The 55776-nt window shown below is 64.9% G+C and carries 54 protein-coding genes and 1 pseudogene (2 of these 55 only partly in view); 35 read left to right on the plus strand and 20 right to left on the minus strand.

The genetic code is table 11. From position 1 onward, the window contains the following. From bcsB to F6X40_RS00980, 7 genes are all read left to right on the plus strand, one after another. On the plus strand, positions 1–1500 hold the 3' portion of the coding sequence (bcsB, locus tag F6X40_RS00950; protein WP_187626529.1) for a cellulose biosynthesis cyclic di-GMP-binding regulatory protein BcsB. It extends 909 nt beyond the left edge of the window; 1500 of the gene's 2409 nt are visible here — the last part of the coding sequence; its start codon lies beyond the left edge, outside the window; the stop codon is at positions 1498–1500. A 12-nt stretch (positions 1501–1512) separates the two neighbouring features. Then, the gene (locus F6X40_RS00955; protein WP_187626530.1) at positions 1513–5586 is read left to right on the plus strand and encodes a cellulose biosynthesis protein BcsC; all 4074 of its coding nucleotides are present in this window, start codon (positions 1513–1515) and stop codon (positions 5584–5586) included. A gap of 52 nt (positions 5587–5638) precedes the next feature. Further along, positions 5639–6289, plus strand: a complete 651-nt coding sequence (locus F6X40_RS00960) for an SGNH/GDSL hydrolase family protein (RefSeq protein WP_187626531.1) — start codon at positions 5639–5641, stop codon at positions 6287–6289. Positions 6290–6339: 50 nt separating this feature from the next. Beyond that, positions 6340–7035 carry an alginate O-acetyltransferase AlgF gene (locus F6X40_RS00965; RefSeq protein ID WP_262421322.1) on the plus strand — a complete coding sequence of 232 codons (696 nt, stop codon included), beginning with the start codon at positions 6340–6342 and terminating at the stop codon, positions 7033–7035. A 153-nt stretch (positions 7036–7188) separates the two neighbouring features. Beyond that, positions 7189–8598, plus strand: a complete 1410-nt coding sequence (locus F6X40_RS00970; RefSeq protein ID WP_187626532.1) for an MBOAT family O-acyltransferase — start codon at positions 7189–7191, stop codon at positions 8596–8598. Between the two features lie 4 nt (positions 8599–8602). Beyond that, positions 8603–9778, plus strand: coding sequence for an alginate O-acetyltransferase AlgX-related protein (locus tag F6X40_RS00975; protein WP_187626533.1), 1176 nt, complete (start codon positions 8603–8605; stop codon positions 9776–9778). Further along, positions 9756–11420, plus strand: a complete 1665-nt coding sequence (locus F6X40_RS00980; protein WP_187626534.1) for a glycoside hydrolase family 44 protein — start codon at positions 9756–9758, stop codon at positions 11418–11420. The genes F6X40_RS00975 and F6X40_RS00980 overlap by 23 nt, the downstream gene beginning before the upstream one ends. A gap of 51 nt (positions 11421–11471) precedes the next feature. On the opposite strand, the gene F6X40_RS00985 is transcribed toward F6X40_RS00980, so the two are convergent. The 3 genes from F6X40_RS00985 to F6X40_RS00995 form a co-directional block, all read right to left on the minus strand. Next, positions 11472–12260, minus strand: coding sequence for a CDP-diacylglycerol diphosphatase (locus tag F6X40_RS00985; protein ID WP_187626535.1), 789 nt, complete (start codon positions 12258–12260; stop codon positions 11472–11474). Between the two features lie 103 nt (positions 12261–12363). Then, positions 12364–13818 (minus strand): indoleacetamide hydrolase, encoded by a 1455-nt coding sequence (iaaH, locus tag F6X40_RS00990; protein ID WP_187626536.1) that lies wholly within the window; start codon positions 13816–13818, stop codon positions 12364–12366. A gap of 203 nt (positions 13819–14021) precedes the next feature. Next, on the minus strand, positions 14022–14237 hold the full coding sequence (locus F6X40_RS00995) for a transcriptional regulator (RefSeq protein WP_187626537.1): 216 nt from the start codon (positions 14235–14237) through the stop codon (positions 14022–14024). Positions 14238–14976: 739 nt separating this feature from the next. On the opposite strand from F6X40_RS00995, the gene F6X40_RS01000 reads away from it, so the two are divergent. After that, complete coding sequence (locus F6X40_RS01000) at positions 14977–15690, plus strand: J domain-containing protein (protein ID WP_187626538.1); 714 nt, start codon at positions 14977–14979, stop codon at positions 15688–15690. Positions 15691–15973: 283 nt separating this feature from the next. Further along, entirely contained in the window at positions 15974–16594 is a 621-nt protein-coding gene (locus F6X40_RS01005) for an arsenate reductase ArsC (RefSeq protein WP_187626539.1), read from the plus strand. Here the strand turns inward: F6X40_RS01005 and F6X40_RS01010 are convergent. Further along, complete coding sequence (locus F6X40_RS01010; protein ID WP_184011295.1) at positions 16591–16917, minus strand: H-NS family nucleoid-associated regulatory protein; 327 nt, start codon at positions 16915–16917, stop codon at positions 16591–16593. The genes F6X40_RS01005 and F6X40_RS01010 overlap by 4 nt on opposite strands. Before the next feature lie 788 nt (positions 16918–17705). On the opposite strand from F6X40_RS01010, the gene F6X40_RS01015 reads away from it, so the two are divergent. Next, positions 17706–18014 carry a hypothetical protein gene (locus tag F6X40_RS01015; RefSeq protein ID WP_187616267.1) on the plus strand — a complete coding sequence of 103 codons (309 nt, stop codon included), beginning with the start codon at positions 17706–17708 and terminating at the stop codon, positions 18012–18014. Positions 18015–18132: 118 nt separating this feature from the next. Here F6X40_RS01015 and F6X40_RS01020 read toward each other — a convergent pair whose 3' ends face one another. Next, positions 18133–18408: a hypothetical protein gene (locus F6X40_RS01020; RefSeq protein ID WP_184031549.1), complete on the minus strand. Its 276-nt coding sequence runs from the start codon at positions 18406–18408 to the stop codon at positions 18133–18135. A gap of 944 nt (positions 18409–19352) precedes the next feature. Here F6X40_RS01020 and F6X40_RS01025 point away from each other — a divergent pair. The 5 genes from F6X40_RS01025 to F6X40_RS01045 all read left to right on the plus strand — a co-directional run bounded on the left by F6X40_RS01025 (position 19353) and on the right by F6X40_RS01045 (position 23392). Further along, positions 19353–19970, plus strand: a complete 618-nt coding sequence (locus tag F6X40_RS01025) for a copper-binding protein (RefSeq protein WP_187626540.1) — start codon at positions 19353–19355, stop codon at positions 19968–19970. Between the two features lie 144 nt (positions 19971–20114). After that, on the plus strand, positions 20115–20348 hold the full coding sequence (locus F6X40_RS01030; RefSeq protein ID WP_184062744.1) for a hypothetical protein: 234 nt from the start codon (positions 20115–20117) through the stop codon (positions 20346–20348). Positions 20349–20510: 162 nt separating this feature from the next. After that, positions 20511–21263 (plus strand): SDR family NAD(P)-dependent oxidoreductase, encoded by a 753-nt coding sequence (locus F6X40_RS01035; RefSeq protein WP_184031531.1) that lies wholly within the window; start codon positions 20511–20513, stop codon positions 21261–21263. Between the two features lie 110 nt (positions 21264–21373). Continuing rightward, positions 21374–22552 (plus strand): L-rhamnonate dehydratase, encoded by a 1179-nt coding sequence (gene rhmD / locus F6X40_RS01040; RefSeq protein ID WP_184031529.1) that lies wholly within the window; start codon positions 21374–21376, stop codon positions 22550–22552. A gap of 57 nt (positions 22553–22609) precedes the next feature. Beyond that, complete coding sequence (locus tag F6X40_RS01045) at positions 22610–23392, plus strand: SDR family NAD(P)-dependent oxidoreductase (RefSeq protein WP_184062740.1); 783 nt, start codon at positions 22610–22612, stop codon at positions 23390–23392. Between the two features lie 19 nt (positions 23393–23411). Here the strand turns inward: F6X40_RS01045 and F6X40_RS01050 are convergent, their stop codons facing one another. Then, a complete protein-coding gene (locus tag F6X40_RS01050; RefSeq protein WP_018425428.1) occupies positions 23412–24407 on the minus strand; it encodes a LysR family transcriptional regulator in 996 nt (331 codons plus the stop codon). Between the two features lie 121 nt (positions 24408–24528). On the opposite strand from F6X40_RS01050, the gene rhaM reads away from it, so the two are divergent. From rhaM to rhaS, 6 genes are all read left to right on the plus strand, one after another. Beyond that, complete coding sequence (rhaM, locus tag F6X40_RS01055; protein WP_187626541.1) at positions 24529–24846, plus strand: L-rhamnose mutarotase; 318 nt, start codon at positions 24529–24531, stop codon at positions 24844–24846. Between the two features lie 74 nt (positions 24847–24920). Then, complete coding sequence (locus F6X40_RS01060) at positions 24921–25814, plus strand: amidohydrolase family protein (RefSeq protein ID WP_187626542.1); 894 nt, start codon at positions 24921–24923, stop codon at positions 25812–25814. Positions 25815–25861: 47 nt separating this feature from the next. Continuing rightward, positions 25862–27391 (plus strand): sugar ABC transporter ATP-binding protein, encoded by a 1530-nt coding sequence (locus F6X40_RS01065; protein WP_187626543.1) that lies wholly within the window; start codon positions 25862–25864, stop codon positions 27389–27391. Further along, entirely contained in the window at positions 27388–28443 is a 1056-nt protein-coding gene (locus F6X40_RS01070; protein ID WP_187626544.1) for an ABC transporter permease, read from the plus strand. The genes F6X40_RS01065 and F6X40_RS01070 overlap by 4 nt, the downstream gene beginning before the upstream one ends. Then, positions 28436–29467, plus strand: coding sequence for an ABC transporter permease (locus tag F6X40_RS01075; RefSeq protein ID WP_187626545.1), 1032 nt, complete (start codon positions 28436–28438; stop codon positions 29465–29467). Before F6X40_RS01070 ends, F6X40_RS01075 begins: the two co-directional genes overlap by 8 nt. A gap of 39 nt (positions 29468–29506) precedes the next feature. Then, the gene (gene rhaS / locus F6X40_RS01080; protein ID WP_184062733.1) at positions 29507–30517 is read left to right on the plus strand and encodes a rhamnose ABC transporter substrate-binding protein; all 1011 of its coding nucleotides are present in this window, start codon (positions 29507–29509) and stop codon (positions 30515–30517) included. Positions 30518–30608: 91 nt separating this feature from the next. Here the strand turns inward: rhaS and F6X40_RS01085 are convergent, their stop codons facing one another. The 6 genes and pseudogenes from F6X40_RS01085 to F6X40_RS01115 all read right to left on the minus strand — a co-directional run bounded on the left by F6X40_RS01085 (position 30609) and on the right by F6X40_RS01115 (position 34779). Beyond that, a complete protein-coding gene (locus tag F6X40_RS01085; RefSeq protein ID WP_187626546.1) occupies positions 30609–31760 on the minus strand; it encodes a CmpA/NrtA family ABC transporter substrate-binding protein in 1152 nt (383 codons plus the stop codon). 7 nt (positions 31761–31767) lie between these two features. Next, on the minus strand, positions 31768–32343 hold the full coding sequence (locus F6X40_RS01090; RefSeq protein ID WP_187616258.1) for an ANTAR domain-containing response regulator: 576 nt from the start codon (positions 32341–32343) through the stop codon (positions 31768–31770). Between the two features lie 419 nt (positions 32344–32762). Then, positions 32763–32956: pseudogene (locus F6X40_RS43415) on the minus strand (hypothetical protein); the annotation flags it as partial. A gap of 325 nt (positions 32957–33281) precedes the next feature. After that, the gene (gene infA, locus F6X40_RS01105) at positions 33282–33551 is read right to left on the minus strand and encodes a translation initiation factor IF-1 (protein WP_184031475.1); all 270 of its coding nucleotides are present in this window, start codon (positions 33549–33551) and stop codon (positions 33282–33284) included. 135 nt (positions 33552–33686) lie between these two features. Next, a complete protein-coding gene (locus F6X40_RS01110; RefSeq protein ID WP_184062731.1) occupies positions 33687–33968 on the minus strand; it encodes a hypothetical protein in 282 nt (93 codons plus the stop codon). A 592-nt stretch (positions 33969–34560) separates the two neighbouring features. Then, positions 34561–34779: a hypothetical protein gene (locus tag F6X40_RS01115; protein ID WP_184062730.1), complete on the minus strand. Its 219-nt coding sequence runs from the start codon at positions 34777–34779 to the stop codon at positions 34561–34563. Between the two features lie 237 nt (positions 34780–35016). On the opposite strand from F6X40_RS01115, the gene F6X40_RS01120 reads away from it, so the two are divergent. Genes F6X40_RS01120 through F6X40_RS01130 form a run of 3 tightly spaced genes read left to right on the plus strand, consistent with a single transcriptional unit; the run spans position 35017 to position 36178 of the window. Next, on the plus strand, positions 35017–35661 hold the full coding sequence (locus tag F6X40_RS01120) for a transcriptional regulator (RefSeq protein WP_184062729.1): 645 nt from the start codon (positions 35017–35019) through the stop codon (positions 35659–35661). 43 nt (positions 35662–35704) lie between these two features. After that, positions 35705–35962 carry a DUF1653 domain-containing protein gene (locus F6X40_RS01125; RefSeq protein WP_262421324.1) on the plus strand — a complete coding sequence of 86 codons (258 nt, stop codon included), beginning with the start codon at positions 35705–35707 and terminating at the stop codon, positions 35960–35962. A 21-nt stretch (positions 35963–35983) separates the two neighbouring features. Next, positions 35984–36178, plus strand: coding sequence for a YqaE/Pmp3 family membrane protein (locus F6X40_RS01130; protein ID WP_090806541.1), 195 nt, complete (start codon positions 35984–35986; stop codon positions 36176–36178). Positions 36179–36232: 54 nt separating this feature from the next. Here F6X40_RS01130 and F6X40_RS01135 read toward each other — a convergent pair whose 3' ends face one another. Next, positions 36233–36541: a 2Fe-2S iron-sulfur cluster-binding protein gene (locus tag F6X40_RS01135; RefSeq protein WP_184062727.1), complete on the minus strand. Its 309-nt coding sequence runs from the start codon at positions 36539–36541 to the stop codon at positions 36233–36235. 305 nt (positions 36542–36846) lie between these two features. On the opposite strand from F6X40_RS01135, the gene F6X40_RS01140 reads away from it, so the two are divergent. Continuing rightward, positions 36847–37137 carry a DUF1488 domain-containing protein gene (locus F6X40_RS01140; RefSeq protein WP_026226687.1) on the plus strand — a complete coding sequence of 97 codons (291 nt, stop codon included), beginning with the start codon at positions 36847–36849 and terminating at the stop codon, positions 37135–37137. 165 nt (positions 37138–37302) lie between these two features. Here F6X40_RS01140 and F6X40_RS01145 read toward each other — a convergent pair whose 3' ends face one another. The 7 genes from F6X40_RS01145 to F6X40_RS01175 all read right to left on the minus strand — a co-directional run bounded on the left by F6X40_RS01145 (position 37303) and on the right by F6X40_RS01175 (position 44087). Continuing rightward, positions 37303–37836 carry a cytochrome b gene (locus F6X40_RS01145; RefSeq protein WP_187626548.1) on the minus strand — a complete coding sequence of 178 codons (534 nt, stop codon included), beginning with the start codon at positions 37834–37836 and terminating at the stop codon, positions 37303–37305. A 140-nt stretch (positions 37837–37976) separates the two neighbouring features. Continuing rightward, positions 37977–39278: an NCS2 family permease gene (locus F6X40_RS01150; RefSeq protein WP_184062724.1), complete on the minus strand. Its 1302-nt coding sequence runs from the start codon at positions 39276–39278 to the stop codon at positions 37977–37979. 165 nt (positions 39279–39443) lie between these two features. After that, entirely contained in the window at positions 39444–39938 is a 495-nt protein-coding gene (locus tag F6X40_RS01155; RefSeq protein WP_090806534.1) for a YaiI/YqxD family protein, read from the minus strand. A gap of 140 nt (positions 39939–40078) precedes the next feature. Next, entirely contained in the window at positions 40079–40345 is a 267-nt protein-coding gene (locus F6X40_RS01160) for a DUF4148 domain-containing protein (RefSeq protein ID WP_184054530.1), read from the minus strand. Between the two features lie 214 nt (positions 40346–40559). Then, positions 40560–41330 carry a slipin family protein gene (locus tag F6X40_RS01165; RefSeq protein WP_184031463.1) on the minus strand — a complete coding sequence of 257 codons (771 nt, stop codon included), beginning with the start codon at positions 41328–41330 and terminating at the stop codon, positions 40560–40562. After that, positions 41327–42955 (minus strand): NfeD family protein, encoded by a 1629-nt coding sequence (locus F6X40_RS01170; protein ID WP_187626549.1) that lies wholly within the window; start codon positions 42953–42955, stop codon positions 41327–41329. Before F6X40_RS01170 ends, F6X40_RS01165 begins: the two co-directional genes overlap by 4 nt. 85 nt (positions 42956–43040) lie before the next feature. Beyond that, positions 43041–44087, minus strand: a complete 1047-nt coding sequence (locus tag F6X40_RS01175) for an AraC family transcriptional regulator (RefSeq protein ID WP_187626550.1) — start codon at positions 44085–44087, stop codon at positions 43041–43043. Positions 44088–44308: 221 nt separating this feature from the next. On the opposite strand from F6X40_RS01175, the gene F6X40_RS01180 reads away from it, so the two are divergent. The 10 genes from F6X40_RS01180 to F6X40_RS01225 all read left to right on the plus strand — a co-directional run. Further along, the gene (locus tag F6X40_RS01180) at positions 44309–45442 is read left to right on the plus strand and encodes an acyl-CoA dehydrogenase family protein (protein ID WP_187626566.1); all 1134 of its coding nucleotides are present in this window, start codon (positions 44309–44311) and stop codon (positions 45440–45442) included. Between the two features lie 153 nt (positions 45443–45595). Next, positions 45596–47287, plus strand: a complete 1692-nt coding sequence (locus F6X40_RS01185) for an AMP-binding protein (protein ID WP_187626551.1) — start codon at positions 45596–45598, stop codon at positions 47285–47287. Positions 47288–47404: 117 nt separating this feature from the next. After that, entirely contained in the window at positions 47405–48946 is a 1542-nt protein-coding gene (locus tag F6X40_RS01190; RefSeq protein WP_187626552.1) for a CoA-acylating methylmalonate-semialdehyde dehydrogenase, read from the plus strand. A gap of 31 nt (positions 48947–48977) precedes the next feature. Then, positions 48978–49895, plus strand: a complete 918-nt coding sequence (gene mmsB / locus F6X40_RS01195; protein ID WP_187626553.1) for a 3-hydroxyisobutyrate dehydrogenase — start codon at positions 48978–48980, stop codon at positions 49893–49895. Then, positions 49892–50692 (plus strand): enoyl-CoA hydratase, encoded by an 801-nt coding sequence (locus F6X40_RS01200; RefSeq protein WP_187626554.1) that lies wholly within the window; start codon positions 49892–49894, stop codon positions 50690–50692. The genes mmsB and F6X40_RS01200 overlap by 4 nt, the downstream gene beginning before the upstream one ends. Next, a complete protein-coding gene (locus F6X40_RS01205; RefSeq protein ID WP_187626555.1) occupies positions 50689–51852 on the plus strand; it encodes an enoyl-CoA hydratase/isomerase family protein in 1164 nt (387 codons plus the stop codon). The genes F6X40_RS01200 and F6X40_RS01205 overlap by 4 nt, the downstream gene beginning before the upstream one ends. Before the next feature lie 300 nt (positions 51853–52152). Next, positions 52153–53796 (plus strand): hypothetical protein, encoded by a 1644-nt coding sequence (locus tag F6X40_RS01210; protein ID WP_184062701.1) that lies wholly within the window; start codon positions 52153–52155, stop codon positions 53794–53796. After that, a complete protein-coding gene (locus F6X40_RS01215) occupies positions 53796–55073 on the plus strand; it encodes a hypothetical protein (protein WP_222945956.1) in 1278 nt (425 codons plus the stop codon). The genes F6X40_RS01210 and F6X40_RS01215 overlap by 1 nt, the downstream gene beginning before the upstream one ends. 179 nt (positions 55074–55252) lie before the next feature. Further along, the gene (locus F6X40_RS01220) at positions 55253–55435 is read left to right on the plus strand and encodes a CsbD family protein (protein WP_018425391.1); all 183 of its coding nucleotides are present in this window, start codon (positions 55253–55255) and stop codon (positions 55433–55435) included. Positions 55436–55699: 264 nt separating this feature from the next. Then, positions 55700–55776 carry the 5' end (the start) of an AI-2E family transporter gene (locus F6X40_RS01225; RefSeq protein WP_187626557.1) on the plus strand. It continues 1018 nt past the right edge of the window, so the window shows 77 of its 1095 coding nt (coding positions 1–77); its start codon is at positions 55700–55702; its stop codon lies off the right edge, out of view.

Here is a 55776-nt window from a genome sequence, read left to right on the forward strand (position 1 = left end):
CTCGCCGTCGTGACCAACCCCAACGATCCCAACGGCAAGCTGTTGCTGGTGATGGGCCGTGACGGCAAGGAACTCAAGCAGGCCGCCGACACGCTGGTCACGGGCAGCCAGACGCTGTCGGGTTCGAGCGCGCTCATCGCGCGGTTCGCCGAGCTCGCGCCGCGCAAGCCGTACGATGCGCCGCGCTGGCTGCGCACCGACCGTCCGATGTCGTTGGGCGAACTCGTCGACGCCAAACAATTGCAGGTGTCGGGCTACAGCCCCGATCTGATCCGCATCAATATGCGCGTGCCGCCCGACCTGTTCGGCTGGCACGCGCCCAACGTGCCGATCGACCTGCATTACCGCTATACGCCGCAGCCTTATATGGTCAATTCGTCGCTGCTGTTCAGCGTCAGTGACCAGTTCATGAAGTCGATTCCGCTGCTCTCGCTCGAACGGCTCGAGGGCGGCAGCAAGCTGCGGGGTGAAGTTTTGCCCGACAGCAGCCTGCCGCGCCAGGCGAAACTGGACGTGCCGCTGGAGGCGCTGTTGCAGCCGAATACCCAGTTGCAGTTCCGCTACATGTACGACTACATCAAGCAGGGCGAGTGCCGGGACATCATCATCGACAACGTGCGCGGCGCGGTCGATCCCGAATCGACGATCGATCTGTCGCAGTATCCGCACTACATCGCCATGCCGAACCTGGCCTCGTTCGCCCAGGCGGGCTTCCCGTTCACGCGCATGGCCGACCTGTCCGGAACGGACGTCGTATTGGGCCCCAACGCGGGCACACCGGAATACAGCACGTATCTGGCGGTGATGGGCCGCATGGGCGATTCGACCGGCTATCCGGCGCGCGGCGTCACCGTGCTGCGCGGTCAGCGCATCGACGCGATGCCGTCCGACAAGGATCTGCTCGTGATCGCCTCGGGTGCGGATCAAGCCTGGCTCAAGGACTGGGCGCGGACCATGCCCGCGGCGTATGACCACAGCGCGCAGTTCGCCGTATCGGATCTGCCGGGTCGCGTGCTGGGCTGGTTCCATGCCAACCCGCGCCTCGACGCCGAACCCCGCCGCCTGTCGCTGGCCTGGTCAGGGCCGGGCGTGAGCGCCGTGCTCGCAGGCTTCGAATCGCCGAAGCAACCGGGCCGCAGCGTGGTCATGCTGGCCAGCAATCAGCCCGACGGCCTGACGGATGCGGTCTCCGCGTTGCTGGATGCGCCGAACTCCGGCAAGCAGCCCATCCAGGGAAGCCTCGTGTCCATCCGCGGCACGGAAGTCGATTCGCTCGTGAGCGAGCATACCTACTACGTCGGGCATCTCGGCATCTGGCGCGGCCTCGACTGGTGGCTGGCTTCATTCGGCCTGTCGCTCGCGTGGGTGCTGAAGGCGCTGGGCATCATCGCGCTCGTGCTGATCGCGGTTGGTCTGTTTTCGTTCTTGCGGCGCCGCCAGGCCCGGCGCGACGCTGAAGCCCGTGAGCGGCTGCGGGCATCGCGGCAGCAACAATCATAAGCAAGGAAAGTCATGTCAGTCAGACGCAGCCGCAACCGGGCCTGGATTCTCGGACTGATGGTCGCATCGGTCGGCCACCCGGGCTGGGCGCAGGATGCTACGTCCAACATGCTGCTGGAACAGGGCCGCTACTGGCAAACGCATGACAAGCCCGATCTGGCCGCGCAGTCCTGGTCGAAACTGCTGCTGAGCGACCCGAAGCAGCCCGAGGCGCTGTATGGGATGGGCACGATCGCCGTCGGCAAGCAGCAGTTCGCGGCGGCGAACGGGTATCTGGCCAGACTTCGTGCGGCCGCGCCGGGCAGCCGCTTCGTGCCGCTGCTCGAGCAGAGCTTGCGCCTCGCGGTCGAACCGGGTAAGTCCACGTTCGCCAAGGCGCGCCAGATGGCGCAAGACGCCGTCAACCAGAAGGATCAGGCCGCGTTGCTGGCGGCCATCGCCGAATATAACAAGGCCTTGGGCGGTAAAGCGCCGCAGGGCAGTGTGGCGCGAGAGTATTACAGCTATCTCGGCTATACGGATGGCGGTGTGGATCAGGCCATCCAGGGCCTCGAGCGCCTGAATGCCGAGACGCCGAACGATCCGAACACCATGTTGCCGCTGGCCCAGCATATGGTGCGCGACGAACAGGATCGCGCGGCGGGTGTCGCCCTTCTGGAAAAGCTTGCCGCTCGTCCGGACATCGGCGGCGAAGCGACGGAAGTCTGGCGCTCCGTGCTGACTTGGGTCACGCCCACGCCGAAAAACAGATCGTGGTTTGAAGACTATCTGAAGCTGCATCCGGACGACGACGAAATACGCCATCAGATGCTGGCGCCGCATCCGCTCGCACCGGCCGGTCCGGTCGTGGATGCACGACTGACACGCGGTTTCGCCGCGTTCAAGTCAGGCGACATCACCACGGCAGAGCAGTCCTTTTCCGCTGTGCTGCGTGACAAACCCGACAGCACGGATGCGCTGGGGGGACTGGGCCTCGTGCGCATGCAGCAAGGCGACCTGGCGCAGGCGCAGACGCTGCTGTCGCGGGCGGTGTCGCGTCCGGGCGCGGGCGCGAACTGGGCCAAGGCCCTCAATTCCGCGCGCTACTGGCTGCTGGTGAGCCAGGCCGAGGGCGCGCAAAACGTGGGCGACTTCGCCGCCGCGCGACGCGAACTCGATCAGGCGCTGCGGCTGGATCCAGCCGAGCCGGGCGGGCGCAATGCGTCGGCCCGGTTGGATGCGGCGCAGGGCGATCTGACGCGTGCTGAAAAGGGCTACCGCGACGTGCTGGCGACAAGCCCCGATAACCGCGAGGCGGCGAGCGGCCTCATCGATATCCTGGCGCAGACGGGACGCGCCGATGAGGCCCAGAAGTTGATCGACGGCATGTCACCCGAACAGAAGGCCGGCATCGGCGGGCTCGATCGGCTGCGCGCCGCCGTCGCCGCCGCTCGGGCCGATGCCGCCGCGCAGCGTGGCGATCTGAGAGCGGCCCGGCACATTCTGGAAGACGCCCAGCGCAGCGCGCCCGACAACCCGTGGATTCGTCTGGAACTGGCGCGCTACGATCTCAAACAGGGTCATGCCGACGAAGCGAAGCAACTCGTCGACGGTCTGCTCGTCACGAACCCGGACAATCCCGAAGCGCTCTATGCGAGCGCGCTGCTGGCCATGCAGATGGGCGACTGGACGCGCGCGCAGGACACGATGACGCGCATCTCCACCGCCTCGCGCACGCCGAACATGGTTGCGACGGCGCAGCAGATCGATTTTCAGATGGTCGTGGCGCAAGCCTCGCAAACGGCGCTCGAAGGCAATCTGGAGGATGCGCGCAGTGTGCTGGCGCGGCTCGAACCCGCAGCGGGTCAAGACCCGGCCAAGGTGGGCGCGTTGGCGCAGGCGTATGTCGACGCGGGCAACACGCCGCGCGCCATGAGCCTGATGCACGGGCTGATGCCTAACGGTCTGAAGGGCAGCGGCCCGGATGTGCAACTGGCTTATCTGGGCCTGTTGCTCAAGACCAACCAGTATGTCCAGGCCGGGCTCGCGATGCGCGAGTTGCACGGCCAGACGCTGACCGCGGACCAGCGCCGGCAACTGGACGAACTGAACTACCTCTACACCGTGCGACTGGCTGACCAGCAACGTCAGCAAGGTGACCTCGCGCAGGCCTACGACACGCTGGCGCCGATCCTCGCGAAGCGGCCCAACGACAGCCTCGCCACGGCCGCGCTCGCGCGCATGTACGCCGCCGATGACAAGTATGACCAGGCACTGTCGCTTTACCAGAAGGCGCTCGTCAACGACCCCAACAATCCGGGTTTGCAACTGGGCGTCGCGATGGCGGCAGTGCAGGCCGGCAAGAACAGCGTTGCCGATGCGGCATTGAAAGAGGCCGTTGCGAAGGCGCCCAACGATCCCGACGTGCTGGCCGGCGCCGCGCGCATTTACGTCATGCAGGGCAAGACCCGCGAAGCGCAGTCGCTGCTGGAATCCGCCATTGACGCCAAGGAAAAGCGGCTCGGCGTGAAGGCGCAAGACGTCCACGTGGCGGGCAATCCCTTCGTCCACGACGACGACGGTCATCGTCGTCAGGTCCGCCACCGTCGCCTGCCCGCTGCCGAAACGTTCGCCCCGCAACCCGCGGCGCCGGATAGCGTGCTGGCGAACCAGAAGCCTGGTTTCGGGCCCGCTGCCGCTCCGGCTGCTACCGCGGCGAGCGCGGCGAGCGCGGCGAGCGCGGCGAGCGCGACTGCCTCGACCGTGACATCCACGGCTGCGCGCGAGCGCTCGTCCTCTGGTCCATCCGCTCTGCCAACCGTGGCGGGCACGCCGGTCGGCGGCCTGGCGCCGCAAGACACGGTCGCGGTGAGCGAGCCTCAGGACGGTTCGCCGTCGCTCGAGGAAATGCGTAATGAACTCAGCGACCTCCGGGCGCAGCGTTCACCGGAAGTCAGGGGTGGGCTGTTCGTCTCGTCGAACAACGCAGCACCCGGTACGGGTCAGTTGACGAGCGTGCAGCAAGCTCTGGAAGGGGTGCTGCCGGTCGACAACGGCAAGCTTTCCATTCGCGTGACGCCGGTTGAACTCGAGGGCGGCACGTTGGGTACCGACGTCTTCAGCGCCAGTCAGTTCGGCGGCGGCCCGGCCGCCACCCGGGCGCAGCAGGCCGGCAAGGTCGCCGCACCGGGCAAACAGACCGCCTACGGCGTCGGTCTGGGTCTCGGCTACGAGACTGGGAACTGGATGGCCGACATCGGCACCACGCCTTTGGGTTTCAAGTACACCAATGTCGTTGGCGGCGTGATGTTCAGGAACTCCATCGATGCCGGGCAGGGCAGTTGGTTCAACGTGGGCGTGTCGCGCCGCGCCGTGACGGATAGCATCACGTCTTTTGCTGGCTCGACCGATTCGCGATCCGGCTTGAGCTGGGGTGGCGTGACTGCCACCGGCGTGCATGGTGCGATCGGCCTCGACAATCAGGACTACGGCGTCTACGGCTACGGTTCCGCGAAATACCTGGACGGTCATAACGTCCAGTCCAACGTCGGTGCCGAGGTCGGCGCCGGGACGTACTGGTACCTGCTGCGCACGGAAAACAGCATGCTGAGCGCGGGCGTGAACCTGAGCGGCATGATCTACGACCACAACGCGAACAACTTCACCTACGGCAACGGCGGCTACTTCAGCCCGCAGCGGTTCTATGCGTTCAACCTGCCGCTCACGTGGGCGCAGCGTTCGGAGCGCTGGACCTACAAGCTGCAAGGGGCCGTCGGTGTGCAGTACTACCACCAGGCCGGCTCGCCGTATTTCCCGACCGACAGCGGGTTGCAGGCCGCAGCAGTCTCAGCGGCTTCGATGATTGGCCTCGCCGACGGCGCGATCCATCCCGACCAGTCCTCGACCGGCTTCGGCTACAACCTGCTGGCTACGGCCGAATACCGTTTCACCAATCATCTGACTGGCGGAGCCTCGGTGGGCGCCAACAACGCGTCCAGCTACCGGCAGTGGGCGGCGGGCCTGTATCTGCGCTATACCCTTGCGCCACAGACGAAGGCGCTCGATATGCCGGTCATCCCTTACCAGTCGCATTACAGCGATCAGTAGCCCGCCATACTGATCGATCGGACATTGATTATTTTTCAGGAGTCGAAGAGTCATGCTTGCTTCCGTACTTGCTGGTCTCAGCATTCTCATAGTCGGCGATAGCCATCTGAGCGAACCCGGTTATCTCATCGATACGTTGCAGGATCAGTTGATCGCCGCTGGCGCGCAGGTGCATACCTACGGCGTCTGCGGCAGTATTCCCGGCGATTGGGTGAAGTCCGTGCCCGGCACATGCGGTGGCGCCGAGCGTAACGGCAAGGCGCCCCTGGTCATCGACCACAACGCGAAGACCCAACCCGTCGATCAATTGATCGCCGCGAACAAGGCCAAGCTCGTCATCATCGTCCAGGGCGACACGATCGGCGGATACGGCAAGGACGATTTCCCGAAGGCCTGGGCCTGGCAGCAGGTCACGGCGCTGACGCAAGACCTGGCCGCCAACAAGACGGCTTGCGTCTGGGTAGGGCCGGTCTGGGGCACCGAGGGCGGCAAGTATCAGAAGAGCTTCGCCCGTGTGAAGCAGCTGTCGTCTTTCCTCGCCGCCAATGTCGCGCCGTGTCAGTACATCGACTCGCTCACGTTTTCCAGGCCGGGCGAATGGGCGACGGTCGATGGTCAGCATTTGACGACGACCGGCTACAAGTACTGGGGCACGGACATCATGAAGGCGCTGGTCAAGCTGCCTGTCGTTCCGCAGAAATGACGCGCCGGGCTTCGAGCTGCGCCTGCCCAGGTTTCCCGTTTGAGAAAAGAATGAAAAATTTCCTCTCCTCCCTGTTGTTGTCCGGCTTCGCTCTGTCCGGTCTCGGTTTGTCCGTGCAGCCGGCCATGGCCGCAGAAATTCCGCTATACCCGAGCGGTCCCGCGGAGGACTCGTCGTTCGTGCGTTTTGTCGATGGCGGTTCGGGTCCGGTCGACGTGAGCGCGGCGGGGTCGAAAGCGCGTCTGACGCTCGACGCCGCGAACCCGGCCACTCACTTCCTTCCGATCGCCGCCGGCAAACCGGTGGGCGGCACACTGAGAGCCGGTAGCGCGCACCAGGACGTATCGGCGACGGTGCAGCCTGGCGAGTTCGTCAGCATCGTTGCGCTCGATGGCGCGGATAAAGCGGGTGGCCTGCATACGGTGACGGTCCGCGAAAAACCCGACGACTTCAATGCGCTCAAAGCTTCGGTGGCTTTCTACAACCTCGACGCTGGCTGCGCGACACCCACGCTGAAAGTGCCGGGTCGCGACATCGTGCTGCTCGACGGCGTGGCTGTGGGACAAGCCAGGCGGCGCCAGGTCAACCCGGTCGCCCTCTCGGTGCAGCTGGTCTGCGGCGGCCAGCCTGTGGGGCAGCCGCTCAGCCTGGGTACGCTCGCGGCGGGGCAGCGTTATACGGTGTTGCTCGTGCCGGGCGGGGCGCATTCGCGCATCTTCATGGCGAACGACGCGGTGAGCCACTGATCGCATTTGCGCCTCCTCCTTGAAAGCGACGCCGCTCATCGCCGATTTCCGGCTGTTCCCCGTTTTTCATCTGGTTACGACGGGCAGAGCGGGGTTCGGTGTGTTTCGCGATGGCGCGTCGGTCCAGATATCTTTTTCGATTGAGAACGATGCATGGTTTTCGCGTCCCTCGAATTCCTGACGCTGTTTCTGCCGGCCTTTCTGGCGATCTACGTCGCGTTGCCCGCGCGTTGGCGCAATGGCGTGCTGCTGTGTTGCAGCTGGCTCTTCTACGGCTGGTGGAGCCCCGTCTTTCTGCTGCTGTTCATCGCGCTGACCTTCTGGGGCTGGTTCGGCGGCATGGTCATAGACAGGGCGCCGAGCCAGCGTGCACGCGGTGGCTGGCTGGCCGTGTTCATCGTCGTCAACGTCCTGATATTGGGCTGGTACAAGTACGCCAACATCGTGGTCGATAGTCTCGACAGTGTGCTGGGGGCAGGCCATGCAGGGTCCATCCCCTGGCGACACGTCGTGCTGCCCATCGGGCTTTCGTTCATCGTGCTGCAATCCATCTCCTATCTGATCGACGTGCAGCGCGGCACGGTGGCGGCCGATCGCAGCATGATCCGTTACGGCGCCTATCAGGGGATGTTCGTGCATCTGATCGCGGGGCCGATCATTCGCTATGCGTGGGTGAGGCGCGAGCTGGTGTCGCGCGAGGTCGACTGGGACGGTTTTGCAGCCGGCGCAAGGCGGCTCATGGTGGGCATGAGCATGAAGGTGCTGGTGGCCGACACACTCTCGCCGATGGTCGACGCGATCTTCTCGTTGCACGCGCCCACGCTGGCCGACGCCTGGCTGGGCTGCGGTTTCTACACGCTGCAGTTGTTCTTCGATTTCGCGGGCTACAGCGCCATGGCCATCGGGTTGGGGCAGATGCTGGGCTTTCGCTTTCCCGAGAACTTCAACCATCCGTACCTTGCCAGCAGCATTCAGGATTTCTGGCGCCGTTGGCACCTGTCGTTGTCGAGCTGGATACGCGATTACCTGTACATCCCGCTGGGCGGCAACCGCCACGGTGAGTGGCAAGCCTGCCGCAATCTGTTGCTGACCATGGCGATCGCCGGCCTGTGGCACGGCGGCGATAGCTGGAACTTCCTGCTGTGGGGCCTCGTTCATGGCATCGCCCTGATGGTCGCGCGCCTCTGGCGCCGGTTCGATATGCCGACCATGCCGTCCTGGTTATCGCACGTGCTGACGCTGGTTTTCGTCATGCTCGCGTGGACACTGTTTCGCGCGGCGGGTTTCCCTGCCGCGCTCGCCATGTATCGCGGCCAGTTCGGTTTGAATGGCATCGGCTTGAGCGACGCGACGCTCGTGCTGCTGCGGCCCGTGCACGCTCTGGCTGCCGGGTTGGGCATCGTGTGCGTGCTGCTGCCGCTCTGGCAACAGCGTTGGGATAGCCTTCCCGACACGGCGCTGCGGCAGGTATGGCAGGCGGGGTGGCCGCTAGCGGGTTTTCTGTTGTCGTTCGGTCTGATCGTCGCGCGCGGCGCGGTGCCTTTCCTCTACTTCCAGTTCTGACGCCATGGAAGATCCCAAGCCGCTACCTCAATTACCCGCCTCGCGCGCCAGCAAGATCGCTGCCGTCATCCTGATGGTCTTCCTGTTCGCGGGCCTGCTTTCCAATCTCAGGTTCGCGTCGACGACCGAATCGGTGTTGCCTCATGCCGTGACCCGGGCCGGCATTCTGGACGGTGCGGTATCGAAAGAACTCGCCAATCGCATGGCCGATACGCCGATCGCCGCCGACGCGGCGCGCGCGCAGCGCGCGCTGGGCTGGCTGACGCTGCACGATCTGGGCCCGCGCGTGCGGCAGGGCTGCCCGGGCTGGTTGTTCCTGCGCGACGAACTCAGCGTGTATGCCGATAGCGACAGTCATCTCGCCACGCGCGCGGACACGGTGGCCGCCGTGCGGCGCGAGCTGGCGAGGCACGGTATCGCGTTGCTGGTCGTCGTGGTGCCCGACAAGTCGCGTATCGAGCCGCAACATCTGTGCAGTCTGTATCGACCGGTTTCGTTGGGTGCGCGTCTCGCTGAGTGGACCTCGCGTCTGACCGCTGACGGCGTGCAGGTGCTGGATCTAAGTCCGGCGCTGCGTGGCGCGCCGGGCGGCGCTTTTTTTCGGACTGACACGCACTGGACCGAGGACGGCGCGGGTGCCGCGGCGCAGGCCGTGGCGCAGCGCATCCGTGCGATGGGGGTCCCGCTGGGTTCGAGCAAGCCCGACTATCGCGTCACAGACAAGCCTCCCGGCCGGCGGCCCGGCGATCTTGTGCGTCTGGCCGGCCTGGATGATTTGCCGCCGTCCTGGCAGCCGAGGCCTGAGATTGCGGCCAGCCGTGACTACATTCCTCAGGCTCAGGCGGCCGCGTCAGCCGACGATCTGTTCGGCGATGCCGATCTGCCTGGCATCGCCGTGATCGGCACTTCTTATTCGACGACGTCCGATTTCGTGCCTCAGCTCGCTTTGGCACTCGGAACAGGCGTGGGTAATTTCGCACGCGAGGGCGGCAAGTTCGGCGGCTCGGCGCGCGCCTATTTCGCGAGTCCGGCTTATGCTCAGACGCCGCCCAGGCTCGTCGTTTGGGAATTGGACGAACGGGATCTGCAGTCGCCGCTCGAAGCGGAAGATACGGTCGTCGTGCCGAAATCCAGCGCCATAGACTCACGGACTCCGCATGTCGAAGCCAGCACACTTTAACTGCCATAGCTTGATGGCGATGATGCTAGGGGCGGGCGCGCTGCTCTACGCCGATCTGCCCATGGCTGCGCCGCTGCCGGTGATCATTACGGTGGATGCCGCGGCCAACCGGCATCCAATCAGCCCGCTCATCTATGGCTTGAACTTCGGGACGGCGGAAATCCTGCGGGATCTGCGCGTGCCGATCAACCGCTCGGGCGGCAACACCGCTTCGGCTTACAACTGGCGGGTCGACGCTCACAACACGGGCCAGGACTGGTTTTTCGAAAGCCTGCCGACCGATCCAAAGGACATCTACCAATATAACGACCGTTTCGCGGCGCTTACCCGTGACGGACACGCTTTACCGATGCTGACCATCCCGATGATCGGCAGGGTAGCGCGACTCGATAAGGACGGTAAGCCGCTCGTCAGTTTTTCGGTCAGCAAGTACGGCAAGCAGCAGAGTGTCGACGCTCACGGTTTGTCTGACGCGGGCAACGGCATCGCACCCGACGGCACCCCTATCAGGAACGACCCGGACGATGCTTCGTTGCTGGACGATCCGCAGAGCCAGCAGGAGCGCGTCAGGCAACTCATGCGTGGATCCGGTAGTGCCGGCTCGGACGGTGCGCATTACTACCTGATGGACAATGAGCCGAGTCTGTGGCAACTCAACCATCGCGACATGCATCCCATCGGCGCCCATGCCAGCGAGGTAGCGAACAAGGTGATCGCCTATTCGCACGCCGTGAAGGCGGCAGACCCGGGCGCGCGCGTCGTGGCGCCGGAAGAGTGGGGTTGGACCGGGTATCGTTTTAGCGGTTTCGATCAACAGTACTTCGCCGCGCACGGTCAGGGCAATCCGCCGGACAGGGAAAACGAAACGCGAGGCATGGACTACGTCCCATGGCTGCTCACGCAATGGAAGCAGGCCGGCCGCCCTGTCGACGTTTTCAGCCTGCACTTTTACCCGCAGGGCGGAGAATTCAAGGAAAACCAGAATGCGGCCACGGCTGAAACGCCTGCCATTGAACTCGCCCGTAACCGCTCCACGCGCGACCTGTGGGATACGAGCTACAAGGATCCGACCTGGATCAATGGCGTGGTGGCCCTGATTCCGTTGATGCGGCGGTGGGTCGACAGCTATTACTACGCTGGTACGCCGATCGCGCTGACGGAATACAGTTGGGGCGGCGATACGACCATGAACGGCGCCACGGCCCAGGCCGACGTGCTGGGCATCTTTGGCCGGGAAGGGTTGGACATTGCCACGCGCTGGGGCACATTGAATCGGGACATGCCGGTCTACAAGGCGATCAAGCTCTATCGCAACTACGATGGCCAGGGCTCGGGCTTTGGCACCACCAGCATCGCCGACACGCAGCCCGACCCGGATCGGGTCTCGTCTTTTGCCGCCGTGCGTGATCACGACCGCGTCATGACCATCGTGGTGATCAACAAGCAGCTTGATCAACCGGCTGACGCCACCATTGCGATCAACAACTTTGATGTGACTCAAGGCAAAGCCCAGACCTGGCAACTCATGGACAATGCCATATCCCGTCTGCACGACACCGACTATGCGAGCGGCCAATTGCACCTTACTCTGCCGCCGAAAACCGTAACCTTGCTGGTTTTGCACGGCGCGGGCCGGCAATGACTCCGTTGCTCGCATGCTGGTGCGGGCCAATTCTGCGTGTTCGGCAAACGCTCAATGATCGTCCGCGAAGCGGCACGCGTGATCGAGCAGCCCTTCGGCCGTGCCGCTGCCGCCTTCGATGTCGATACCGCTGTTGACGATCAGCCAGCCATCCCGAGCCGCGGACGGTCCCGCGCCGGTAACCAGGATGGTTTGCGTGGCCATCGCCGCCGGATCAGGATTGTCGCGGGCGACGATCCGGAACGGGTTGTCGGCGCCGCTCAGCGAGTTCACCCGCATGATCCTGTAGCGCTCGCCATCGAGCGTCTCCCAACGCCACTCGCCGGGCGTGTCGTGAGCGTGATCGGCGAGCGCGGCGCTGACTTCACGCCGCATGCAATCGATGTGGATATGCAGCTGGTTTTGCGAGCGACGAGATTCGGAGTTGATTTCGAGGCCGAGCTGATCGTCGGGCAACTCGCGTTTGACCGCTTGCTGCACGTAATGACGCGAATCCCACGCGTCACGCCAGTAGTCCTTCGCATCGGGCGCGAGGATCAGCGGACTTTCGATGCCGGTGATGCGATCGGTCGGCATCAGCAGAAACTGCGAGCGGCCGAGAATGTCCTTCAGGACGACGTAGCGTTTGTCGAGATCGACGACCGTGCATTGACCCGGTGTGCCCGTGGCCTGCTGCGACGGCACGCAGCGGATGTCGACGATCTTCCACAGCGCGTTGGAATCGACCGTCGCGAGGCGCGCGCAGGCGCTGGCGGCGAAAGCGACCGCGAGCACGGCGCTCAAGTGAACGACGCGGCGTACGACGCCGCGAAATGAGAGGGCGGTGGCGGGGGTCGTCATCGTCGCTTAAGAGGAGGTTCGGGCGGGCAAAGCGTCGGAATGCGGGCTGCAACGCGCAGGCATTAAAGCACAAACCTGATGGCGCGCACGTGAAACACGGGCTTCAAAGCACCGGCGCGGGCAACGTTCCCAGTACCTGTTCGAACGCGACACCGATGGCCAGCAGGCGCCTGTCCGAGCCGAGCGGTCCATCGAGTTCGAGGCCGACCGGCAGCCCGCTCGCGCTGATACCCGCCGGCAGCGACAGCCCCGGAATGCCGGACGTGCTGGCCGGGTCGGTATTACGCAGGAACGCTTCCATCGTATCGATTGGTGGACCGCCGTCGATCGTGACCGTCGACGAACCGTTCAGATCGTCGATCGGTACCGCGACGAGCCGCGTCGTCGGAAACAGCAACGCGTCGAGACCGGCATTCGCGAACGTCGCGGCGACGTAGTTCCGCAGCCGCGGTCGCCAGTAGTTGAGCGCCGCCGAGTAGTGCGAGCCGAGCACGTCGGCGAGCACGTCGTCGTAGATCGCGCGCACATCCGGGCTCGCGATGCGCACGGCCAGTGCGGCGACGGTTTGCACCGGCGCCCGATTCGCGACCAACCACGCGAGCACGTCGTCGCGCGCTTCGTGAATGGCGAGCGGACCGCCGACCATCCCGTTCAGATACTCCAGCTCATGCATCGCGACCGGCACGAACGTGACGCCCGCCGCTTCGAGCTTTTGCAGTGCGGCGCGCGCGACGTCCTCGACCTGTCGCTCGAGAGCATCCCACAGCGGCGCGGGCAAGCCGATGCGCAAGCCATCGAGCGCAATCGCAGGCAACGCGCCGTCGCCGGTGATCACGCCGTCGAGCAGCGCCAGGTCGGCGACGCTGCGTGCCATCGGCCCGACGGTGTCGCGCGTATGGCTGATCGGCACCACCGCGTTGGGGTCGTGATAGCGCCGCTCGGCACCGCCATTGCCGACCGATGGACGCAAACCTGCGGTGCCGGTCAGCGCGGCCGGGATGCGGGTCGAGCCGCCGGTGTCGGTGCCGAGTCCGGCGGGCGCGATGCGCGCGGCGATCGCCACCGCGGTGCCGCCCGACGAGCCGCCCGGTATCAGCGACGGATCGTACGGATTGCGCACCGGCCCCGCGTGCGCGGACAGGTTGGTACTCGTGATGCCGAACGCGAGTTCGTGCATGTTGGCCTTGCCGAGCACGATCGCGCCCGCGTCGACGAGGCGTTGCACCGATGGGGCGTTGGTGTTCGGCACGAAGCCCGCGAGCGCGGGCGTGCCGGCCGTCGTCGGTAGACCTGCGGTGTTGATGTTGTCCTTGACGACGATCGGCAAACCGGCGAGCGGCAGACGTGCCCGCTCAGCCGGCGGCAATGCGTCGATGCGCTGCGCCGCCGCGAGCGCGCCGTGGAAGTCGAGCGTGGTGAGCGCATTCAGGTGCGAGAGCGCGGCGGCGCGCGCGAGCAGGGTGGCGACGTAGTCGGTGGCTTTGAGGCGGCCCGATTGCAGCGCCTCGACCGCTTGTGTCGCGCTGAGCGCGAGCTGTGCGTCGACGGTCCATGTCATGACCGGCGTCTCCGTATCGATGGGTGCGTCGCGGGCGGCGCGAGTTTCGACTGCATCCGTCGAAGTAGCGGACAGCTCACGCGGGCAGACAGCGAACGCAAGGGTTCAGCTATTCTGGCACATCCGCCTCAAACCCGATGCCGGGCGATGCGCAACGCTTGTCGTGCTCGCTGTCATCGACATCGATGCGCTCCGGGATCGCCTTATTGGTGATTATCGATCCACATACGCCCCCAGTCCGACGCGTAGGCGAGCGCATGCTCTTCGTCGAAGAAGTAGTCGAGCGCGTCGAACGAATAAGCCTTGCGCGTATTCTCGTTGCGCTGCTCGATCGTCAGATTGGCGGCGAATAATCCGTTGGGGAGCGGTTGCGTTGCCGCTTCGACCTCGTAGCCCTTGTAGCGGATGTGTGAGTTCATGATCTTGACTTGTCTGTGTGCCCGCGAATGTCGTGCGGAATACCAATGCGTGTGGCGCGGCCCTGTCGTTGCCATAGGTGAGTGAAGCGGCGGGCAGGTCAAGCGTAGGGCGCGCTGCGCAGCGGTTGAACCAATCTTTCGTCGAAAGCAGATCAGCGCGGGGCCGGAGTGGTAATCAGAAGCCCGGATTGGATCGAAGTCGCTGTGTGCGGTGACTCTATTCGCGTGGAGGCACGGTGTCTGTTATGTGGCGCACGGTCGCTCGGCGCAAAGCGTGGCGCCGCGCGCGATTGCGGCGGCGTCACGGTGCCCGGGGAGTATTCAGACCGCGTGCAGCACGCGCGCGGGACGACCGTCAGCGGCGATGGAGGTGGCGGGGCTCGGTGCGCAGGCCAGGCTCGCAGTCGCATGGCTCGCAGTCGCATGGCTCGACGCGGCGCGCGCTTTGCAATGCACGTGAGCGCGCGGCCGATAAGCATATGGCGAACCGTTGGTTGGGCGCGTGCGGGTCTGACGGTAAGATGGGCTCGTCTCCGCCATGACATCTCCTTAGACGTGGGACTCGGTCTCGCTACGCAAGTGGTGGGGCCTTTTTTCGTGGGCCGTTGGAGGACGATCTGCCGCCGTGCCATCGCGGCAATGCCGGCATGCGCGTGCCTGCGTGGAGGCCGGGTCACGATGACGCCGCTTTTAGCATGCTACGATGCCCGCAGTGATTTTTCGCGAGATCGAGTCCAGCATGGCAACCCTGTATGAGACGCTCGGCGTGCCCGCGCACGCCACCGACGACGAAATCAAGCGGGCCTACCGGAAAGCCGCGATGAAGTGGCATCCGGACCGCAACCACGGTGCCGAGGACGTGGCGCGCGCGGCGTTCCAGGAAATCAGGGACGCGTACGCGATCCTGTCCGATGCCGAGCAGCGCAACGTCTACGACGCGGTCTACACCGAGCAGATGCGCGAGTGGGAGGCGCAGCACACGCGTCGGCAACGCGCGCAGGCGAAGCGCGAGGCAGCGGCGCGCGCGGCCGACGAAGCCGCGTATGCCGAGATGGTGTCGATCGCGATCCGCTTCGCCGACCAGGGCCACAATCGCGACGTGCTGTTCGGCGTGCTGCTCGGGCGGCAATGCGAACCGCAGCGCGCCGCGCAGATCGCCGACAGCGTCGCGGCGTTGCAGGCCGCGCGCCGCGACGAGGCGGACGCCGCGCAAAACGCCCAGCGCGCGGGAAAGACCGCGAAGAGCCCGCAAGCGGCGCAAGCCGAGGCGTCCGAGCCCGAACTGGCGGACCGCGCGCAAGACACCGGCGCGGCCTCGCAAACCGCCCCACACGACACGCAGCCTTCCAGAAGCGAGAACCATGCGAAGCGCGACGAAACCGTCAGCGACATGCATCCGGCCGGCGCGCTCGGCAACCTGTGGTTTCAGTTCCTCAACAGCCTGAAGTTCTGACCCGCCGCCGACGGCGACCGGGCCAGGCCCATCGTGCCGGACCAGCGGGCCGGCGGCAGCGTCGGTTGATCTGGCAAATATTGACAGGGTGCTGAAACAGCGGGCCGGACACTGGTACACTGCGCATCGTTCGCAAAGTTGTGCTCTGTGCCCGTGAGTCGAGATACTTGGTGCGAATCCCGAGGCGCAAATAATAAAGACGCCGTAGTGTCATGGGGGCGCAAGACTGGAGCGGCACAATTCCGCCCAGAGGCCAATAAAAAAACATCGGTACGGGGTAAGCGTGTCCAGAAAATATAAGGTGTTGTTTCTCTGCCGCGATAATTCGATCCGCAGCATCATTGCCGAAGCTTTGCTGCGCGAACTGGCGGGACACCGGTTCGACGCGTTCAGCGCGGGCCCTGAACCGGCCGCGCGTCTTCATCCACTCGCGGTCGCGCAATTGCGGCCCGGCATTTCCGGGCGCGCGGTGCTGAGCCCTAAAAGCTGGCTCGAATTCACCGGCGAATGGGCGCCGCGCATGGATATCGTGATCGCGCTCGACGAATTCGTCGGCGGACTGCACGCGCCGGTATTTCCCGGCGCATCGGCGTTCGTCTATTGGACTATTACCGATCCGCTCGCGAGCGGCCACGGGTCCGCTGACGAGCAGGCCCGTCTTTTCGACAAGACCTTCTGGCAGATCGTCCGGCAGGTCAGCGCGCTTATCGAGCTGCCGCAATATGCGCAGCCTGCCTCGAATCACGCGAATCTCGTCGATGCGGCGAATGCCGTCAATGCGGGGAATACGGTGAATGCCGTAAATGTGGCAAGCGGTGGCGCAAAACCGGTGCGTGGCACGGCGGTTCGTTTCGAAGCCGCAGCCATTTTGCCCGCGCCTTCGAGCGCGGCGGCCTGCACCTAGCGGTTATTCGGGCGCCCGAGCCGCGTGCCGGCGAACGGGTCATTCGACCAGTCCACCTGTTTTTTCGGTTGGGGCGCGGGCGCCGGTTTTGCGGCCAATTCGAAATGCTCAATGCTCTGGCCGGCACTAATAGCCTGCTTCAACCATTGCGGCATTTCGCCATTGCCGTCCCAGCTGTCTCCGGTCGCATTGCGATAGCGCTCAGCCTTTTTGGCCAATGACTCGGTCGCCAGCGCTGCGGCAAGGTCTTCTGGTCTGATACCAAACTCTTCCATACGATGGCGGAGATACGCAATCATGCTATCTCGCTTCCTTTCGTCCATAGGATATTCGTCCTTCTAAAACGTGCAGCGTGCTGTCGAAGACAGATTGCGGGGAAAAAGCTGCGAAGCATCGAGCCCGACTGAATGGGGCCGCTCCGCGGTGGGGTTGTCGATTGACGGAAATGCCATGTGCCGGGTTAAAAAACGTTGCTCCCTGAATTGCAATACGGCCTCGGACAAAGACGGCCGCTGGAACAACCGACCCTCGAACCGAGAGTCTCGATCAGCAAATATTTCAGCATGTCGCAACGCGACGAACGAGGCCGGTAAGCCTGACGTTCGCTATGAAAAACTCTGTGTCTCGATGCAATGATTGCGAATGGATGGAGTCATTCCACGCTGTCCGTCTTTCACCGGACTTTCGTCGATGTGCGGGTTCGCTTTTTGTGCGTTGTAGCAACATGATAGCGCAATGCGCGAGCAAAGCACGCTTAGTTCACGTTGAATTTGTCGGTGAATGCGGTTTATCGAACGGTGTGGACGATTGGCGACACTGCTGGAAGCTCCTGGGATTGAATTCCGGGGTGCGCGAACTATAAAAGAAGGACGACAAGCTGCGAATGCAGACTTACAGCCGCCTTGTGCACGCCGATTCCGCCGACGCTCGGGAACGCGTCGAGTATCGGTTGCAAGCGCGGTAATTCTTCATCTGTTTAGTTCGGTGACCCGTCGCAGCAGTAGCGCATTGGCATCGACCCGTTCCTCGGCCCGATTGGGCAGGTTGGCTGTTCGCGGATCAATTCTTGTGGAGGACGAACACTGCTGCGCCGGATTCGAGGAGTCCGGAAATGAGAGTACGTATATTGATGATTGCCGCGACCGCCGTTCTGTTTCTCGCGCCGAGAACGGCCATCGCGGAGGAGTTGAGCGGCCAGGCGGACCACGCCGTGTCGGGTCGCGCGATGATGGAGCACGATGCGGACGAATCGGCGCAGGCGACGACCGACATGTCGTTCGGTCAGAACTGGGACCCGCGTGAGCAGGGCATACGCAACGCGTCGTATGGTGGTGTTCCGGCGGGCGAGTCGCAAGCGGGAGGCCGGCGCAGCCAGTCATGCTCGTTCAGCACGGAGTGCAAGACTTATTTCGGTCAATGACCAGAGTTCGCGAGCGGCAGCGGGGCGCCAGGAACGACCCCGGATCGCGAGGCAACGAACAGGTGCCGAGCGCTGCCGCCGCCGCCTTTCACGCGCTTGATCGCAAGCGCATGCCATTTCACGCGAATGCCAATTCCCGCTGGGCGTCAGCGCAGCGCTCGCCGAGGCGAGCGACGATATCGTCGACGCCGCGCGCCGCGTCGTTTTCCGCCGCTTCGTAGTAGCCGCGGAACTCCTCGAGCAGAGCGCGCCATGACCCATGCCAGCGCGTTTCTCTTAGACAGGCGCCGGACGAATCGGCAATACGCAACACGCCGTTGTCCGGATAGAACGTCAGCGTGACGAGGAGGCCGTCGATGACGCAGGCGGCGGTGCAGGGGCGAGTCGTGACCATGTGTGGTGTCCTTTCGATAAACCAATGTGTGTGCGTTAGACGGTGACGCGAGCTTCAGCAAACGCTGTGCCTGTGACGCCCACGTGACCGTGGCCATCGGCTCAGGCGTCCTTTTTCGTTGCCTTGACGGCAAAATTCGCCAGATCAAAAGCCGTGTTCGCAGTATTCCAATGATTGACGACAATTTTTTGTATTCGTCGCGCAGCGATGCGTAATCGCTTCAGTATCATCCATTAAGGGTTTGTGCGGAGTCGTTCGGCGATTGCCAATCTGCCGCGCGCCCACCGCTTTTCAATGCATATCGAATGCGCCGATTCGACTGTTGTCAGGCAACCGGACAGAGTCAGAGCGAGGACGGCGTCGCCGGGCATCTGAGCTCAGCGAATTGCAGCGATCATATTTTTATGGCAAATGAATCGCCCACCGTCATAAAAGATTTGACGCGGCAAACCCGATTAATCGGGAATGGCGATGCGCAGCCACTTGTCTTGCCATTCCTTTGCGCGTTTGCTAGCATCCCCGAAACCGTTTGAAATAGTCATAACGTTCGGCAATTTCCGGACCCGCTCACGTTGGGTCGCCCGGTAGTCCATCTCGTTGCGAGGAATATGTTATGGCTAGCTCTCTACCCCTCCGCTGACGCTCGCGGGAACGCATGTGCAAAGCCGCGCGGCTCCTTGCGCAAGCTCATCCGCCACGACTCCGCATACCGATTGCATCGCATGGAGAAGCACGCGCTTTTCGCGATTGGCTCTCCGGGACAAATCGACGCATTAGAAAGGAACCGCCATTGGTTTCAAAAAGCGTAACCCCGTCCGATAAAAGCGATTAATAGTCCGCTTTTCTTTTTATTCGAAGCGACTGCACTTGCCGGTGCCAAGCGTAGTACGCGATCTGCGACAAAACATTTGCCGTAACATCGACGCAATCAAAAGGAGCATTTCATGGCTTGTAATTCTACGGACTCCGGGCTCATGCAGGTGAAGGCGATCGCGGTTGCGTTGGTGGTTTGCGTCGCCGCGGCGGGTCCGGCGCTGGCACAGGACAACGCGGCCGCGTCCGCGCCGGAACAGCGGGCAATTGGCGCCGCCGCGCTGCTGCACGTTCAGGCGCGCGTCGTCGCGATCGATCCCGCGACGAACAGTGTGACGCTGCGCGGCCCGCAAGGCGGCGAGGAAACTTTCGACGTGAATCCGCAAGCCGCCGACGTCAGCAAGCTGCATGTCGGCGACGTCGTGACGATTGCGTACAAGAGGGCGGTGCTGGTCGGCGTCGACAAACTCGCGCCGAACGGAATCCGCCAGCGCATCGATACCGAAGTCACACAGCCTGCGGCGAACGGTGTCGTTGCATCGGCGCGGCGCGTCGAGGTCGTCGCGACGGTGCGCAAGATCGATCGCAAGAAGCGCACGATCACGCTGCGCGGGCCGTCGCGCACGGAAACGCTCGACGTGGCGCCGGACATTACGCTCGACAAACTGAAGGTCGGCGATTCGGTGCGCGCGGTATTCGTCTCGGCCATCGCGGCGTCGGTGTCGCGCAATGGCGCGGACGTCAAATAACGGCGATCGAGAAGGCTTAAATAAACTACGCTGAAGCGTATCGAGGTGCACGGCGTCGAACCGCAACCGGCGGTTCGACGTCGCGCCGGCCATTGCGGCTCAGGTTTCACGATGGTCATCGCGTCGCGCGCGAAGGAGCGGGGAATGGAACAGAGCGAAACGGAAACCACTGCCGAATCGGAGCGCAAACGGCTGGTCCGCAGCAAGATACACGTGGGCTTCGCCGCGCTCGGCACGTTATCGTCGGTGTTCGGGATCGGCATAGCGATCATCGGCGGGATCAACTTCGACCAGACCAAGGTGCTGGTCGGCGTCGGCATCATCGTCGTGTCGACCATTCTGTATGTCTCAATGCTTTTCATCGCTGCCGATGATTAGCCGCTTCGCTTCCCTTTAGCGCTCGCTCCCGCTGCCGATCCACTTTTGCTATCGCCCCCGCGAATAGTCGAATTGTTGGCGCATCGCACCGCCCGTATATTGACTGCAGCGATATACAACAACTCGATGGCACGCCGCACGGCGGCCTACAGGAGCACAGCAATGAATCGGATCGATCTGGAGGGGCGCACGGTCGTCATCACCGGCGGCGCGCGTGGCATCGGCTACGCGGTCGCGCAGCGGGCGTTGCGCTCGGGCGCGTCGGTCGCGTTGTGGGACGTCGATAGCGAACGGCTCGCGCGCAGCCAGCGCGAGCTGAGCGAACTCGGCAAGGTCAGCGCCATCACGGTCGAGCTGACCGACGACGCCGCGGTTCAGCAGGCCACCGCGCAAACGGTCGCCGGGCACGGCTCGATCGACGTGCTGATCAACTGCGCGGGCATCACCGGCGGCAACGGCGCGACCTGGGAGCTTGCGCCCGACATGTGGCGCCGCGTGATCGACGTGAATCTGATCGGTCCGTACCTGACCTGCCGCGCGGTCGTGCCGCAGATGCTGAAGCAGGGCTACGGCCGCATCGTCAATATTGCGTCGGTGGCGGGCAAGGAGGGCAATCCGAATGCTTCGCACTACAGCGCATCGAAAGCGGGGTTGATCGGGCTCACCAAGTCGCTCGGCAAGGAACTCGCGACCAGAAACATCCTCGTCAATGCGGTCACGCCGGCCGCGGCCAAGACCGAAATCTTCGATTCGATGTCGCAGCAGCACATCGACTACATGCTGTCGAAGATTCCGATGAACCGTTTCCTGCTGCCGGAAGAAGCGGCGTCGCTGATCCTGTGGCTGTCTTCCGAAGACTGCGCGTTCAGCACCGGCTCGGTATTCGACCTGTCGGGCGGCCGCGCCACCTATTGAGCGCGCTGCTCGCGCATTGCTCACGCAGTGCTCACATCCCGCAGCGTATTGCACACGCGTCGAACGCGAGTTGTCGAGCCGCTTCGACGCCTCTCTCCCGGAGCCCTTTCATGGCCATGCCTACCATCCGGCACGTGCGTGCCTTCATCGTTCGCGGCGGTGGCGCGGACTATCACGACCAGGCCGGCGGACACTGGATCGACGATCACATCGCGACGCCGATGGCGCGTTATCCCGAGTACCGCCAGAGCCGTCAGTCGTTCGGCATCAATGTGCTCGGCACGCTGGTCGTCGAGATCGAAGCGAGCGACGGCACCGTGGGCTTCGCGGTGACGACCGGCGGCGAGATCGGCGCGTTCATCGTCGAAAAGCATCTCGCGCGTTTTCTCGAAGGGCAACTGGTGACCGACATCGAGAAGATGTGGGATCAGATGTACTTCGCGACGCTGTACTACGGGCGCAAGGGCGTCGTGCTGAACACGATTTCCGGTGTCGATCTCGCGCTGTGGGATCTGCTCGCGAAGGTTCGCAAGGAGCCCGTGTATCAGCTATTGGGCGGCCCGGTGCGCGACGAGCTGGTGTTCTATGCGACCGGCGCGCGGCCCGATCTCGCGAAGGAGATGGGCTTCATCGGCGGCAAGCTGCCGTTGCAGCATGGTCCCGCGGAAGGCGAAGACGGACTCAGGCAAAACCTCGACAAGCTCGCCGACATGCGCTCGCGCGTCGGCGACGACTTCTGGCTGATGTACGACTGCTGGATGAGCCTCGACGTGCGCTACGCGACGCGGCTCGCGCAAGGCGCACACGAATACGGCCTCAAATGGGTCGAGGAATGTCTTCCTCCCGACGATTACTGGGGTTACGCCGAACTGCGCCGCAACGTGCCACGCGGCATGATGGTGTCGACCGGCGAGCACGAGGCGACGCGCTGGGGCTTCCGGATGCTGCTGGAGATGCAGTGCTGCGATCTGATCCAGCCCGACGTCGGCTGGTGCGGCGGCATCACCGAGCTGATCAAGATTTCCGCGCTCGCCGATGCGCACAACGTGATGGTGGTGCCGCATGGGTCGTCGGTGTACAGCTATCACTTCGTCGTCACGCGCCATAACTCGCCGTTCTCCGAGTTTCTGATGATGGCGCCGAAAGCCGACGAAGTCGTACCGATGTTCAATCCGCTGCTGCTCGACGAGCCGGTGCCGGTGAACGGGCGCATGAAGGTGCCGGACACGCCGGGCTTTGGCGTGCGGCTCAATCCGGAATGCGCGCTGGTGCGGCCTTATCAGCATTGAACGTGTCGAACGTTTTGAACCTGTGCCGAACGGCGAACCGCCGCAAAGGAGATCAAGGTGCTGCTCAAGGACAAAGTCGTGATCGTCACCGGCGGCTCGCGCGGCATCGGACGCGCGATCGCGGTGGCCTGCGCGCGCGAAGGCGCGGACGTGGCGATCAACTACTGGGGCGACAACGACGCATCGTATGGCCGGCGCTCGGCGGTCGAGGAAGTCGTCGGCGAAATCGAGGCGTTGGGGCGGCGCGTGATCGCGGTGGAAGGCAACGTCGCGGCGCGCGACACCGGCCAGGAGCTGGTGCGACGGACGGTCGACGCGTTCGGCAAGCTCGACGTGCTCGCGAGCAATGCCGGCATCTGCCCGTTTCACGCTTTTCTCGACATGCCGGCGGACGTGCTCGAATCGACGGTCGCGGTCAATCTGAACGGCGCGTTCTTCGTCACGCAGGCTGCCGCGCAGCAGATGAAAAAGCAGGGCACCGGCGGCGCGATCGTCGCGACGAGTTCGATCAGCGCGTTGGTGGGCGGCGGCATGCAAACGCATTACACGCCGACCAAGGCCGGCGTGCATTCGCTGATGCAGTCGTGCGCGATCGCGTTGGGGCCGTTCGGCATCCGCTGCAACTCTGTCATGCCGGGCACGATCGCGACCGATCTGAACGCCGAAGATCTCGCCGACGAAGCGAAGAAGGCCTACTTCGAAAAGCGCATTCCGCTCGGCCGCCTCGGGCGTCCCGACGACGTCGCCGATTGCGTCGTGTTTCTCGCGTCGGACCGCGCGCGCTATGTGACGGGCGCCGCGCTGCTCGTCGACGGCGGCCTGTTCGTGAACCTGCAATAAGCGACGCGCGATGCGGGCGTCAATTGACCGTGACGGGCGTAGTCGGCGTGCCGGGTGCGGCGGCCGGATTGTCGCGCGCGAGGTCGCGCGAGAAGCCGCGCAGCAGTTCGATGAAGCGCAGCGCCGGCTCGGCGAGCTGCTCTTCCTTGCGCGTGAGAATGCCAAAACCCGCGAGACTCTTGCCGATTTCGAGTGGCAGCGCGACCAGCAGCCCGCCGCGCACATGATCGCGCACGACCGACTCCGGCAGCATCGCGACCGCATCGTAATTCTCGAGCAATTGCAGCGTCGCGAAGATCGACGCGCATTCGGTCAGATTGACTGGCGTGGCGAGCCCGGCACGCGCGAGTTCTTCCTCGAACAGCACGCGCGCCGGACTCGTGACGGGTTGCGCAACCCACGGCCACGCGACCAGTTCGCGCAACGTGATGCGCGTGCGCCGCGCGAGCGGATGCACGGCGCGAACGACGAGCAGCAGCGTTTCGCGCGCGAGCGGCTCGAAGCTGAAGTCGTTGTGCTGCAGAGGGTTGGTCAGGCGCCCCAGCGCGAGATCGACCTCGCGCCGATGCAGCAATTGCACGACCTGATCGCTTGTTTCACCGAGGATGCGCACGCTGAGCAGCGGGCTTTCGGTCTTCAGCGCGGCGACCGACATCGCCAGCAGATCGGGCGCGGCGCCCATGATCGCGCCGACGGTCAACTGGCCGTGACCGCCGCGGCGTTTGACATCGAGGTCTTCGGCGAAGCGTGTGAGCTCGGCAAGCGCACGGCGCGCGTAAGCGAGCGTGACGACGCCGAGCGGCGTCGGCGTCATGCCGCGCGCGTTGCGCTCGAACAGCAGGAAGCCGAACGCTTCCTCGATGTCGCCGAGCATGCGGCTCGCGCTCGGTTGCGCGACGTTGACGGCCTCGGCGGCCTGATGCAGGTTGCGGGTGTCGTCGAGTGCGACGAGCAGGGCGAGATGCTTGAACTTGAGACGATTGACGAGTGCGACGGCGGCTGAATGTTGGCTCATGGTGCCAGTAGGAGTGCCCGTGCGATTCGGTTTGTGGATCGACCAATCCCAACAACGGATTGAGAGGCTATCGATGCAGGAATTATAGTCGTTCGAAGAGGTCGACAGGAGACAGGCCGCAATGGAGACAATCGCTTTCCGGATGGTGCTGAACCCCGGCATGCGCGAAGAATACGAAAGGCGTCATACGCAGATCTGGCCCGAGCTCGTTGCCGCGCTGCACAACGCCGGCGTGCGCGACTACCGGATTTTCTTCGATCCCGACACGCATCATCTTTTCGCGGTGCTCTCGCGCACCAGCGATCACACGATGGACCAGTTGCCGCAACTCGACGTGATGCGCAAATGGTGGGATTACATGGCCGACATCATGCAGACCGGGCCCGATCACACGCCGCTGTCGCAGACGCTCGAACCGGTCTTTCGTCTCAGTCATTGAGTCGAGCTGAACCCAGTTGAACCCCGCAACGACGCACGAACCTCGAAACGCTTTTCACCGGACGAAGGTGCCGCATGCAGGTTGTCGATTCGCATATCCATCTGTGGGATCTGAAGACGCATCGCTATCCGTGGCTGGAGAACCCGGGCGTGTCGTTCGTCGGCGATGCGCGCGATCTGAAGCACGACTATCTGCTCGACGATCTGCTCGGTGAAGCGGGCGACGTCGACGTGCTGAAGCTCGTGCACGTCGAAGCGAATCACGATCCGGCCGATCCCGTCGAGGAAACACGCTGGTTGCAGTCGATTGCGGATCGCGACGCCTCGCGCGGCATGCCGAATGCGATCGTCGCCGCCGTGGACCTGTGCGCGCAAAATGCGCCCGCGTTGCTCGAAGCGCATGCGTCGTTCGCGAATACGCGCGGTATCCGGCAGATTCTCAACGTGCACGACAACAAACTGTTCGATTACGTCGGCCGTCATTACATGCGCGAGCCGCGGTGGCGCGAGCATTTCGCGTTGCTGCGCCGTTACGACCTGTCGTTCGATCTGCAGCTGTATCCGTCGCAAATGGAAGAGGCGGGCGCCTTGGCGCGTGCGCATGCGGACACGCTTCTGGTCGTCAATCATGCGGGCATGTTCGTCGATCGTAATAGCGTGGCCGGTTACCGCGCGTGGCGCGAAGGCATGCGCGTGCTCGCCGCGTGTCCGAACGTCGCGGTGAAGATCAGCGGGCTCGCGATGTTCGATCATCACTGGACCGTCGAAAGCCTGCGGCCTTATGTGCTCGAAACGATCGATACGTTCGGCGTCGAACGCGCGATGTTCGCGTCGAATTTTCCGGTCGACCGGCTGTTTGGTTCGTATACGGATTTGTGGCGCGCGTATGCGGCGATCGTTGGCGATGCGAGCGAGGCTGAGAAGGACGCGCTGTTTCGGCGCAACGCGGAACGGTACTACCGGATTTGACGCGCCGCGCGTCGAAGAGAAGACAGCCGCAAAAAAGGAGACACGCAGTGCAGCCATCCCCTTCCACGGTGCCGCGACTCGAATTGCGGCACGCGAGCAAATCCTTCGGCCGGGTGCGCGCGCTGTCCGACGGCGACCTCGTGCTGTGGCCCGGCGAGGTGCATGCGCTGCTCGGCGAGAACGGCGCGGGCAAATCGACGCTCGTGAAAATTCTCGCCGGGGTGCATCAGCCCGACGCCGGCGAGCTTCTGGTGAACGGCGAGCCACGTCGCTTCGCGACGCCGGCCGAAGCGCGCGACGCCGGGCTCGCGGTCATCTATCAGGAGCCGACGTTGTTCTTCGATCTGTCGATCGCGGAGAACATCTTCATGGGCCGGCAGCCGGTCGACCGCTTCGGCCGCATCCAGTACGACGCGATGCATCGCGAAGTGGACGGACTGCTCGCGTCGCTCGGCGTCGAGTTGCGCGCGGATCAACTGGTGCGCGGTCTGTCGATCGCGGATCAGCAGGTGATCGAAATCGCGAAGGCGTTGTCGCTGAACGCGAGCGTGCTGATCATGGATGAACCGACGGCCGCATTGTCGCTGCCCGAAGTCGAGCGGCTCTTCGCGATCGTGCGCAAGCTGCGCGAACGCGACGTCGCGATTCTGTTCATCACGCACCGGCTCGACGAAGTGTTCGCGCTGACGCAGCGCGTGACGATCATGCGCGATGGCGCGAAAGTCTTCGACGCGCTGACCGCCGATCTGAGCACCGACGCGATCGTCGCCAGGATGGTCGGCCGCGATCTGCAAACGTTCTATCCGAAGGCCGATTGCACACCGGGCGACGTGCGTCTGTCGGTGCGCGGCTTGACGCGCATCGGCGTGTTCAAGGATGTTTCGTTCGACGTGCGCGCCGGCGAGATCGTCGCGCTCGCGGGCCTCGTCGGCGCGGGACGCAGCGAGGTCGCGCGGGCCATCTTCGGTATCGATCCGCTCGATTCGGGCGAAGTGTGGCTGACCGGCAAGCGGCTCGACACCGGCAAGCCCGCGGCCGCGGTGCGCGCCGGGCTCGCGCTGGTGCCGGAGGATCGCCGCCAGCAAGGGCTCGCGCTCGAACTGAGCATCGCGCGCAATGCGTCGATGACGGTGCTCGGACGGCTCGTTCGGCATGGGCTCATTTCGACGCGCAGCGAAACGCAGCTCGCCAACAAGTGGGGCACGCGTCTGCGCCTGAAGGCGAGCGACCCGGGGGCGCCGGTCGGTACGCTGTCGGGCGGCAACCAGCAAAAGGTCGTGCTCGGCAAGTGGCTCGCGAGCGGCCCGAAAGTGCTGATCATCGACGAACCGACGCGCGGCATCGACGTTGGCGCGAAAGCCGAGGTGTATGGCGCGCTCGCCGAACTCGTGCGCGATGGCATGGCCGTGCTGATGATTTCGAGCGAGTTGCCCGAGGTGCTCGGTATGGCCGATCGCGTGCTCGTGATGCACGAAGGCCGCATCAGCGCGGAGTTCGCGCGCGCCGACGCGAACGAGGAGCGCATCATGGGCGCCGCGCTCGGTCAGGGACTTTCACCATTGGGACGTGCAGCATGATGCGCCATTCGACCCATCCCGCGCCGGTGCGGCAGTCGCTGCCGAAGCGTTCCGCCGCTTCATCGGGCGGCCTCGTCGCGAGCGTCGCGAAGAGCCGCGAAACCACGTTGTTCGTCGTGCTGATCCTGCTGATCGCGGGGACCGGGCTCGCGAAGCCGCAGTTCCTGAATCTGCAGAATTTGCGCGACGTGCTGCTGAACGTATCGATCATCGGTCTGCTGACGGCTGGGATGACCGTCGTGATCCTGATGCGGCATATCGATCTGTCGGTCGGCTCGACGGTGGGTATCAGCGCGTACGCGGTGGGCAGCCTGTACGTTGCGTTCCCGCATATGCCGGTGTTCGTCGCGCTGGCCGCGGGGCTCGCGATCGGGCTCGTCGCGGGCGGCATCAATGCGCTGCTCGTCGCGGTGGGGCGCGTGCCTTCGCTCGTGGCGACGCTGTCGACGCTGTACATCTTTCGCGGTGCCGATTACGCATGGGTGCACGGCGGCCAGATCAACGCGACCAGTCTGCCCGACGCGTACTCGCGGCTCGCGACCGGCACGCTGCTCGGCATCCCGACGCTCGCGCTGATCGCGATCGTCGTACTCGCCGGCCTGTCGGTGTATCTGAAGCAGTTTCGCGGCGGTCGCGAGCACTATGCGATCGGCTCGAATCCGGAAGCCGCGCGGCTCGCGGGCGTGAACGTCGAGCGTCGCGTGATGTCGGGCTTTTTGTTGTCCGGGGCGATTGCGGGCTTTGCGGGCGCGTTGTGGCTCGCGCGCTTCGGCACCGTCGATGCCAGCACCGCGAAGGGCATCGAATTGCAGGTCGTCGCGGCGGCGGTGGTCGGCAGTGTCGCGATTACGGGCGGCGTCGGCACGATCCTCGGCGCGACGCTCGGTGCGCTCGTGCTCGGCGTGATCAGCATCGCGCTCGTCGTGCTGCACGTGTCGCCATTCTGGGAGCAGGCGATCCAGGGCGCGCTGATCGTCGCCGCGATCGCCGCCGATACGCTGCTGGCCCGCTCCGTCGCCAAACGCATGATGAGGAAACGCGATCATGGCTAAACCCGATTCCGCGCTGCTCACGCGCAAGCGCGAAACGCCGCTGCAATGGGAAGTGTTGCTGGTGATCGTGCTGATCGTGTCGCTGGTGTTGGGCCGCTGGCTGTCGCCGGTGTTTCTGACCGGCGCGAACCTGAGCAACGTATTCGCCGATCTGACCGAGATCGCGCTAATGGCGCTGCCGATGACGCTGATCATCGTCGCCGCCGAAATCGATCTGTCGGTCGCGTCGGTGCTGGGCGCGTCGAGCGCGCTGATGGGCGTGCTGTGGCACATGGGGCTGCCGATGCCGGTCGTGATCGTTTTGGTGCTGATCGCCGGCGCGCTGGCGGGCCTGCTGAACGGCCTCGTAATCGTCAAGCTGAACCTGCCGTCGCTCGCGGTCACGATCGGTACGCTCGCGCTGTTTCGCGGTCTCGCGTATGTGCTGCTCGGCGATCAGGCGGTCGCGGATTTTCCGGCCGCGTATACGGCGTTCGGCATGAACACGCTTGGCCCCACGTTCATTCCGTTGCCGTTCGTGATCGTGATCGTCGCCGCCGTGCTGTTCACGGTTCTGCTGCAAGCCACCGCGTTCGGCCGCAGTCTCTATGCGATCGGCGCGAATCCGACCGCCGCCGCGTTCTCCGGCATCGAGGTCGCGAAGATCCGTTTGCGCCTGTTCGTGCTGTCGGGTCTCGTCAGCGCGCTCGCGGGCATCGTCTATACGCTGCGCTTCACGAGCGCGCGCGGCGATAACGGCGAGGGCTTCGAGCTGTCGGTGATCGCCGCGGTGCTGTTCGGCGGCGTCAGCATTTTCGGCGGACGCGGCTCGATGGTCGGCGTGCTGCTGTCGCTGCTGATCATCGGCGTGCTCAAGAACGCGCTGACGCTCGACGACGTATCGAGCGAAACGCTGACCATCGTGACCGGCGTGCTGCTGCTCGCGTCGGTGCTGATTCCGAACCTCGTCGCGCGCTGGCGGGCGGCACGCGACCGGCGTTTCATCGCGAAGTCCGCCGCCACGACTTCTTCATCCGCAACCTAGCTTCCCCTCTCTGTCCAACAACAACGCAGGAGACACTTCATGTTCAAACCTCTACGTCACACCGGCATAGCCGCGCTCTGCGCCGCGTTGCTCGCGATCAGCTGCGGCGGCGCGTTCGCCGCGGAACTGAAAAGCGGGCTGAAGATCGCGTTCGTGCCGAAGCAGATCAACAACCCGTACGAAGTGATCGCCGACGACGGCGGCCTCGCCGCGATCAAGGAATTCGGCGGCGTGGGCAAGGCGGTCGGGCCATCGGATGCGGGTGCATCGTCGCAGGTGTCGTACATCAACACGCTGATCACGCAGCACCAGGATGCGATCGTGATTGCCGCCAACGATGCGAACGCGGTCGTGCCGTATCTGAAGAAGGCGATGGGTCAGGGCATCAAGGTCGTCACGTTCGACTCCGATACCGCGCCCGAGGGCCGCCAGCTGTTCGTCAATCAGGCGAACGCCGAAGGCATCGGCCGCGGCCAGGTGCAACTGGTCGCGAAGCTGATGGGCGGCGAGGGCGAGTTCGCGATTCTGTCGGCGACGCCGAACGCGACGAACCAGAACACCTGGATCAAGTGGATGCAGGAGGAACTGAAGAAACCGGAGTACTCGAAGATCAAGCTCGTCAAGATCGCGTACGGCAACGACGACGATCAGAAGTCCTTCGTCGAAACGCAGGGCTTGCTGCAGGCGTATCCGAACCTGAAGGCGATCGTCGCGCCGACGACGGTCGGCATCGCGGCGGCGGCGCGCTATATCTCGTCGTCGTCGAGCAAGGGCAAGGTGGCGGTGACGGGCCTCGGCACGCCGAACCAGATGCGCGCGTTCGTGAAGAACGGCACCGTGACCGCGTTCCAGTTGTGGGACCCAAGCGAACTCGGCTATCTGGCCGCGTACGCGGCGGCGTCGCTCGCGTCGGGCAAGATCACAGGTAAGGAGGGCGAAACGTTCGACGCCGGCAAGCTCGGCAAGCGCACGATTGGCGCGCACGGCGAAATCATTCTCGGGCCGCCGACCACGTTCGATGCGAGCAACATCGACAAGTACAACTTCTGAGCTTCGGCAACGCCGACTGTCCACCTGATCGCCGTTGGCGGGTCGTGGGCAGTCGGCGCAGCGGATCTCGGGGCTTTCGCGTGCGGTCCGCTCAGCGGCGGATCGCAAAACGCCGCGCATAAGCGGCGGATGGTGAGCCGCTTCCCCACACCGCGCCATCGATCAGTTCCCTTGTGACGTCCTCGCCGGGCACCGGCACGTTCACGCGTGCGGCGGCCTCGCGATACAACTGCGTCTGGTTGATGCGCGCGGCGACCGCGTCGTAGTCGTTGTGCGCATCGATGATCCCCCAGCGCTCGAACTGCGTGAGGAACCACGCGCCTTCGAATGGATGCGGATAGTTGACCGCGCCGTCGTCGAAGAAACGCATCGGCAGGCGGCGCGGGTTCGCCGTGTCGAGGTGGTCGCCGAGCCGCGCCGCGATCAGCGTCTCGTCGATACCGATGTAATCGGGCCGCGCGAGCCAGCGGGCGATCTCGTCGCGATGCCCGGCGCCGTCGAGCCAGCGGCACGCTTCGAGCACGGTCTGCACGAGCGCGCGCGTCGTGCGCGGATGCGCATCGACGAAATCGCCTCGGCAGGCGAGCACTTTCTCGGGATGCTCGGGCCACACCTCGCTCGAATAAGCGATCGTTTTGCCGACGCCGTGCGCCTCGGCCATTTCATTCCATGGCTCGCCGACGCACAGACCGTCGAGCCGGTCTTCGGCAAGCGCGGCGACCATTTGCGGCGGCGGAATCGCGACACTGTCGATGTCGCGCAACGGATCGACGCCTTGCGCCGCGAGCCAGTAGTACAGCCACATCGCATGCGTGCCGGTCGGGAAGGTGTGCGCGAACACCGGCTTGCGGCCGAGCGTCGCGAGCGCCTCGCGCAATGTGCCATGCTTCGCGAGCGCATCGGCGAGCCGATTCGACAGCGTGATCGCCTGGCCGTTGCGGTTCAGCACCATCAGCACGGCCATGTCGGTGCGCGGGCCGCCGAGGCCGAGCTGCACGCCATACACGAGCCCGTAAAGCGCGTGCGCGGCGTCGAGATCGCCGGCTAGCAGCTTGTCGCGCACGGCGGCCCACGACGGCTGGCGGCACAGTTCGAGCGTGAGCCCGTGCGCATGGCCGAACTCGAGCAGCTTCGCCGCGATCAGCGGTGCCGCGTCGGACAACGCGACGAAACCGAGCCGCAGATGGGTCTTTTCAGGCGGCTCCGCAAAGGCCGCGGCGGTGACGGAAGTGGCTGGATTCATGAGCGCATCATTTGAGCGAGCCGGCCGACGCGACGACCTCGCGTGCCACCTCGGCGAGTTTGACGCCCTGGTTCATCGCGCGTTTGCGCAGACTCGCGTAGGCGGCCGGTTCGGTGAGTTTCTGCTGATCCATGAGCAGGCGTTTCGCGCGATCGATCAGCTTGCGCTCGGCCAGTTCGTTTTCGGCCTGCGCGAGCCGCTCGCGCAATTGCGACTCCTGCGCGAAACGCGCGAGCGCGACTTCGAGAATCGGCGCGAGCCGCTCGGTCGCGAGGCCTTCGACCAGATACGCGGTGACGCCCGCGTTGACCGCTTGGCGGATCAGTTGCTGGTTAGCGTCGTGGCTGAACATCAGCACGGGGCGCGGCGCGCTCGCGTGCATCACGGCGAGCTGTTCGAGCGTATCGCGCGACGGCGACTCCGTATCGATGATGATGACGTCGGGCCGCTCGTCCTGAACCGCGCGATGCAGCGCCTGCGGCGTCGCGGTGCCGGAGAGCATTTCGCAGCCGAGACAGGCGAGCGCGTCGCGCAGATCGCCGATGGGTTTGTCAGTGTCGGTGACAAGGAGAACACGCAGCATGGAGTCGGGGGAAGGGACATCTGACCAACAGTAAAGCAATGGGTAAAGCAATGGATATGCCAGTCTTCGCGCGACGGGGCTTGGCGAGGTGTGTGAGCGCATTCGCGCGAATGGCGGGGATCAATTGGGGTTTGTTGCGGGCGATCGCTGCGAATCGTCCGCGAAAGAGGTGACGCGGCCACGCCGGTCGCGCTGCACCGGCGAGGGGCATGCAGGACAGCGGACGCCCGATGCACCGAAGCGGCGCAGCGCGTTCGTAGCGGCCGCAGCCTTGGAGCCTTAAAGCCAGCGCGAATAACTGCGCGGTGAAAACAGCAAGGTCACCGCCATCATCGCGGCGATGCAGCCGGTGAGCATGATCCACGCGGCGACGAATCCGCCGCTCCAGTCGCGCACGATGCCGGCCACGAGCGGCGCAACCGCCGCGCCGAACGCGCCGGCGCCCATCGCGACCACCGGCAGACTGGTCAGCAATGACGCGCCGTAGAAGCTCAAGCCGGTCGCGTCCGCGAATCGTCGTCATCAACGGGCTGATCGAGGTCAGCAGCGGGTGCAGATGGAGCAGGAGGAGCGGGTGGTCGAGCAGGTGCGCAAAAGCGCGGGTGGGGAGGATTTGGGTGCGGTGTTTGGAGTTTAGCGAGACGTGCTGCGACGTGCGCGGTCGCCGAAGCGGCGTGCCGCCAGATTCCAATCAAGACGCCGCGCGTGTTGCGGCGTACGACGTTCGCGCATGCGCTGGAAAGCATCCCGAATGTCAGGGAAGACGTCTATTTCACGCGCTTGGGCGGCGAGGCTGACGTAGCGCGTTCAAGCAGAACGCGGAGTCGGAAGGTATGGCGCGAGTCTGTCGGGCCTCGCGCTTTCGCATGGGTTCGGGCGGGCTGCCCGCATCGCCTGCACAACATCACAGGTACGCAGGGCGGCGCCGTGACCCCTGCTTACCTCCGCCGCGCCGCTTGCCGTGGCGCACCGCCGCCACTCGCACGCTCGTCCTTGTGGCGGAAATTGATCCGCCCCTTGGTCAGGTCGTAGACCGACAATTCGAGCGTCACGCGATCGCCCGCGAGAATACGGATATGGTTCTTGCGCATGCGCCCGGACGCATAGGCGCCGACCACGACGCCGTTGTCGAGCGTCACGCGGTAGCGGCTATCCGGAAGCACTTCGTCGACGATACCGTCAAGTTCAAGCAGTTCTTCTTTCGCCATGCATAACTCCTGGTCGATGGGATAAAGGGGAAACCGGCCGCAGGCATTGCGAGCGGCGCGACTGTGGATTCGTTTGAAAAGCAGCGGCGCCCGAAAGCACGCTGCGCGACATGAGTGACGCGCCGATGACGCCGCTCAAAGATCGGTGACCGACTGACCGCTCACCTGGCCGTCGATCAGCCGTTCCGCATGCGCCATGCACGCGATGCGCGCCTTGCCCATGCCGTCGAACGGAAACAGATACTGCAGGCGAAATACCCGGCCGTCGGCTGCCGGATTGGCGCCGACGCGGCAGATGCGCACCGACGCGTCGTAACCGGCGCCCGGATTGCGGGTCGCTTGCGCGCCCGGGGGGCGGCGCGGATAAACGAGCGGGTGAATTTCGTAACCCTTGTAGGTCTTGACTGCTGGATTCATGAGAAACATGTCCTGTATTGCGTGGTCCACGCGCCGCCTGCGGGGCGCTGCTTCCGGCAACGCTCCTTTGACGCGTCACGGCGCGGACCGGCGGCGCAGCACCGACGGGCGCGCCGCGTTAAAAATGGTTGGCACAGGCCTGCTAGACCCGGCGGGCTCAATGACAATGGCTCGAGCGGTCGCGCGAAAACGCGGATTCGACCGAAAAAACGCTGAAGCGGCGCGTCAATTCGGGCGCCGGACGCATGATGCTGAACCGCTCGGTGTACTTCTCGCGACGGCGAATGCGGGCGGCGCATTGCCGGAGTGACGGGATCGCCGATAAAGGGCGGTCGAACAGTCGGGGGTGGTGCGGAGATGCCGGGTTGAGACTGCCTGGTGCTGCCAGTGCTATATGGGTGCGAGGTGCAACTATTGCAATATCATGCCTGAAATAGCCCTGATTGGATAGTGCAAACTTCAGCGCGCGACCGGAACGCCCGACTGGCAGGGCTTCGCGGGCGGTTGGCGAAGTCGTGTCGGAGGCGGGACGGGCGACTGACGCGCGAATTGCGCGAGTGGCGCGCGCGAGGCTCCTATCCGAACGCGTGCGTCAGCGCGACGTCTCGGCGACGCGCTTCTGCAATTCGCGCGCGGCCGCCCGCGGCAGGCGCGCATCGTCCCAGCCGGTCAACCATTCGACTTCCTTGGCCGTGAAGACCTGACCATGGTTGCGCAGCGCGTACTGCAGCGAATCGATGATGTGGTTGCGAATGATCTCCGGCGTGCGCTTGTCGTCGAGCACGGCGCGAAGCGCTTCGAGTGTGGCCATCAGTTGGCTCCGTTCGGTTGGGTGTCGGCGGATCAGTGTTTATCGCACGAAAAAAATGCGCTTGCGAGGTAGACAAAATTGCCGTCCGGCGTCGAGTCGCGGCGCCAGCGCGAGGCCGCTACAATGGCGACTTCCTGAATTGCGGACCGAGCGGGCGCGCCGGCGTCCACTGCGGGCATCTGGCTTCGGCGTCATCCGCTATTGCGCGCCGCCTCCTTCGAACCTCGCGTTTTTTCCATGCGCAACCCGAACGTGTCTCCTGTCAAAGACCTGCTGCTGAAGCGCTACGCGCCGATCGCCGACGGCATCGCCGCGCTGCTCTATCCGTGCGCCGAGGTGGTGATTCACGATTTGCGCGATCAGACCATCGCGTATCTGGTGAACAATCTGTCGCGGCTCGAGGTGGGCGCGCCGTCGGTGCTCGACGACGCGCACTTCGCGGCGCGCGGCCAGACCATCGGCCCCTATGAGAAGCTGAACTGGGACGGCCGCCGCATGCGCTGCGTGAGCAACATCCTGTTCGACGACGACGGCAAGCCCGCCGGCATCCTGTGCGTGAACTTCAACATCGCGGTGTTCGAGGATGTGCGCTCGACGCTCGATCTGTTCATCAAGGGCGGCGCGATGACGGGCGCGCCTGCCGACGAACTGTTCCGCGACGACTGGCAGGACCGCATCAACACGTATCTGCACACGTGGCTGCGCGACCGGCAAATCGGCATCAATGCGCTGACGCGCGAGCACAAGCGTGAAATCGTCGAGGCGCTGCACGCGCAGGGCGCGTTTCGCGGCCGCAGCTCGGCGAATTACGTGGCCGCGGTGCTCACGATGGGCCGCGCGACCGTCTACAAGATCCTGAAGCAGATGAAAGAGGGCGGCTGAGCTCAGGCGCGCCGTGCTTGAAAATGCATCGACGACGCCCAAAATGAGGTCACACACCATGCGCTACCGACACTACAAAGGCGGCATTTACGAACTGGTGTGCGAGGCCACGCTCGAATCGGATCCGACGGTCACGATGATCGTCTACAAGGCGGCCAATGGTACGATCTGGACCCGTCCAGCGACGGTGTTTTTCGAGCTGGTTGAGCAGGAAGGCATCAAGGTGCCGCGTTTTGCGCCGCTCGATGAGTTCAGCAACGAGGCAGATGCGTCCCCCGCGGACTCACCCATGCTGCCGTAATCACAGGAACAGGAAAACCGAATGCGTCTTTTGCTTGCCATCATTCTGCCGTGGCTGCAGTTTTTCACGATCGGCCGTCCGTTTGCGGGCATCATCTGCCTGATTCTGCAAATCACGCTGATCGGCTGGGTGCCGGCGGCCATCTGGTCGGTGTATTCGCTGAGCCAGTACAACACGGACAAGAAAATTGCCCGCGCAATGGGCAACGGGCGGTAAGACACAGCGCGTGAAAGCGTCGGCTAGCGGGGCGCCAGGCCCCTACGCTCCCGCTCACCGTGCCGGTATCGCGACCGCATCCGGCACTTCGATCACCACGTCGGTTTCCGCGACCGCCACGCACGGCAGGATATAACCGTCCGCCTTTTCCTCGCGGCTCACGCCGGGCCATTCAATCGAGTAGCGCACACGCCCAGACGTCATCCGGCACAAGCATGTTCGGCACGTGCCGTTGCGGCACGAACGCGGCAAACGCAGATTGGCGAAAGCGGCGGCTTCGAGAATCGTCAGCGAATCGGGCGCTTCGAAGCTCTGGCCGAGCGGTTCGACGCGAACCACAGGCGGGCGGGTGGGGGCGGACATCGTGCAGGTGAATGACTAGGTGCGCGACACTTTACACGGGATCGGACACCGCTTTATGCCGCGCCGCAACATCGGCGCGTCAGTCGCGCCTTCAAGAAAAAATCGGGGAAATCTTGCACCTGGCCCGAACTCGTCTAAAGTAAATCAATTCACCTCCGCGTGGCGCGAACTGACGATGCCGCGTCGAGGCGACGGCCCGCGTCGGCTGCATGGGACAAGGAGGAACGAGTGGCGGACGCGATAGCAAGCAATCAGCGCGTGCATTACCCGAGCGCATCGTGCGCGCACTCTTCCAGGTGACTCCCATGCAGATCCAATTCCCGAACGAAGCCCCTGAATATTCAGGTCGCGAACTTACTTTGGCGTTTCCGGCAATGGTCGATGGGCAGAGGGTGGAGTGCATGATCACCGCGGAAGCGCTCGAAGATCACTTCGGCGCCGCGTCCCCCCGGCTGGAGGACATGATCGTCGCGTTCGACGCGCACCGGCCGCGCATCGAGGCCGCCACGCGCCGGCTGTTGTCGGAAACGCGCGCGCAGTGTCTCGTGCTCAGAAGCGGTTACGTGCGGTTTTACGAGGCGAACTGGCGCAACTGACCGATCTGAAACTATCGGCTGGCTACCGGTACCGCAGCTTCGGCAAGCGCGACTGCTGCCGAAGCGCGAAGTTCGGATTCACCCGCGCCGCTGCCGCTGGCTGGCCTGCGCGCAAGCCGCGACCGCGTGCCATGCATCGGCGGCACGCAGCCAACTCCATTACTTTCAAATGATCCGCCGCCGCGCCCGATCCTTGAACACCACATGGTGCGCGATCGCCGCGAGCGCGTGCAGTCCGATCACCCAATAGAACACGTTGCCGAGCCACTCGTGCGCGTCCTTCAACAGCGGCCGCGCGATCGCATCCGCACGCACCAGCGTGAAGCTGATGTCCGTCCATGCGAGCGACACCGGCCGCCCGCCCGCATTGACCATCAGCATGCCGAGCAGCGGCTGCGCGAAGATGAACACATAGAGCGCGAGGTGCGCGGAGCGCCCGAGAAAAGCGAGCAGCCGATTGCTTTCGAGCTCCTCCGGCGCGCCGGCCCACAGTCTCCACAGCAGCCGCAACACGGCCAGCCCGAGCACCAGCGTGCCGGCCCAATAATGCACGCCGGTCCAGAACGCGCGGCTGTCGGAGCCGCGCGGGCCGCGGATTTCGATGGCCAGATAGGCCAGCGCGACCAGCAGAAAAATCATCCAGTGGAAGAAAATCGCGGGCTTCGTGTAGCGGTCCGTCGTGCGGTTATATGAGGACATCAAGGCTCCTGGGGTGGCGACCCGTGCCGCGGCGACCGAGTCGATCGCGACCCGGTCGATCATCATTCGAAACATCGGATGATAAACGGTCCCCGAACCCAACGACACATTCGACCCCCGGCCGCGCGAGCGCGACCTCCTCATTCGCTGCCGAGATAGAAATACCGGAACAGGAAAATCGCCGCGATGATCCACACGACCAGCTTCACCTGGCGTGCCTGGCCCGTCAGCAGCTTGAGTCCCGCGTACGAGATGAAGCCGAACGCGACGCCGTTCGCGATCGAGTAGGTGAACGGCATCAGCAGCGCGGTCAGCGCGGCCGGCACGACTTCGGTCGCGTCGTCCCACGGCAGGTCGACCAGTTCGCGCAGCATCAGGCACGACACGTACAGCAGCGCGGGCGCGGTCGCATACGGCGGCACCACTTCGGCGAGCGGCGCGAAAAACAGCGCCGCGACGAACAGCACGGCGACCGTGATCGCGGTCATGCCGGTACGGCCGCCGGCCTGCACGCCCGATGCGCTTTCGATATACGCCGTCGTCGACGAAGTACCGAGCATCGAGCCGGCGAGAATCGCGGTGCTGTCCGCGAGCAGCGCGCGGTTCAGCCGATGCATCTTGCCTTCCACCAGCAGCCCCGCGCGGTTCGCGACGCCCATCAGCGTGCCGGTCGCATCGAACAGCTCGACGAGGAAGAACACCAGCACCACGTTCAGCACGCCACTCGACAGCGCGCTGCGGATATCGAGCTGCAACAGCGTCGGCGCGATCGACGGCGGCGCGGACACGATGCCGTGAAACTGGTTGCCGCCAAAGAAAAAGCTCAGGATCGTCACGCCGACGATACCGATCAGGATCGAACCGCGCACACGCATATGATCCAGCGTGACGATGCCGAAGAAGCCGACCGCCGCGAGCACGACGTGCGGGTCATGCAGATTGCCGAGCGTGACGAGCGTGGCCGGATTGCCGACCACCACGCCGGCCGACTTCAGCGAAATGATCGCGAGAAAGAGACCGATGCCGCCGGTGATCGCGATGCGGATCGAATGCGGAATGCCCTTGACGATCACCTCGCGCACGCGGAACAGCGTGACGATCAGGAACAGGCACCCGGAGATGAACACCGCGCCGAGCGCGGCCTGCCACGTGTAGCCCATGCCCTTGACGACCGTGTATGCGAAGTACGCGTTCAGGCCCATGCCGGGCGCGAGCGCGATCGGGTAGTTCGCGTACAGACCCATGATCAGCGACGCGAGCGCGGCCACGAGGCAGGTCGCGACGAACACCGCGCTCTTCGGCATGCCGGCGTCGCCGAGAATCGCCGGGTTCACGAAGATGATGTAGGCCATCGTCAGGAAAGTGGTCACGCCGGCTAGCACTTCGGTGCGCAGGTTGGTGTCGACGGCGTCGAAGCCGAAGTAGCGTTTGATCGAGTCCATGTGGCGGGTTTTCTCTCTTTCGTCGTTCAGACAGTGTTTTTGTCATCGAGGCGGTGACAGCGCGGCGCGGCAAGGCAGGCCGCGCGGCGGCGTTACGGCGGAATTGTAATCACGAATGGCAGCGCCCCGGCGCCTGTGGCGGCGCCAGCAGGCCGCCCGGGCCCGTCAGGCGGGCGGTTTGCCGTGCGACTGTGGCGCCTGCGCATCACCGCGAGGCGCCTGACGCGCGAGCCAGCGATCGAGTTCGCCAGCAAACGCCTTGCCATCGCGCGCGCTGAAGGCGGCCGGCCCGCCCGTGTCGACGCCGCTCGAGCGCAACTGGTCGAGCATCGAGCGCATGCGCAGCCGTTCTTCGATCGTGCCGGGCGTGTACCAGTTGCCGCGCGGATCGAGCGCGTGGGCATTTTTTGCCAGCACGGCGGCGGCGAGCGGGATGTCGGCGGTGATCACGAGGTCGCCCGCGACGACGCGCTCGACGATCAACTGATCGGCGGCGTCGAAGCCGGCCGGCACCTGGATCGCGCGGATCAGCGGCGACGGCGGCACGCGCAGAAACGAATTGGCGACCAGCGTCAGCGGCATGCCGGTCCGGCGCGCCGCGCGATAAAGCATGTCCTTGACGACGGCCGGGCAGGCGTCGGCATCGACCCAGATTGGCATGGCGCGGGTTCCGGCTGTGTGCGGCTGGTTTGCTGCGTGGGGGATGGAGGGACCGGATGATACCTTGCCGCGACGCAAGCCGTGCCATGCCGCTCGCGGCGGGCGGCATTCAGGCTGCGACTACGCCAGCCGCGACCGCTTTACTGCACGGCCGTCGGGGCGTTGCCTTGCTGCTGCTCGCGGTGTTGCGCGACGATGCGGCCCGCGCGCTGCGCGTTCTCCGGATAGTCGATCCAGTCGAGCGGGTCGTAGCCGGCGGCGAGCCATTCCGCGAGGTCAGCGCGGACCTGGGCGCGCGTTTTCGGCGCCGACGGGTCGGCGGGCTGCGTCACCGCTTGCGCGTAGACGGTGCTGATACCCACGGCGGCCAACAGCGCGCCGAGTCCAATGCGGGAAGACAGTTTCATGGCGGGCTCCTGCGAAGCGGAAAAACAGCCGGACCTGGTGGTTTTTCGGTGCGCCGGGTAAGGCGGTACAAGCAACGCACCATTTCTGCCGGCAAATCGAACCCGCCGCGAGCCTCGTTCGCCACGTCAGCGCAAGCAACGCGCAAGCGGGCGGGTATGCCGAAACGTCGACGCTAGTCCGCGCCGAATGGATGTCCTGACAAATATCGTCCTATCACGCCGATGGCTTGTTGAAGCGTTCCAGCCCCGCACTCACGAGGTCGATCGGCAGCGGAAACACGATCGTCGAGTTCTTGTCGGCGGCGATCGTCACCAGCGTCTGCAGATAGCGCAACTGCATCGCCTGCGGTTGCCGCGCGAGCGTCTGGGCCGCCTCCAGCAATTGCTTCGATGCCTGCAACTCGCCTTCCGCGTGAATCACCTTCGCGCGCCGTTCGCGCTCGGCTTCGGCCTGACGCGCAATCGCGCGGATCATCGTTTCATTGATATCGACGTGCTTGATCTCGACGATCGATACCTTGATGCCCCACGCGTCGGTTTGCGAGTCGAGCACTTTCTGGATGTCGGTGTTCAGCTGCTCGCGCTCCGACAGCAGCTGGTCGAGGTCGTGCTTGCCGAGCACCGCGCGCAGCGTCGTCTGCGCCAGCTGGCTGGTCGCCTCGAAGTAGCGCGCGACCTGGATCACCGCCTTCTCCGGATCGACGACGCGGAAATACACGACCGCGTTGACCTTGACCGACACGTTGTCGCGCGTGATCACGTCTTGCGTCGGCACGTCGAACACGATGGTGCGCAAATCCATGCGCACCGCCTGCTGCACGATCGGAATGATCAATACGAGCCCGGGCCCCTTGACCTTCCAGAAGCGGCCGAGCATGAACACGACGCCGCGTTCGTACTCGCGAAAAATCCGCACCGACGACGCAATCAGCGCGACCACGAGCAGGATCAGGATGCTGCCGAAGCCGAATGTGAAGCCGATCATGAGCGTTCTCCTTGTAAGGCGTCGACCGACGTAACGGGCACCACGGTCAGTGTGAGGCCGTTGCGCGCCGTCACGCGCACGCTCTGACCCGGCGCGGCCGGCGTGGTGCTCGAGACGCGCCAGCGCTCGCCGTGCACGCGCGCCCAGCCGGCCAGCGGGCCGCCCGCCGCGTGTTCGGGTTCGGGCAGCAAGCCGCCGTCCAGCACCACGCCGACGCAGCCGATCAGCGCCTCCGAGCCCGTCACGACCGGCCGCCGCCGCGCGCGCAGCGCGAGCCGCGACACGCCGAGCACGAACGCGACGCTGAACACGACGACCGCGGCGATCAGCGGCAGCGGGATGCCGTAGCCGGGCACGTCGGTATCCATCAGCATCATTGCGCCGACCACGAACGCGACCACGCCGCCGAAGCCGAGCGAGCCGAAGGTCGGCAGGAACGCTTCGCCGATCAGGAAGGCGATGCCGAGAAAGATCAGCCCGAGGCCGACGTAGCTGATGGGCAGCATCTGCATCGCGAACAGGCCGAGCAGCAGGCTGATCGCGCCGACCACGCCGGGCAGCACGAAGCCCGGATTGGCGAATTCGAAGAACAGGCCATACATGCCGAGCATCAGCAGAATCAGCGCGACGCTCGGATCGGTGATCACGGCGAGAAAGCGGCTGCGCCAGTCGGGTTCGAGCGTGATCAGCGGCGCATGCGCGGTGTGCAGCGTGACGCTGCCCGCGCTCGTGACGTACGTGCGGCCGTCCAGCTGGCGCAGCAGGTCCGGCACGTCGCGCGCGACGATATCGACGACGTGCTGCGCGAGCGCTTCCTCGTCGGACAGGCTCACCGCTTCGCGGACCGCGCGCTCGGCCCAGTCGGCGTTGCGGCCGCGCATCTGCGCGAGGCCGCGGATGTAGGCGGCGGCATCGTGGACCTGCTTGCGCAGTTCGGTCGATTGGGTGTCGAGCGGCAGTGCGCTGGCGGCTTCGGATGATGCGCCGGGTGACGCAGGCGCAGGCGCGGACGCGCCGCCAGGCAGCGTGCGCATGTCCGGCAGCCCCGGCGTACCTGGGGTGGCTGGCGTTACCGGCGGGCCGCCGGCGGGCGGCTCGTTGCCGCCGATGCCCATCTGGATCGGCGTCGCGGCGCCGAGGTTGGTGCCCGGCGCCATCGCCGCGATATGGCTCGCGTAGACGATGTAGGTGCCGGCGCTGGCCGCGCGCGCGCCGCTCGGCGCGATGAAGGTTGCGACCGGCACCGGCGAGGCGAGGATCGCCTTGATGATCTGCCGCATCGACGTATCGAGGCCGCCGGGCGTATCGAGTTGCAGGACCGCGAGCTGTGCGCGCTCGCTGGCCGCGCGCTGCAAACCACGCACGATGAAATCGGCGGTGGCCGGTCCGATCGCGCCATTCACCGGAATCACGACGACGCTGTTGGCGGTCGCGGCGGCGACGTTCGCCGCGCTCGCCGCATTGGCCGCTTGCAGCGGCGCCAGCGCTTCGCGCGTCGCGAAGGCGAACGCGCATAGCACGCCGAGCACGGCGATGCCGCGCATCAAACGGCCCACGATGCCGCCGCGGATAAGCGGCCTGCGCGGACCGGACTGCCGGAGCGGGAGACGCGGAGTCGTGTTCATCGCTGACGGCCGTCGCGCCAGCCGGCGCGAACCGGCGGCGCGGGCCCCTACCCTCGATCAAGGCTGGCCTGTTGCCGCTTAAAGCTTAGTCCGATTCGGCGCGTCGCGTGAGATCGAGCCCCGCGGCCCGGGCCGGCCGATAGTCGGTCGGGCGCATGCCGGTCCATTTGCGGAACGCGCGATGAAACGCGCTCGGCTCCGCGAAGCCGACGGCGTTGGCGATATCGGCGATGGTGCGCTGCGTGCGCTGCAGTTCGGCGATCGCGATGTCGCGCCGCAGCGCGTCCTTGATCGACTGATACGTGTGGCCCTCCTGCTTCAGGTGCCGCCGCATCGTCGCCTCGGCGACGTGCAGGCGCGCGGCCATCTGATCGGCCGCGGGCCAGCCCGACATCGGCAGCGCGCGCAGCGTCTTGCGCACGCGCGCGGCGAGCGAACCCGGATTGCGGTACTTGACGATGAAGCTGCCCGGCGCATCGCGCAGAAACGGCCGCGCCGAGCGCGAAGTCTGGATCACCGGCAGTTCCAGAAACGCAGCGTCGAGATCGACGGACGACTCGGGCTCGTCGAAATACATGTCTTCGCAGAACATCAGCCGGTATTCGTGCGCGGCCGGCGGCGCGGCGCAGCGAAAGCGCGCTTCGAGCAACGGAATGCGCCGGCCGACGAGCCAGCACACGAGCCCGTACACGAGGATGAAATACGTCGCGTAAGCGAACATCGCCGGCTTGCGCGTGCCCGCGCGCTCGACGAACTTCAGGCGCACGCGCTGCGCGTCGGTGTCGATCGTCGCGCCGAGATCGTCGAGCACGAGCCGCATGAAGCCGACCGCGCGCGCAAGCGCCTGCGCGCCGTTGCGCGCGCCCAGCGCCGTCTGCGTCATCGCGATGAAGCTGCCGCTTTTCATCGGATGCGAGTCCTGGCCGAAGAATTCGTCGTCGAGCGCGCGTGCGATGCCGGCCCACAGCGCGCCGTATTGCGCCGACGATACGCGGCTTTTCGGCGACGCGAGCATCGCAGCGGCAATGCCGGCCGCTTCGGCGAGCGTTCGCGCGTCGAGGCCGCGCGCCGTCGCGAGCGCGAGCGTTTCCTCGACGAGACTGACGGAGATCGTGCCTTTGTCGCTTTTCATCGGGATTCGGCTTTTCTGGCAAAAGCGCTCAGCATAGGCTGGATCGTGGTTCATGAAGCCCCCGAAATGGCGAGGCTCCATGCACGTGCATGGTAGCAGTATGGCAAAAGCGCTCAGCAAGAATGAGCGGAGCGAGCATCGAACGGCGCGGGCCGCTTGCCTACACTTGCCGCATCACCGCGATCGCCAGCACGGCCGGCAGTACCAACGAGGATGCAGTCATGGACAGCTTCTACACCGACGAACAACGGATGATCCGCGACGCCGCGCGCGACTTCGCGACCGAATGTCTCGCGCCGCACGCGGCGCAATGGGATCGCGACGCGCAACTGCCGGCCGAGGTCGTCGCGCAGTTGGGCGAACTCGGCTTTCTGGGCATGATGGTGCCGGCCGAGTGGGGCGGCTCCTACACCGATTACGTCGCCTATGCGCTCGCGCTGGAAGAGATCGCGGCCGGTTGCGCCGCCTGCGCGACGCTGATGAGCGTGCACAACTCGGTCGGCTGCGCGCCGATCCTGAACTTCGGCAGCGCCGCGCAGAAAGACCGCTATCTGCGCGAGCTCGCCAACGGCCGGACGATCGGTGCGTTTTGCCTGACCGAGCCGCAGGCGGGCTCCGAGGCGAACAATCTGCGCACCCGCGCGCAGCGGCGCGACGGACAGTGGATTCTGAACGGCAGCAAGCAGTTCGTGACCAACGGTGCGCGCGCCGGTGTCGCGATCGTGTTCGCGGTCACCGATCCCGAGCGCGGTAAGCGCGGCCTGTCCGCCTTCATCGTGCCGACCTCGACGCCGGGTTTCGGCGTCGGCCGGCCGGAGCACAAGCTCGGCATTCGCGCGTCCGACACCTGTCCGATCTCGCTCGATCAGTGCGCGGTGCCCGAGGCCAATCTGCTCGGCGAGCCGGGCGAGGGTCTGCGCATCGCGCTGTCGAATCTCGAAGGCGGGCGCATCGGCATCGCCGCGCAGGCAGTCGGCATTGCGCGCGCCGCGTTCGACGCCGCGCGCCGCTACGCGAACGAGCGCGAACAGTTCGGCAAGCCGCTGAAAGACCACCAGACGATCGCGAACATGCTTGCCGACATGGCGACGCGCCTGAATGCCGCGCGCCTGCTCGTACATCACGCGGCACGGCTGCGCTCGGCGGGGCGGCCGTGTCTGTCGGAGGCGTCGCAGGCGAAGCTTTTTGCGTCGGAGCTTGCGGAGGAGATCTGTTCGAACGCGATCCAGATTCATGGCGGCTACGGCTATCTGGAGGACTATGCGGTCGAGCGCCACTATCGGGATGCACGGATCACGCAGATTTACGAAGGGACGAGCGAAGTGCAGCGGATGGTGATCGCGCGCCATGTTTGAGGGCGGCGTTTGAGCGCACAATAGCCTGGCCGTGGATGCTCGCCTGGATCACCGCGGCGAAAATAACCGAGCGCGGACCGCGCCACTCGCAACTACGTTGCATGGGACCGGAGTAAGCGCTAAAGCGCTAACTCTGGTCGACAGGAGACGACGATGACAGCAGCGAAAGCCTTTCTCGAAGCGCGCGATCTGCTAGTGCGCCATCGCACCGACTACGAGCGCGCGTACCGCGAATTCGCGTGGCCCGCGCTCGGCGAGTTCAACTGGGCGCTCGACTACTTCGACGCGATGGCGCATGGCAACGACAACCCCGCGCTGTGGATCGTCGACGATCCTTCCAGCGACGGCCTGCGTCTGTCGTACGCGCAGATGTCGGAGCGCTCGTCGCGGATGGCGAACTTTCTGCGCGGCGCGGGCGTCGGCCGCGGCGACCGTGTGCTGCTGATGCTGCCGAACCGCGTCGAGTTATGGGACGTGATGCTCGCCGCGATGAAGCTCGGCGCGATCGTGCTGCCCTCCACCACGCAGCTATCCGCCGACGACGTGCGCGACCGCGTGCAGATCGGCGGCGCGAAGTTCGTCGTGGTCGACAGCGCGGAGCTGGGCAAATTCGATGCGCTCGACGTGCCGCTCACCCGCCTGTCGGTCGGTGCGCCGCGCGACGACTGGATCGATGTTGCCGCCGCGTACGAGGCTTCGCCGCATTTCACGCCGGAGGGCGTCACCCACGCCAGTGATCCGCTGTTGCTGTACTTCACGTCCGGCACCACCTCGAAGCCGAAGCTGGTCGAGCATACGCACCAGAGCTACCCGGTCGGGCATCTGTCGACGATGTACTGGATCGGCCTGCAACCCGGCGACATCCATTGGAACATCAGCTCGCCGGGTTGGGCCAAGCACGCGTGGAGCTGCTTCTTCGCGCCGTGGAACGCGCAGGCCTGCGTGTTCGTGTTCAACGTCCCGCGCTTCGTGCCGAAAGACACACTCGCCGCGCTCGTGCGCTTCAACGTCACCACGCTGTGCGCGCCGCCGACCGTCTGGCGCATGCTCGTGCAGGAGCCGCTCGGCGACTATCCGGTGAAGCTGCGCGAAATCGTCGGCGCCGGCGAGCCGCTGAATCCGGAGGTCATCGAGCGCGTCAAGCACGCGTGGGGCATTACGATTCGCGATGGCTACGGCCAGACCGAAACGACCTGCCAGATCGGCAATTCGCCGGGCCAGCCGGTCGTGGCCGGCTCGATGGGGCGTCCGCTGCCGGGCTACCGGGTCGAGCTGCTCGACGCCGACGACCAACCGGTCGGCGAAGGCGAAATCGCGCTGCCGCTCGCAGAACGGCCGCTCGGCCTGATGACGGGTTACGCGAACAACGCCAACGCGACCGCGCAGTCGATGCGCAACGGCCTCTATCGCACGTCGGATGTCGCGCTGCGTCGCGACGACGGCTACTACGTGTACGTCGGCCGCTCGGACGACGTGTTCAAGTCGTCCGACTATCGCCTGAGTCCGTTCGAACTCGAAAGCGTGCTGATCGAACACGAGGCGATCGGCGAGGCGGCCGTCGTGCCGAGCGCGGACGCGTTGCGTCTGTCGGTGCCGAAGGCGTTCGTCACCGTGCGTCACGGCTACGAAGCCGGTCCCGAACTCGCGCGCGCGGTGTTCGCGTTCTCGCGTGAAAAACTCGCGCCGTACAAGCGGATTCGCCGTCTGCAATTCAGCGAACTGCCGAAGACGATCTCCGGCAAGATCCGCCGCGTCGAATTGCGGCGCCGCGAAATGGAGCGCGCAGCCGAGCCCGCGCGTCTGCCGGACGAGTATTGGGAAGAGGATTTTCCCGACTTGCGGTGACTGTCTTTATTCCTCGCCATTGCTGGTTTGCCGCCCCGGTTTGAATCGCACGCGTTGAATTCGAGCTTCGGATTCGACGCGTCGGGGCACTGTTTTCTAAATCACAGGAGTTTCAGCATGAGCACCCTTGCTTCGAACGAGACCGGCCGCGACGTTGCAGGCGCCGTGGCCACCGTCAAACTGCTGATCAACGGCGAGTTCGTCGAATCGAAGACGACCGAGTGGCGCGACATCGTGAACCCGGCCACGCAGGCTGTCCTCGCGCGCGTGCCGTTCGCGACCGTCGCGGAAGTCGACGCGGCGGTGCATAGCGCGCATGCCGCGTTCAAAACGTGGAAGGACACGCCGATCGGCGCGCGCATGCGCATCATGCTGAAGTACCAGGCGCTGATTCGCGAGCATATGCCGCGCATCGCGAAGACGCTGTCGGCCGAGCAGGGCAAGACGATTCCCGATGCCGAGGGCGACATCTTCCGCGGTCTGGAAGTCGTCGAGCACGCGTGTTCGATCGGCACGTTGCAGCAGGGGGAGTTCGCCGAGAACGTCGCCGGTGGTGTGGACACTTACACGCTGCGCCAGCCCCTCGGCGTATGCGTCGGCATCACGCCGTTCAATTTCCCCGCGATGATCCCGCTGTGGATGTTTCCGATGGCGCTCGTGTGCGGCAATACCTTCGTGCTGAAGCCATCCGAGCAGGACCCGCTGTCGACGATGCAGCTCGTCGAACTCGCGCTCGAAGCCGGCGTGCCGAAGGGCGTGCTGAACGTGGTGCACGGCGGCAAGGAAGTCGTCGATGCGCTGTGCACGCATGAACTGGTGAAGGCGATTTCGTTCGTCGGCTCGACGGCGGTCGGCACGCACGTGTATCGCCTCGGCAGCGAACACGGCAAGCGAGTGCAGTCGATGATGGGCGCGAAGAACCACGCGGTCGTGCTGCCCGACGCGAATCGCGAACAGACCCTCAACGCGCTCGCCGGCGCCGCGTTCGGCGCGGCCGGTCAGCGCTGCATGGCGAGTTCGGTGGCGGTGCTGGTCGGTGCCGCGCGCGAGTGGCTGCCCGAGCTCGTCGCGAAGGCGAAGACGCTGAAGGTCAACGCGGGTCACGAGCCGGGCACCGATGTCGGGCCGGTCGTGTCGCGCGCCGCGAAGCAGCGCATTCTCGGTCTGATCGACGCTGGCGTGAAAGAGGGCGCGACGCTCGCGCTCGACGGCCGCGATGTGAAGGTGCACGGCTACGAGCAGGGCAACTTCATCGGCCCGACGGTGTTCACCGACGTGACGGCCGACATGGAAATCTACCGCACCGAAATCTTCGGGCCGGTGCTCGCGGTGCTGAACGTGGCGACGCTCGACGATGCGATCGCGCTCGTCAATGCGAACCCGTTCGGCAACGGCGTCGGCCTCTTCACGCAAAGCGGCGCGGCGGCGCGCAAGTTCCAGAGCGAGATCGATATCGGCCAGGTCGGTATCAACATTCCGATCCCGGTGCCGGTGCCGTTTTTCAGCTTCACCGGTTCGCGCGGCTCGAAGCTTGGCGATCTCGGTCCCTACGGCAAGCAGGTCGTGCAGTTTTACACGCAGACCAAGACGGTCACCGCGCGCTGGTTCGACGACGACACCGTCAACGATGGCGTCAACACGACGATCCGCCTGCGTTGAAGGCACTGAGGGCACACCCGGAGACGACATCATGAAGATCGGCTTTATCGGACTCGGCAATATGGGCGCGCCGATGGCGCTGAACCTGCTGAAGGCGGGCCACGCGCTCAACGTGTTCGACCTCAGCGCGGAAGCTGTGCGCACGCTCGTCGACGCGGGCGCACAGCCGGCCCGCTCACCGCAAGCCGCCGCGAGCGACGTCGAATGCGTGATCACGATGCTGCCCGCCGCGGCTCACGTGCGCAGCGTGCTCGTCGCGGACGATGGCATCCTCGCCGGCATCGCGCCGGGTGTACCGATCATCGATTCGAGCACGATCGATCCCGCCAGCGTGAAAGCGTTTGCCGAACTCGCCGCGGCTCATGGCAACAGCTTCGTCGATGCACCGGTCTCGGGCGGCACGGGCGGCGCGGCGGCGGGCACGCTGACCTTCATGGTCGGCGGCAGTGCGAGCGCGTACGAGCAGGTCAAGCCAGTGCTGTCGGCGATGGGAAAAAACATCGTGCGTTGCGGCGACACCGGCACGGGCCAGGTCGCGAAGATCTGCAACAACCTCGTGCTCGGCATCTCGATGGCGGCCGTCGCCGAGGCGATGTCGCTCGGCGAGGCGCTCGGTATCGACACGAAGGTGCTCGGTAGCATCATCAATACGTCGACCGGGCGCTGCTGGAGTTCGGACACGTATAACCCGATGCCGGGCGTGATCGAGACCGCGCCGTCCTCGCGCGGCTATACCGGCGGCTTCGGCACCGACCTGATGCTGAAAGACCTCGGCCTCGCCACCGATGCCGCGCGCGGCGTGCGTCAACCGGTCTATCTCGGCGCGCTCGCGCAGCAGCTCTATCAAACCATGAGCGCGAACGGCGCGGGGCGCCTGGACTTTTCGGCGGTGATCAAGCTGTATCGCTCGCGTGAGCGCGGCGGTAACGGCCAGGGAGGCACGCAATGATCGACCTCGATTACGCACATGACGGCGCCGTTGCTTTGATCACGTTGAAACGGCCGCTCGCGAACGCTTTTACGCCCGACGCTCTGCTGCAATTGCAACGCACTGTCGAGCAGTTGAACGCCGATGCGCGCGTGCGCGCGCTCGTGATCACCGGCGACGGTCCGAAGTTTTTCAGCGCGGGCGCCGATCTGAACACGTTCGCCGACGGCAATCGCGAAGTCGCGCGCACCGCGGCCGCGCGTTTCGGCGCGGCCTTCGAATCGCTGCAGAACGCGCGGCCCGTCGTCATCGCGGCGCTCAACGGCTTTGCGATGGGCGGCGGTCTCGAATGCGCGCTCGCGTGCGACATCCGCATCGCCGAGCAGCATGCGGTGCTGGCGCTCCCCGAGACGGCGGTCGGTCTGCTGCCATGCGGCTGCGGCACGCAGACGCTGCCGTGGCTCGTCGGCGAAGGCTGGGCCAAGCGGATGATTCTGACCGGCGAGCGCGTCGATGCGGCGACCGCGCTCAGCATCGGTCTCGTCGAAGAAGTGGTGGAGCGCGGCGCCGCGCGTGAAGCCGCGTTGAACATGGCGCAGCGCGTCACCGGTTTGAGCCCGCAGGCGGTCAGCTTCAGCAAGGAGCTGATCCATCAGGCGCGGCATGGCGTGCCGCGCGCCGCCGCGCTCGCGCTAGAACGCGAGCGCTTCGTCGATCTGTTCGATGGCGCCGATCAGCGCGAGGGCGTCAACGCGTTCCTCGAAAAACGCGCGCCGCGCTGGCAGACGAGCCGTGCATCGCGGGAGACGCAGCGATGAGCACTTTGCGCGGCTTTGCGGTCGAAATGCGCGACACGACGAACACGCAAGCCGAACCCGACGTGCTGTTTCGCGTCGTCAACCGCGTGGCGATCATCACGCTGAACCGGCCTGCCGCGCTCAACGCGCTGTCGCACGCGATGGTGCGCGAACTCGCGGTGCTGGTCGAGCATTGCCGCACCGATCCCGGGATCGTCGCGCTGGTGCTGAAGGGCGCTGGCGACAAGGGCTTTTGCGCGGGTGGCGACGTGCGCGAGGTACATCGGCTCGCGACGCAGGGCGACCCACGCTGGCTCGCGTTCTTCGTCGACGAATACCGGCTCGATTACGCGTTGCACACGTTTCCGAAGCCGGTGGTCGCGCTGCTCGACGGCATCGCGATGGGCGGCGGCATGGGCCTCGGCCAGGCGGCGCGGCTGCGCATCGTGACCGAACGCAGCCGCATCGCGATGCCGGAGACGCGCATCGGCTTCGTGCCCGACGTCGGCGCGAGCCGCTTTCTGAGCGTGATGTCGGCCGAGCTTGCGCTGTATGTCGGGCTGACCGGCGCGACGCTAGCGGGCGCCGACGCGATGCGCCTGCAACTGGCCGACCTGTGCGTGCCGGCCGACTGGCTCGCGAGCTTCGAGGAACGTTTGCAGCGCATGTCGCACGACGGCGAGCGCATCGACGCGCTGCGCGCCGTGTTCGAGCCGCCGTGCAATATCGTGCCGCACGCGCCGCTCGGCGCGCTGACGCAACTGATCCTGCGCCACTTCGACCGGCGTTCGGGCGTCGAGCGCATCGTCGCGACACTGCGTCAGGATCTCGAACGCGAACCGCCGCGCGAGGTGCGGCAATGGCTGCAAGCGACCTACGACGCACTGACCGCCCATTCGCCGACGATGCTGCACGTGACGCGCGAAGCGCTGCTGCGCGGCCGGCAGATGACGCTTGCCGATTGCTTCCGGATGGAGCTCGGCATCGTGAAGCGCTCGATCGAGGCAGGCGATTTCCGCGAGGGCGTGCGCGCGCAACTGATCGACAAGGACCGTCGGCCGCGCTGGTCACCGGCGACGCTCGCCGATGTGCGACCCGAGCGCGTGCGGCATTTCCTGAGTTCGCCGTGGCACGGCGACGCGCATCCGCTGGCGGCGCTGGGCGTGGAGCATGGCGACTGACTTGCGCGGCGTATCGCATGCCGCGCGGGGCGCGCGGCCCGGCGCACCCGCGCCCGCCCTTAGCTCTGCCTGGCATGTCCCGCCCATCAGCCGCCGGTGCCAATTGTGGTGTGGCGGACACAGACTACGCGCGCCAATTGACATCTTTCCGGGCGCAATCTTAGATAGATAGTTCAGCTCCGTCCCGACCGGCAAAGCCTGCTCGCAGCCCTCATCACGGCGCTCGTCCGACCTACGGTGCGTTTATACGTCACCGCTTCCCGCATTCCCGTGCTCTTGATCGATCAGGAGGCAATGCGTATGGAAAAGCCGTCAGATGAGAATCGCCGCTCCAAACCCTTCGGCGACAAACCCGCTTCCCACCTCGATCAGGGCCCTCATGCAAAAAAGCTCGCCCTCACCGCGCTAGGCGGCATTGCGGTTCTGGTGGGCAGCGGTATCTACTGGATGGTCACCTTTTCGCATCGCGTGCCGGATGCGGATTGCTTTCCTCCCGGCATCGAGTGCGTTAAAAAGATCGCCGCGGTGATGAAGGAAGTCAGCGACGCGGATCGCGCAACCAGCATGGGCGAGAGCTGGCTGCTTGCGTTGCTGGTCACGGCCTTCACGTTCCTCGTGTTTTATGTCCACATTTGCCGTGGAGAAGAAGAACGGGCGCGGACCATCGCGGAACGCGAGTTCGAGGAGAAGAAGCGTATCGCGGAAGAGGAAGGCGAGGCCGCTCCCGACGTCGACTCCCGCTCGAAGGGTGTAGTCGGCATCCTGCGAACCTGGTTCGCGTCGCGCTGGTGCATTCCGGTGTTCTGCTACGTCCCCGCGGTATTGCTGTTCGGCGGAGAGATATGGGAGGGCTATACCGATGCGGTCGTACTCGCATTGGCGCTCGCCGCCATTTACGTGGCCGCCGAACACTATTCCGCGCTCGAGCAGCAACGCAAGCTCGTCGACGAGCAGGAAGCGGTGCTCGAGACCATCCGCAAGGAGCTCAGCGACAAGGTGGCCAGCATCGATAACGCGATGGGAACCCGCTATGGTCTTCGCGTGATTTACGACGCCTATCGCGACCCGAACCACGACCAGTCCCGCGCAGAGGAGAGGCAGCGCTTGCAGCCGGGCGCGGCGCACCAGCCTCACGGCGGCGCGGCGAACGTTCAGGAGTCTGAAAAAGGCATTTTTTCGATCTATCGTTTCTTCGATATCGACAAGCAATGGTGGGCGCGCGAGTCCTGGGACGGCTATCGCAGCAGCCCCGCGGCGACGCTCTATCGGACCTTGAAGGAAGGCGCGCGCACGAAGATGACGCTGGTGACGCCTCTCGAATATCCCGAGTTCGACGACGGCTCGATGCAGGACAAGGCACTCTTCTTCGGCAAGTTCATTGGACTCGTATGGCATTACGTCGTGCTGTGGCACGTACGGCGCGCGCTCGAGGCCGACTCGAAAGACGTCGTGTGCGAACACAAGATCCGCATTGCGCAGACTTCGCTGTGGCTGCATGTGGTCGACCGGACCGTCTATCAGATTCTCGGCGACGATCGCGGCAAGGACGTCAAGGTGCGCAACCTGACGCACGACATGGATGAGATCTCGGTATCGCTCGCCCGCTGGGCCAAGCGTGAAATTCAAACGCTGGCGGCGCGTGGCCCGACCGTCGAGGAGTACATCTGCACCTGCCTGACCGATGCCCATCAGGCCATACCCGCGGACGGCGCGGCCACCTTCGGACAGAACGAGGATCACGTACTCGAAAGACTCGGATTCAAGGAATGGGCGAACGAAGGAGACGCGCCATCGGGAATTCGCAAGCGAGTGTTGGCCGCGCGCTGCAAGGGATTGATCCGGGATGCCGTGGCGATCATCGCCACGTCCGAGCCGGGGCAGACGGCGATCATCGACGGCCGATACGATCCGTCGATCGAAGAGATAGCAGCGGAGGTCGAGTGATGACTAATTCCATCGATGCGATGCTGGCCGACCTGGAGATCATCAGCGACCTGGTGATGTGCATCGTGGTGCCGACGAAAAACACGGACCGGTCGAACTTCACGACGCCGATCTCGCTGATCGTCAGACACCATCTGGTCGGCGGGCAGTCGCCGCTTGCCGGTCGCGACGTGCGCGGTCTCGTCGACCGGCTCAAGCACTGCGCCGGCGCGCTGTGCAAGGTCGGATCGGGCAAGAAGCTGCTCGCCGATTCGCAGTTGATGCGGGGCATTCCTGCGGCGCCATATCAGGCGAATCAGTTCTACGTCGAGTTGCTGACGGCGGTGTCGCTCGGTCTTTACTTTCTCGGCGTGCCGATCGGCGAGCCGTGGGACCTGGTGCAGACCTGGGCCGACGAGGAGGGCGGCGGGCTACCGAACGGCATCTGCGTGGCGAAGGCGATCGGCGACATCGTGCGCTCGTCGCGCAAGTGGCATCCCACGCTGCCGGTGGAAGCCGATGCGAACGAGCGCGCCAAACGCAGGGCGTCGACGGATCTGATCGTCCATTCGTTCCTGCCGATGATCCTGTTTCGCGATCTGATCCTGTGGGGCGGCGGACAGCCGGAACCGGAGAATTCCGGGCTGCCGGAACATCCGTCGATCCGCAGTCAGACGGCGACCGGACCCACCGAAGGCGACGAGTCGGATGAACGGTCTTTGCTCGTGCCGTCGATCCATGCGTTGGGCCGCTGTTACGAAGTGTTGCAACTGCAACTTTACCTGAGGGCGGGTTATCCGATTTACTATGCCGTGCCAGAGGCCATTCTGAAGACCGAAATTTTGCGGTCCTGCGCGGCGGGAAAATCCACCGAGGAGTGCTGGGAAGAAATGTGCACGTTCCTGCGTGACAAGATCTTCCGCGGCAAGCTGCCCGACGCCGGCAATCTGCAGAAGCAGTGCGTCTACGTGATCGACCGGACCAAGCCTCCCGCGTGCTTCATCAATCACGATGCGGGGCTGCTGACCTTCGAAGGCATCGATCTCGACGTGGGCAGCCGCGAACTGCCGCTACCGGCGAGTTACATGCTCGATGAACGCAGGGAGCGCTACCGCAAGAGAGTGCTTTCGTTCAAGCCGGCCGATGACGAAGCCGCCCTGCGAAACCTCTTGAATGGCGTAAAGAACAAGGAACTTTTCAAGCATATCTTTCATGGCGCGAAAGATGATCATCCTGATCCGGCTCACGGCAAGGATGCCGCCAACGACGCCGCGAAGGACACCGTCACGGTGAGGTGACGATGCGCGGCGCACTGGGTATCGGGAACGCCGGATGCTAGGAATTTTAAGGTTGCTCCGACGCGGATCGCCTCTGGCGAAGCGATCCGCGCCATAACGAGGCGCGTCGCGCCGTACGTTGGCTGTTTCGTTGCAACGCCAGCAGGCAACTCCACAGTCAAACCTGGCAGGAAGGCACCATGGACAGGAATCGTGTAGAAGGTACAGCGAAGGAGCTCAAGGGCTCGGTCAAGGAAGCGATTGGCAAGGTCACCGGCAATCGCGCGAAACAGGCCGAAGGAGCGGCCGAAAAAATAGCCGGCAGGATACAGGCGAGAATCGGCGAAGAAACCGAAGAGGTACGAGAGCGTGTGAAGAGTTAGCGAGCCGAAACTTCACGTACCCGCAGCTTCATTTATCCTGCCCCCCGGTTTCGGGCGCATCAAGTCACGCACGCAAGCCGTGCAATGACGCACCGCGTGCGTAGCGCCTCGCACGCCGCCGGTGCTCGCCGCGTCGCGCCCTCGCCGCGTCGCGCCCTCGCGGCGCGGCGTTCGACACACGGAACGTGTAAATTTCTGTTACGGTCCAGGGTCAGCCGGCGCACTCGTCGCGCCGGCGCCGCATCGCCCATTCGAGGACGCTTCATGCTGGGATTCGACGTCGGCGCGGCCAGGAAAGTCTGGACCGCGTCTCTGCTCGCGCTGCTATTTTTCCTCATCTA

This window comes from Paraburkholderia sp. UCT31, from assembly GCF_014397655.1.
GTDB lineage: Bacteria > Pseudomonadota > Gammaproteobacteria > Burkholderiales > Burkholderiaceae > Paraburkholderia > Paraburkholderia tuberum.

Excerpts from the sequence above, each read along its gene's own strand:
- F6X40_RS01110 (WP_184062731.1), bottom strand. The coding sequence starts at position 33,968 with ATGAATCCAGCAGTCAAGACCTACAAGGGTTACGAAATTCACCCGCTC.
- infA (WP_184031475.1), bottom strand. The coding sequence starts at position 33,551 with ATGGCGAAAGAAGAACTGCTTGAACTTGACGGTATCGTCGACGAAGTG.
- rhaM (WP_187626541.1), top strand. The coding sequence starts at position 24,529 with ATGGAGACAATCGCTTTCCGGATGGTGCTGAACCCCGGCATGCGCGAA.
- F6X40_RS00970 (WP_187626532.1), top strand. The coding sequence starts at position 7,189 with ATGGTTTTCGCGTCCCTCGAATTCCTGACGCTGTTTCTGCCGGCCTTT.
- F6X40_RS01165 (WP_184031463.1), bottom strand. The coding sequence starts at position 41,330 with ATGATCGGCTTCACATTCGGCTTCGGCAGCATCCTGATCCTGCTCGTG.
- F6X40_RS01035 (WP_184031531.1), top strand. The coding sequence starts at position 20,511 with ATGAATCGGATCGATCTGGAGGGGCGCACGGTCGTCATCACCGGCGGC.
- F6X40_RS01075 (WP_187626545.1), top strand. The coding sequence starts at position 28,436 with ATGGCTAAACCCGATTCCGCGCTGCTCACGCGCAAGCGCGAAACGCCG.
- F6X40_RS01070 (WP_187626544.1), top strand. The coding sequence starts at position 27,388 with ATGATGCGCCATTCGACCCATCCCGCGCCGGTGCGGCAGTCGCTGCCG.
- F6X40_RS00980 (WP_187626534.1), top strand. The coding sequence starts at position 9,756 with ATGTCGAAGCCAGCACACTTTAACTGCCATAGCTTGATGGCGATGATG.
- F6X40_RS01155 (WP_090806534.1), bottom strand. The coding sequence starts at position 39,938 with ATGCCAATCTGGGTCGATGCCGACGCCTGCCCGGCCGTCGTCAAGGAC.
- F6X40_RS01135 (WP_184062727.1), bottom strand. The coding sequence starts at position 36,541 with ATGTCCGCCCCCACCCGCCCGCCTGTGGTTCGCGTCGAACCGCTCGGC.
- F6X40_RS01050 (WP_018425428.1), bottom strand. The coding sequence starts at position 24,407 with ATGAGCCAACATTCAGCCGCCGTCGCACTCGTCAATCGTCTCAAGTTC.
- F6X40_RS01125 (WP_262421324.1), top strand. The coding sequence starts at position 35,705 with ATGAGGTCACACACCATGCGCTACCGACACTACAAAGGCGGCATTTAC.
- F6X40_RS01085 (WP_187626546.1), bottom strand. The coding sequence starts at position 31,760 with ATGAATCCAGCCACTTCCGTCACCGCCGCGGCCTTTGCGGAGCCGCCT.
- F6X40_RS01215 (WP_222945956.1), top strand. The coding sequence starts at position 53,796 with ATGACTAATTCCATCGATGCGATGCTGGCCGACCTGGAGATCATCAGC.
- F6X40_RS01180 (WP_187626566.1), top strand. The coding sequence starts at position 44,309 with ATGGACAGCTTCTACACCGACGAACAACGGATGATCCGCGACGCCGCG.
- F6X40_RS01015 (WP_187616267.1), top strand. The coding sequence starts at position 17,706 with ATGAGAGTACGTATATTGATGATTGCCGCGACCGCCGTTCTGTTTCTC.
- F6X40_RS01190 (WP_187626552.1), top strand. The coding sequence starts at position 47,405 with ATGAGCACCCTTGCTTCGAACGAGACCGGCCGCGACGTTGCAGGCGCC.
- F6X40_RS00960 (WP_187626531.1), top strand. The coding sequence starts at position 5,639 with ATGCTTGCTTCCGTACTTGCTGGTCTCAGCATTCTCATAGTCGGCGAT.
- F6X40_RS01000 (WP_187626538.1), top strand. The coding sequence starts at position 14,977 with ATGGCAACCCTGTATGAGACGCTCGGCGTGCCCGCGCACGCCACCGAC.
- F6X40_RS00975 (WP_187626533.1), top strand. The coding sequence starts at position 8,603 with ATGGAAGATCCCAAGCCGCTACCTCAATTACCCGCCTCGCGCGCCAGC.
- rhaS (WP_184062733.1), top strand. The coding sequence starts at position 29,507 with ATGTTCAAACCTCTACGTCACACCGGCATAGCCGCGCTCTGCGCCGCG.
- F6X40_RS01150 (WP_184062724.1), bottom strand. The coding sequence starts at position 39,278 with ATGGACTCGATCAAACGCTACTTCGGCTTCGACGCCGTCGACACCAAC.
- F6X40_RS01060 (WP_187626542.1), top strand. The coding sequence starts at position 24,921 with ATGCAGGTTGTCGATTCGCATATCCATCTGTGGGATCTGAAGACGCAT.
- F6X40_RS01145 (WP_187626548.1), bottom strand. The coding sequence starts at position 37,836 with ATGTCCTCATATAACCGCACGACGGACCGCTACACGAAGCCCGCGATT.
- F6X40_RS00985 (WP_187626535.1), bottom strand. The coding sequence starts at position 12,260 with ATGACGACCCCCGCCACCGCCCTCTCATTTCGCGGCGTCGTACGCCGC.
- F6X40_RS01025 (WP_187626540.1), top strand. The coding sequence starts at position 19,353 with ATGGCTTGTAATTCTACGGACTCCGGGCTCATGCAGGTGAAGGCGATC.
- F6X40_RS01030 (WP_184062744.1), top strand. The coding sequence starts at position 20,115 with ATGGAACAGAGCGAAACGGAAACCACTGCCGAATCGGAGCGCAAACGG.
- F6X40_RS01120 (WP_184062729.1), top strand. The coding sequence starts at position 35,017 with ATGCGCAACCCGAACGTGTCTCCTGTCAAAGACCTGCTGCTGAAGCGC.
- F6X40_RS00995 (WP_187626537.1), bottom strand. The coding sequence starts at position 14,237 with ATGAACTCACACATCCGCTACAAGGGCTACGAGGTCGAAGCGGCAACG.
- F6X40_RS01170 (WP_187626549.1), bottom strand. The coding sequence starts at position 42,955 with ATGAACACGACTCCGCGTCTCCCGCTCCGGCAGTCCGGTCCGCGCAGG.
- F6X40_RS01175 (WP_187626550.1), bottom strand. The coding sequence starts at position 44,087 with ATGAAAAGCGACAAAGGCACGATCTCCGTCAGTCTCGTCGAGGAAACG.
- iaaH (WP_187626536.1), bottom strand. The coding sequence starts at position 13,818 with ATGACATGGACCGTCGACGCACAGCTCGCGCTCAGCGCGACACAAGCG.
- F6X40_RS01130 (WP_090806541.1), top strand. The coding sequence starts at position 35,984 with ATGCGTCTTTTGCTTGCCATCATTCTGCCGTGGCTGCAGTTTTTCACG.
- F6X40_RS01090 (WP_187616258.1), bottom strand. The coding sequence starts at position 32,343 with ATGCTGCGTGTTCTCCTTGTCACCGACACTGACAAACCCATCGGCGAT.
- mmsB (WP_187626553.1), top strand. The coding sequence starts at position 48,978 with ATGAAGATCGGCTTTATCGGACTCGGCAATATGGGCGCGCCGATGGCG.
- F6X40_RS00965 (WP_262421322.1), top strand. The coding sequence starts at position 6,340 with ATGAAAAATTTCCTCTCCTCCCTGTTGTTGTCCGGCTTCGCTCTGTCC.
- F6X40_RS01010 (WP_184011295.1), bottom strand. The coding sequence starts at position 16,917 with ATGGACGAAAGGAAGCGAGATAGCATGATTGCGTATCTCCGCCATCGT.
- F6X40_RS01160 (WP_184054530.1), bottom strand. The coding sequence starts at position 40,345 with ATGAAACTGTCTTCCCGCATTGGACTCGGCGCGCTGTTGGCCGCCGTG.
- F6X40_RS01200 (WP_187626554.1), top strand. The coding sequence starts at position 49,892 with ATGATCGACCTCGATTACGCACATGACGGCGCCGTTGCTTTGATCACG.
- F6X40_RS01115 (WP_184062730.1), bottom strand. The coding sequence starts at position 34,779 with ATGGCCACACTCGAAGCGCTTCGCGCCGTGCTCGACGACAAGCGCACG.
- rhmD (WP_184031529.1), top strand. The coding sequence starts at position 21,374 with ATGGCCATGCCTACCATCCGGCACGTGCGTGCCTTCATCGTTCGCGGC.
- F6X40_RS00955 (WP_187626530.1), top strand. The coding sequence starts at position 1,513 with ATGTCAGTCAGACGCAGCCGCAACCGGGCCTGGATTCTCGGACTGATG.
- F6X40_RS01020 (WP_184031549.1), bottom strand. The coding sequence starts at position 18,408 with ATGGTCACGACTCGCCCCTGCACCGCCGCCTGCGTCATCGACGGCCTC.
- F6X40_RS01185 (WP_187626551.1), top strand. The coding sequence starts at position 45,596 with ATGACAGCAGCGAAAGCCTTTCTCGAAGCGCGCGATCTGCTAGTGCGC.
- F6X40_RS01210 (WP_184062701.1), top strand. The coding sequence starts at position 52,153 with ATGGAAAAGCCGTCAGATGAGAATCGCCGCTCCAAACCCTTCGGCGAC.
- F6X40_RS01220 (WP_018425391.1), top strand. The coding sequence starts at position 55,253 with ATGGACAGGAATCGTGTAGAAGGTACAGCGAAGGAGCTCAAGGGCTCG.
- F6X40_RS01205 (WP_187626555.1), top strand. The coding sequence starts at position 50,689 with ATGAGCACTTTGCGCGGCTTTGCGGTCGAAATGCGCGACACGACGAAC.
- F6X40_RS01140 (WP_026226687.1), top strand. The coding sequence starts at position 36,847 with ATGCAGATCCAATTCCCGAACGAAGCCCCTGAATATTCAGGTCGCGAA.